Annotated in this window: 70 protein-coding genes, 1 other RNA gene and 1 other annotated feature (2 of these 72 cut by a window edge); of the genes, 60 read left to right on the top strand and 11 right to left on the bottom strand. The window is 35.6% G+C overall.

The window, feature by feature from the left end:
* The 11 genes from AMET_RS11630 to AMET_RS11675 form a co-directional block, all read left to right on the top strand.
* Positions 1-1,274, top strand: the 3' portion of a protein-coding gene (locus AMET_RS11630) for a RelA/SpoT family protein (RefSeq protein WP_012063482.1). The gene continues 910 nt to the left of window position 1, outside the view; the window shows 1,274 of its 2,184 coding nt (coding positions 911-2,184); its start codon lies off the left edge, out of view; it ends in the stop codon at positions 1,272-1,274.
* 25 nt (positions 1,275-1,299) lie between these two features.
* On the top strand, positions 1,300-1,749 hold the full coding sequence (gene dtd / locus AMET_RS11635) for a D-aminoacyl-tRNA deacylase (protein ID WP_012063483.1): 450 nt from the start codon (positions 1,300-1,302) through the stop codon (positions 1,747-1,749).
* Positions 1,750-1,759: 10 nt separating this feature from the next.
* Positions 1,760-2,380 carry an MBL fold metallo-hydrolase gene (locus AMET_RS11640; protein ID WP_012063484.1) on the top strand — a complete coding sequence of 207 codons (621 nt, stop codon included), beginning with the start codon at positions 1,760-1,762 and terminating at the stop codon, positions 2,378-2,380.
* Between the two features lie 117 nt (positions 2,381-2,497).
* Complete coding sequence (locus AMET_RS11645; RefSeq protein WP_012063485.1) at positions 2,498-2,680, top strand: hypothetical protein; 183 nt, start codon at positions 2,498-2,500, stop codon at positions 2,678-2,680.
* Positions 2,681-2,695: 15 nt separating this feature from the next.
* Entirely contained in the window at positions 2,696-4,204 is a 1,509-nt protein-coding gene (gene hemZ, locus AMET_RS11650; RefSeq protein ID WP_012063486.1) for a coproporphyrinogen dehydrogenase HemZ, read from the top strand.
* Positions 4,205-4,245: 41 nt separating this feature from the next.
* Positions 4,246-4,451 (top strand) — a binding site (T-box leader).
* Positions 4,452-4,515: 64 nt separating this feature from the next.
* Entirely contained in the window at positions 4,516-5,775 is a 1,260-nt protein-coding gene (gene hisS, locus AMET_RS11655) for a histidine--tRNA ligase (RefSeq protein ID WP_012063487.1), read from the top strand.
* 7 nt (positions 5,776-5,782) lie between these two features.
* Positions 5,783-7,561: an aspartate--tRNA ligase gene (gene aspS, locus AMET_RS11660; protein WP_041720720.1), complete on the top strand. Its 1,779-nt coding sequence runs from the start codon at positions 5,783-5,785 to the stop codon at positions 7,559-7,561.
* Positions 7,562-7,713: 152 nt separating this feature from the next.
* A complete protein-coding gene (locus tag AMET_RS11665) occupies positions 7,714-8,022 on the top strand; it encodes a DUF2325 domain-containing protein (protein WP_012063489.1) in 309 nt (102 codons plus the stop codon).
* Between the two features lie 37 nt (positions 8,023-8,059).
* Positions 8,060-8,241, top strand: a non-coding RNA gene (gene ssrS, locus AMET_RS25050) — 6S RNA.
* Between the two features lie 105 nt (positions 8,242-8,346).
* Positions 8,347-9,099: a tRNA threonylcarbamoyladenosine dehydratase gene (locus AMET_RS11670; RefSeq protein WP_041720722.1), complete on the top strand. Its 753-nt coding sequence runs from the start codon at positions 8,347-8,349 to the stop codon at positions 9,097-9,099.
* A gap of 68 nt (positions 9,100-9,167) precedes the next feature.
* Positions 9,168-9,593, top strand: a complete 426-nt coding sequence (locus tag AMET_RS11675) for a SoxR reducing system RseC family protein (RefSeq protein ID WP_012063491.1) — start codon at positions 9,168-9,170, stop codon at positions 9,591-9,593.
* Between the two features lie 41 nt (positions 9,594-9,634).
* Here AMET_RS11675 and AMET_RS11680 read toward each other — a convergent pair whose 3' ends face one another.
* Positions 9,635-10,084, bottom strand: coding sequence for a threonine/serine exporter family protein (locus AMET_RS11680; RefSeq protein WP_012063492.1), 450 nt, complete (start codon positions 10,082-10,084; stop codon positions 9,635-9,637).
* Positions 10,081-10,866, bottom strand: a complete 786-nt coding sequence (locus tag AMET_RS11685; protein WP_012063493.1) for a threonine/serine exporter family protein — start codon at positions 10,864-10,866, stop codon at positions 10,081-10,083. The genes AMET_RS11680 and AMET_RS11685 overlap by 4 nt, the downstream gene beginning before the upstream one ends.
* Positions 10,867-11,064: 198 nt before the next feature.
* On the opposite strand from AMET_RS11685, the gene AMET_RS11690 reads away from it, so the two are divergent.
* From AMET_RS11690 to AMET_RS11735, 10 genes are all read left to right on the top strand, one after another.
* A complete protein-coding gene (locus AMET_RS11690) occupies positions 11,065-12,297 on the top strand; it encodes a serine hydroxymethyltransferase (protein ID WP_012063494.1) in 1,233 nt (410 codons plus the stop codon).
* Between the two features lie 185 nt (positions 12,298-12,482).
* Positions 12,483-13,910 (top strand): sigma-54 interaction domain-containing protein, encoded by a 1,428-nt coding sequence (locus tag AMET_RS11695; RefSeq protein WP_012063495.1) that lies wholly within the window; start codon positions 12,483-12,485, stop codon positions 13,908-13,910.
* A gap of 302 nt (positions 13,911-14,212) precedes the next feature.
* A complete protein-coding gene (gene ord / locus AMET_RS11700) occupies positions 14,213-15,259 on the top strand; it encodes a 2,4-diaminopentanoate dehydrogenase (RefSeq protein WP_012063496.1) in 1,047 nt (348 codons plus the stop codon).
* A 10-nt stretch (positions 15,260-15,269) separates the two neighbouring features.
* Complete coding sequence (gene ortA, locus AMET_RS26265) at positions 15,270-15,584, top strand: 2-amino-4-oxopentanoate thiolase subunit OrtA (protein WP_012063497.1); 315 nt, start codon at positions 15,270-15,272, stop codon at positions 15,582-15,584.
* Positions 15,574-17,001 carry a 2-amino-4-oxopentanoate thiolase subunit OrtB gene (gene ortB, locus AMET_RS11710; protein WP_012063498.1) on the top strand — a complete coding sequence of 476 codons (1,428 nt, stop codon included), beginning with the start codon at positions 15,574-15,576 and terminating at the stop codon, positions 16,999-17,001. The genes ortA and ortB overlap by 11 nt, the downstream gene beginning before the upstream one ends.
* A gap of 19 nt (positions 17,002-17,020) precedes the next feature.
* Positions 17,021-17,386 (top strand): ornithine aminomutase subunit alpha, encoded by a 366-nt coding sequence (locus AMET_RS11715; RefSeq protein ID WP_012063499.1) that lies wholly within the window; start codon positions 17,021-17,023, stop codon positions 17,384-17,386.
* Complete coding sequence (gene oraE / locus AMET_RS11720; protein WP_012063500.1) at positions 17,386-19,596, top strand: D-ornithine 4,5-aminomutase subunit OraE; 2,211 nt, start codon at positions 17,386-17,388, stop codon at positions 19,594-19,596. Before AMET_RS11715 ends, oraE begins: the two co-directional genes overlap by 1 nt.
* Complete coding sequence (locus tag AMET_RS11725) at positions 19,586-20,950, top strand: GlmL-related ornithine degradation protein (protein WP_012063501.1); 1,365 nt, start codon at positions 19,586-19,588, stop codon at positions 20,948-20,950. The genes oraE and AMET_RS11725 overlap by 11 nt, the downstream gene beginning before the upstream one ends.
* A gap of 4 nt (positions 20,951-20,954) precedes the next feature.
* The gene (orr, locus tag AMET_RS11730; RefSeq protein WP_041720726.1) at positions 20,955-22,034 is read left to right on the top strand and encodes an ornithine racemase Orr; all 1,080 of its coding nucleotides are present in this window, start codon (positions 20,955-20,957) and stop codon (positions 22,032-22,034) included.
* A 66-nt stretch (positions 22,035-22,100) separates the two neighbouring features.
* Positions 22,101-23,111: a hypothetical protein gene (locus AMET_RS11735; protein ID WP_012063503.1), complete on the top strand. Its 1,011-nt coding sequence runs from the start codon at positions 22,101-22,103 to the stop codon at positions 23,109-23,111.
* Between the two features lie 100 nt (positions 23,112-23,211).
* Here the strand turns inward: AMET_RS11735 and AMET_RS11740 are convergent, their stop codons facing one another.
* The 3 genes from AMET_RS11740 to AMET_RS11750 all read right to left on the bottom strand — a co-directional run bounded on the left by AMET_RS11740 (position 23,212) and on the right by AMET_RS11750 (position 26,481).
* Positions 23,212-23,634 (bottom strand): hypothetical protein, encoded by a 423-nt coding sequence (locus tag AMET_RS11740; protein WP_012063504.1) that lies wholly within the window; start codon positions 23,632-23,634, stop codon positions 23,212-23,214.
* On the bottom strand, positions 23,609-24,664 hold the full coding sequence (locus tag AMET_RS11745) for a hypothetical protein (RefSeq protein ID WP_012063505.1): 1,056 nt from the start codon (positions 24,662-24,664) through the stop codon (positions 23,609-23,611). Before AMET_RS11745 ends, AMET_RS11740 begins: the two co-directional genes overlap by 26 nt.
* Positions 24,665-24,891: 227 nt before the next feature.
* Complete coding sequence (locus AMET_RS11750; RefSeq protein WP_012063506.1) at positions 24,892-26,481, bottom strand: recombinase family protein; 1,590 nt, start codon at positions 26,479-26,481, stop codon at positions 24,892-24,894.
* A 652-nt stretch (positions 26,482-27,133) separates the two neighbouring features.
* On the opposite strand from AMET_RS11750, the gene AMET_RS11755 reads away from it, so the two are divergent.
* From AMET_RS11755 to AMET_RS11780, 7 genes are all read left to right on the top strand, one after another.
* Positions 27,134-27,505 (top strand): hypothetical protein, encoded by a 372-nt coding sequence (locus tag AMET_RS11755; protein ID WP_012063507.1) that lies wholly within the window; start codon positions 27,134-27,136, stop codon positions 27,503-27,505.
* A gap of 340 nt (positions 27,506-27,845) precedes the next feature.
* Positions 27,846-28,481 (top strand): hypothetical protein, encoded by a 636-nt coding sequence (locus tag AMET_RS11760; RefSeq protein WP_012063508.1) that lies wholly within the window; start codon positions 27,846-27,848, stop codon positions 28,479-28,481.
* 378 nt (positions 28,482-28,859) lie between these two features.
* On the top strand, positions 28,860-28,994 hold the full coding sequence (locus tag AMET_RS26915) for a hypothetical protein (RefSeq protein ID WP_278184249.1): 135 nt from the start codon (positions 28,860-28,862) through the stop codon (positions 28,992-28,994).
* Between the two features lie 301 nt (positions 28,995-29,295).
* Positions 29,296-30,096, top strand: a complete 801-nt coding sequence (locus AMET_RS11765; protein ID WP_012063509.1) for a hypothetical protein — start codon at positions 29,296-29,298, stop codon at positions 30,094-30,096.
* Between the two features lie 633 nt (positions 30,097-30,729).
* On the top strand, positions 30,730-32,040 hold the full coding sequence (locus AMET_RS11770; protein ID WP_157047238.1) for a hypothetical protein: 1,311 nt from the start codon (positions 30,730-30,732) through the stop codon (positions 32,038-32,040).
* A gap of 533 nt (positions 32,041-32,573) precedes the next feature.
* Positions 32,574-33,662 carry an AAA family ATPase gene (locus tag AMET_RS11775; protein WP_012063511.1) on the top strand — a complete coding sequence of 363 codons (1,089 nt, stop codon included), beginning with the start codon at positions 32,574-32,576 and terminating at the stop codon, positions 33,660-33,662.
* Between the two features lie 11 nt (positions 33,663-33,673).
* Positions 33,674-36,022 (top strand): S8 family peptidase, encoded by a 2,349-nt coding sequence (locus tag AMET_RS11780; RefSeq protein WP_012063512.1) that lies wholly within the window; start codon positions 33,674-33,676, stop codon positions 36,020-36,022.
* A gap of 62 nt (positions 36,023-36,084) precedes the next feature.
* Here the strand turns inward: AMET_RS11780 and AMET_RS11785 are convergent, their stop codons facing one another.
* The 4 genes from AMET_RS11785 to AMET_RS24355 form a co-directional block, all read right to left on the bottom strand.
* Positions 36,085-36,537 carry a hypothetical protein gene (locus AMET_RS11785; RefSeq protein WP_012063513.1) on the bottom strand — a complete coding sequence of 151 codons (453 nt, stop codon included), beginning with the start codon at positions 36,535-36,537 and terminating at the stop codon, positions 36,085-36,087.
* Positions 36,530-37,003: a hypothetical protein gene (locus AMET_RS11790; protein WP_157047239.1), complete on the bottom strand. Its 474-nt coding sequence runs from the start codon at positions 37,001-37,003 to the stop codon at positions 36,530-36,532. The genes AMET_RS11785 and AMET_RS11790 overlap by 8 nt, the downstream gene beginning before the upstream one ends.
* A gap of 236 nt (positions 37,004-37,239) precedes the next feature.
* Positions 37,240-37,794, bottom strand: a complete 555-nt coding sequence (locus tag AMET_RS11795; RefSeq protein ID WP_012063515.1) for an ImmA/IrrE family metallo-endopeptidase — start codon at positions 37,792-37,794, stop codon at positions 37,240-37,242.
* Between the two features lie 11 nt (positions 37,795-37,805).
* Positions 37,806-38,489, bottom strand: a complete 684-nt coding sequence (locus tag AMET_RS24355; protein ID WP_012063516.1) for a hypothetical protein — start codon at positions 38,487-38,489, stop codon at positions 37,806-37,808.
* A gap of 162 nt (positions 38,490-38,651) precedes the next feature.
* On the opposite strand from AMET_RS24355, the gene AMET_RS11805 reads away from it, so the two are divergent.
* From AMET_RS11805 to AMET_RS11865, 14 genes are all read left to right on the top strand, one after another.
* Entirely contained in the window at positions 38,652-38,873 is a 222-nt protein-coding gene (locus AMET_RS11805) for a helix-turn-helix domain-containing protein (RefSeq protein WP_041720729.1), read from the top strand.
* A gap of 68 nt (positions 38,874-38,941) precedes the next feature.
* A complete protein-coding gene (locus AMET_RS11810) occupies positions 38,942-39,175 on the top strand; it encodes a helix-turn-helix transcriptional regulator (protein ID WP_041720731.1) in 234 nt (77 codons plus the stop codon).
* Positions 39,176-39,237: 62 nt separating this feature from the next.
* Positions 39,238-39,615, top strand: coding sequence for a hypothetical protein (locus AMET_RS24360; RefSeq protein WP_049765250.1), 378 nt, complete (start codon positions 39,238-39,240; stop codon positions 39,613-39,615).
* A gap of 43 nt (positions 39,616-39,658) precedes the next feature.
* Positions 39,659-39,838 carry a hypothetical protein gene (locus AMET_RS11820; RefSeq protein ID WP_012063520.1) on the top strand — a complete coding sequence of 60 codons (180 nt, stop codon included), beginning with the start codon at positions 39,659-39,661 and terminating at the stop codon, positions 39,836-39,838.
* 263 nt (positions 39,839-40,101) lie between these two features.
* Positions 40,102-40,371, top strand: coding sequence for a helix-turn-helix domain-containing protein (locus tag AMET_RS11825; protein WP_012063521.1), 270 nt, complete (start codon positions 40,102-40,104; stop codon positions 40,369-40,371).
* A 14-nt stretch (positions 40,372-40,385) separates the two neighbouring features.
* On the top strand, positions 40,386-40,766 hold the full coding sequence (locus tag AMET_RS11830) for a YopX family protein (protein ID WP_012063522.1): 381 nt from the start codon (positions 40,386-40,388) through the stop codon (positions 40,764-40,766).
* Between the two features lie 200 nt (positions 40,767-40,966).
* On the top strand, positions 40,967-41,293 hold the full coding sequence (locus tag AMET_RS11835) for a hypothetical protein (protein ID WP_012063524.1): 327 nt from the start codon (positions 40,967-40,969) through the stop codon (positions 41,291-41,293).
* Between the two features lie 62 nt (positions 41,294-41,355).
* The gene (locus AMET_RS11840) at positions 41,356-42,096 is read left to right on the top strand and encodes a DUF2303 family protein (RefSeq protein ID WP_012063525.1); all 741 of its coding nucleotides are present in this window, start codon (positions 41,356-41,358) and stop codon (positions 42,094-42,096) included.
* Positions 42,097-42,233: 137 nt separating this feature from the next.
* Positions 42,234-42,713, top strand: a complete 480-nt coding sequence (locus AMET_RS11845) for a hypothetical protein (RefSeq protein WP_012063526.1) — start codon at positions 42,234-42,236, stop codon at positions 42,711-42,713.
* A gap of 73 nt (positions 42,714-42,786) precedes the next feature.
* Complete coding sequence (locus tag AMET_RS24365; protein WP_012063527.1) at positions 42,787-43,158, top strand: hypothetical protein; 372 nt, start codon at positions 42,787-42,789, stop codon at positions 43,156-43,158.
* Positions 43,159-43,168: 10 nt separating this feature from the next.
* On the top strand, positions 43,169-43,318 hold the full coding sequence (locus AMET_RS25795; protein ID WP_157047241.1) for a hypothetical protein: 150 nt from the start codon (positions 43,169-43,171) through the stop codon (positions 43,316-43,318).
* Positions 43,319-43,435: 117 nt separating this feature from the next.
* Complete coding sequence (locus tag AMET_RS11855; RefSeq protein ID WP_242661283.1) at positions 43,436-43,732, top strand: MazG-like family protein; 297 nt, start codon at positions 43,436-43,438, stop codon at positions 43,730-43,732.
* A gap of 19 nt (positions 43,733-43,751) precedes the next feature.
* The gene (locus AMET_RS11860; protein ID WP_012063530.1) at positions 43,752-43,973 is read left to right on the top strand and encodes a hypothetical protein; all 222 of its coding nucleotides are present in this window, start codon (positions 43,752-43,754) and stop codon (positions 43,971-43,973) included.
* A gap of 11 nt (positions 43,974-43,984) precedes the next feature.
* Complete coding sequence (locus AMET_RS11865; protein ID WP_012063531.1) at positions 43,985-44,176, top strand: hypothetical protein; 192 nt, start codon at positions 43,985-43,987, stop codon at positions 44,174-44,176.
* A 75-nt stretch (positions 44,177-44,251) separates the two neighbouring features.
* Here AMET_RS11865 and AMET_RS11870 read toward each other — a convergent pair whose 3' ends face one another.
* Both AMET_RS11870 and AMET_RS11875 read right to left on the bottom strand, forming a co-directional pair.
* Positions 44,252-44,692 carry a hypothetical protein gene (locus tag AMET_RS11870; RefSeq protein ID WP_041720734.1) on the bottom strand — a complete coding sequence of 147 codons (441 nt, stop codon included), beginning with the start codon at positions 44,690-44,692 and terminating at the stop codon, positions 44,252-44,254.
* A gap of 150 nt (positions 44,693-44,842) precedes the next feature.
* The gene (locus tag AMET_RS11875) at positions 44,843-45,028 is read right to left on the bottom strand and encodes an alpha/beta-type small acid-soluble spore protein (protein ID WP_012063533.1); all 186 of its coding nucleotides are present in this window, start codon (positions 45,026-45,028) and stop codon (positions 44,843-44,845) included.
* 535 nt (positions 45,029-45,563) lie between these two features.
* On the opposite strand from AMET_RS11875, the gene AMET_RS11880 reads away from it, so the two are divergent.
* The 18 genes from AMET_RS11880 to AMET_RS11960 form a co-directional block, all read left to right on the top strand.
* The gene (locus AMET_RS11880) at positions 45,564-46,037 is read left to right on the top strand and encodes a sigma factor (protein ID WP_012063534.1); all 474 of its coding nucleotides are present in this window, start codon (positions 45,564-45,566) and stop codon (positions 46,035-46,037) included.
* Between the two features lie 98 nt (positions 46,038-46,135).
* Entirely contained in the window at positions 46,136-46,345 is a 210-nt protein-coding gene (locus AMET_RS11885; RefSeq protein WP_041720736.1) for a hypothetical protein, read from the top strand.
* Between the two features lie 243 nt (positions 46,346-46,588).
* Complete coding sequence (locus AMET_RS11890) at positions 46,589-46,999, top strand: peptidoglycan-binding protein (RefSeq protein ID WP_041720738.1); 411 nt, start codon at positions 46,589-46,591, stop codon at positions 46,997-46,999.
* 87 nt (positions 47,000-47,086) lie between these two features.
* Positions 47,087-47,695 (top strand): tyrosine-type recombinase/integrase, encoded by a 609-nt coding sequence (locus tag AMET_RS11895; protein ID WP_012063536.1) that lies wholly within the window; start codon positions 47,087-47,089, stop codon positions 47,693-47,695.
* A gap of 358 nt (positions 47,696-48,053) precedes the next feature.
* Positions 48,054-48,704 carry a phage terminase small subunit gene (terS, locus tag AMET_RS11900; protein ID WP_012063537.1) on the top strand — a complete coding sequence of 217 codons (651 nt, stop codon included), beginning with the start codon at positions 48,054-48,056 and terminating at the stop codon, positions 48,702-48,704.
* A gap of 1 nt (position 48,705) precedes the next feature.
* Positions 48,706-49,386 carry an HNH endonuclease family protein gene (locus AMET_RS11905; protein ID WP_012063538.1) on the top strand — a complete coding sequence of 227 codons (681 nt, stop codon included), beginning with the start codon at positions 48,706-48,708 and terminating at the stop codon, positions 49,384-49,386.
* 103 nt (positions 49,387-49,489) lie between these two features.
* Positions 49,490-49,816, top strand: a complete 327-nt coding sequence (locus tag AMET_RS11910; protein ID WP_012063539.1) for a hypothetical protein — start codon at positions 49,490-49,492, stop codon at positions 49,814-49,816.
* An 8-nt stretch (positions 49,817-49,824) separates the two neighbouring features.
* Positions 49,825-51,558, top strand: coding sequence for a terminase large subunit (locus tag AMET_RS11915; RefSeq protein ID WP_012063540.1), 1,734 nt, complete (start codon positions 49,825-49,827; stop codon positions 51,556-51,558).
* Positions 51,559-51,569: 11 nt separating this feature from the next.
* The gene (locus AMET_RS25800) at positions 51,570-51,734 is read left to right on the top strand and encodes a hypothetical protein (RefSeq protein ID WP_157047243.1); all 165 of its coding nucleotides are present in this window, start codon (positions 51,570-51,572) and stop codon (positions 51,732-51,734) included.
* A gap of 6 nt (positions 51,735-51,740) precedes the next feature.
* The gene (locus tag AMET_RS11920; RefSeq protein WP_012063541.1) at positions 51,741-52,982 is read left to right on the top strand and encodes a phage portal protein; all 1,242 of its coding nucleotides are present in this window, start codon (positions 51,741-51,743) and stop codon (positions 52,980-52,982) included.
* Positions 52,975-53,625, top strand: coding sequence for an HK97 family phage prohead protease (locus AMET_RS11925; protein ID WP_012063542.1), 651 nt, complete (start codon positions 52,975-52,977; stop codon positions 53,623-53,625). Before AMET_RS11920 ends, AMET_RS11925 begins: the two co-directional genes overlap by 8 nt.
* Before the next feature lie 10 nt (positions 53,626-53,635).
* Complete coding sequence (locus tag AMET_RS11930) at positions 53,636-54,925, top strand: phage major capsid protein (RefSeq protein ID WP_012063543.1); 1,290 nt, start codon at positions 53,636-53,638, stop codon at positions 54,923-54,925.
* 53 nt (positions 54,926-54,978) lie between these two features.
* Positions 54,979-55,170: a hypothetical protein gene (locus tag AMET_RS11935; RefSeq protein ID WP_408626407.1), complete on the top strand. Its 192-nt coding sequence runs from the start codon at positions 54,979-54,981 to the stop codon at positions 55,168-55,170.
* Positions 55,170-55,451, top strand: coding sequence for a head-tail connector protein (locus AMET_RS11940; protein WP_012063545.1), 282 nt, complete (start codon positions 55,170-55,172; stop codon positions 55,449-55,451). The genes AMET_RS11935 and AMET_RS11940 overlap by 1 nt, the downstream gene beginning before the upstream one ends.
* On the top strand, positions 55,448-55,777 hold the full coding sequence (locus tag AMET_RS11945) for a phage head closure protein (protein WP_012063546.1): 330 nt from the start codon (positions 55,448-55,450) through the stop codon (positions 55,775-55,777). The genes AMET_RS11940 and AMET_RS11945 overlap by 4 nt, the downstream gene beginning before the upstream one ends.
* Complete coding sequence (locus AMET_RS11950; RefSeq protein WP_012063547.1) at positions 55,777-56,208, top strand: HK97 gp10 family phage protein; 432 nt, start codon at positions 55,777-55,779, stop codon at positions 56,206-56,208. The genes AMET_RS11945 and AMET_RS11950 overlap by 1 nt, the downstream gene beginning before the upstream one ends.
* A gap of 4 nt (positions 56,209-56,212) precedes the next feature.
* Positions 56,213-56,632: a phage tail terminator family protein gene (locus AMET_RS11955; RefSeq protein ID WP_012063548.1), complete on the top strand. Its 420-nt coding sequence runs from the start codon at positions 56,213-56,215 to the stop codon at positions 56,630-56,632.
* 6 nt (positions 56,633-56,638) lie between these two features.
* Positions 56,639-57,377: the 5' portion of a phage tail sheath C-terminal domain-containing protein gene (locus tag AMET_RS11960; RefSeq protein ID WP_012063549.1), read on the top strand. 317 nt of this gene lie beyond the right edge of the window; the window shows 739 of its 1,056 coding nt (coding positions 1-739); the start codon lies at positions 56,639-56,641; the stop codon falls past the right edge of the window.

Here is a 57,377-nt window from a genome sequence, read left to right on the forward strand (position 1 = left end):
TGCATACAACGGTGATAGGTCCTAATGGAGAACCATTTGAGATTCAAATTCGTACCAAAGAAATGCATCAAATTGCAGAATTTGGTATTGCGGCCCACTGGAGCTATAAAGAAGGAAAGTCAATAAACAATGAGGATGACATGGATACTAAACTCACTTGGTTAAGGCAAATGCTGGAGTGGGAAAAAGACACAAAGGATCCAAAGGAATTTATGGCATCCCTCAAGGTAGACTTATATACAAATGAAGTATTTGTGTTTACGCCAAAGGGAGAGGTGATTAACCTGCCTTCTGGCTCTACACCTATTGACTTCGCCTATAAAATTCACTCTGATGTTGGAAATAAATGCGTAGGTGCAAAAGTAGATAGTCGAATGGTTCCAATAGATTATAAGCTGAAGAATGGAAACATTGTAGAGATATTAACCTCTTCTCAAAGTGTAGGACCAAGTCGAGATTGGTTAAAAATAGTAAAAAGCTCTCAAGCAAGCACGAAAATTAAACAGTGGTTCAAAAAGGAACGAAAAGAAGAGAATATTGAAAAGGGAAAAGATCTTTTAGAGAAGGAAGTAAGACGTCAAGGATTCACCATGAATGAGGTATTGCAGAGTAAAGTCCTATCCGCCGTCGCCAAGAGACTAGGATTAGCCAGTGAGGAAGATTTGTATGCAGTACTTGGCTATGGTGGGGTAACACTCTCCCAAATCACCACAAAAATTAGGGAAAATGTTAAAAAAGAAACGCCTCCTCCTGTGATCAATGAAGAATCATTCATAAAGGATTCAAGAGTACAGGATGAAAAAAAACGAAACAAACAAAATCAACAAAATCAAGGTGTTAAAGTAAAGGGAATTGATAACATTATGGTCCGGTTTTCTAAGTGCTGTACTCCTGTGCCTGGCGACGAAATAACTGGCTATATCACCAGAGGACGAGGGGTTTCCATACATCGAAAAGACTGTCATAATTTATTGGAGACTGCTGAAACACCTGATCGCTTTATTGAGGTAGAATGGGATGTTAGAAAACCAATTGCATTCCAAGTAGAAATACAACTAAATGCTTCGGATCGCAAAGGTTTACTTTCAGAAGTCACTCAGATTCTATCTGAATCAAAAATCACTGTCAATGGACTGAATGCCCGAACAAACAAAGAACGGATCGCTGTGGTCAACCTCATTATGGAAATTACAGATATTGAGCATTTAGATAAACTAATGCAGAAGATACGTAATCTCAATGGTGTATATGAAGTGTTTAGGGTGATCACTTAATCAGGAGTAAACGAGGTGTATAAATATGAGAGCAGTTGTACAAAGAATTAAAGAAGGCAAAGTGACTGTTGAAGGTGAAATTACTGGAGAGTGTAACTTTGGACTCCTGGTTTATTTAGGTGTCGGGAGAGAAGATACAGTTGAGGATGCAAAGTATTTAGCAGAAAAAATTGTAAATTTGCGCATTTTTGAAGATCAAGAAGAGAAATTAAATCTTTCTGTCAAAGATGTAGGTGGAAGTCTATTGGTGATTTCTCAGTTTACGTTATTTGGAGACTGCCGTAAAGGGCGTAGACCAAGCTTTTCTGAAGCTGCCAAACCAGATGAGGCAGACTACTTGTACCAAGAGTTTGTACGGTGCTGCAATGATGTGGGCATGACGGTGGGAACAGGGGTTTTCCAAGCTCATATGATGGTTCATGCCATTAATGATGGACCTGTTACAATGTTAATTGACAGTAAAAAAACTTTTTAGGAGGGCTAATATGTTTCTTGAAAAAATCGCTGCAGGTGTATTTGGAGTAAATTGCTATGTTATTAGTGACGATGAGACTGGAAAAGCGGCTGTGGTCGATCCAGGTGGAGATGCTGATAAGATTCTTGAATTAATTAAAGACAATCAATTTGAATTGACACATATTTTATTAACACATGGCCATGGGGACCATATAGGCGCAGTAAATGAGTTACATGAGAAAACAAAGGCCCCTGTATATGTACATGAAGATGATTTATATATTTTAAAGGATGCAAATATAAATTATTCCGCAAGGATGGGAGGACCTGTTGTTACCATTGACACAGATGTTTTCTTAAAGGATGGAGAGGTCTTAACAATTGGTAATTTAAAGCTACATGTGCTACACACCCCAGGTCATTCCCCTGGTGGGGTATGCATACGTGGTGAGGGTGTGGTTTTTACAGGAGATACCCTATTTGCCAACTCCATAGGTAGATCTGATCTAGAGGGTGGTAATTATGATCAATTAATTGCTTCTATTCAAAGCAAGTTAATGACCCTAGATGATGAACTGACTGTTTTACCTGGACATGGACCTGCCTCAACAATTGGAATTGAGAGAATGACCAATCCATATATTAAATAAGGCATCACAAGAAAGACCCTCACATTGACTGGTTATTTTGTTTAAGATGGCTAGGCATCGGTATACTCCCCATAAAGGTGGCAATAATAATGTTAAAACACCTTTGGGAGGTATGTTATGAAAAATAAAATTGGCCACTTAATCCAGGAAAAAACAGTAAGTTCTCTTGTGGATCTAGACTTTCATAATTTTATAGAAATGACAGAGGATGGATTATCAGATGAAGAAATGGCAAATGAGCTAGGGGTAAGTCGTAAATATATCAAGCAATTGAAGGATGAGATTTATAGAGACTATTGATAGGAGTAAACACTAATGATTGATATCGTATGCATTGGTCATGATTTCCATTATGAAATCAAAGAGCTATTAAAACTTTTTTTCCCCCATGGGGAAATGAGTATAAGCACCTATGATGAAATGCCGGAGGATCTTTTTAACGAGACTCAAGCTGAGCATGAAATCATTATATCACGGCTGACGATTCAAGGCAGTCACATTCTTGTAGAGGCATATTCAAATCAATCAAGTGAAGTGCAGCATGTTAGCATAGAAGTCACCATACAGGAAAACAGTTCTTCCCGTGAAACAAGTAAGAAGTGCAAGTTGTTATTAAAGAAAAGTTTGTTCCAGTTTTTACGTAATATGAAACATGTCAATATTCCCTGGGGGATTTTATTGGGGATTAGACCTACTAAAATTGTCCATGAACTACTGAATGCGGGTCTATCAGATCAATATATTATCGAACACCTACTAGAAGAATACTTTGTTCAGGAAGAAAAGGCCCAACTACTTTTAGATGTTGCTAAAAAAGAGTATCAATATATATATCCCATAGATGAGGGCTTGGTAAGTCTATATATCAGTGTGCCCTTCTGCCCAACCAGATGTCTGTATTGCTCATTTCCTTCTAATAGTGTGACTCAATGGGGCCATTTAATGGATGAATATGTAGAACAGTTGTGTGTGGAAATTACTGAAATTGGGAAACTACTTAAACAGAAAAATAAAAAAATAGAGACGCTTTACATAGGTGGAGGAACGCCTACTACCCTACATATATCACATTTTGATAAAATTTTTCAGAGTGTCTATGCTTCCTTTGATAAGGATAGGATTAAAGAGATTACAGTTGAAGCTGGACGACCTGACACCATTGACTTAGAAAAACTGGCGTTTCTAAAAAGTCAAGGAACAACAAGAGTAAGTATTAATCCCCAAACCATGAATGACTGCACATTACAAACAATTGGGCGAAAACATTCAGTTCAAGACTTTCTTGAGGCTTGCAAAATGGCTCGAGATGCTGGGTTTGAAAATATCAACATGGATTTAATTATTGGCTTACCTGGTGAAGATAGTGAAATGGTAGCCTATACCATGAAGGAAATCCAAAAGCTTGCCCCAACAAATTTAACAGTTCATACCTTGGCCATCAAAAAAGGTTCTAATTTGATCAAGGATCAGGAGCATTATGAGTTGTCACAGCATGATGAAATACAAAAAATGTTACAAATTACACGGAATTATGCTGAAAAGCTAGGGTTACACCCCTACTACATGTATAGACAGAAGCATATGCTTGGCAACTTCGAAAACATTGGATACAGTGCTATCGGATATGAGTGTATCTACAATATACAGATAATGGAAGAAAAACAAACGATTATCGCTGTGGGAGCTGGTGGTGTCTCAAAATTTACATACCCTAAAGAAAATCGCCTTGAGCGGGTTCCCAATGTTAAAGATTTAGAGCACTATATTCAACGAGTAGATGAAATGGTCCAACGAAAACAAAAGTTTATTTCAATTATGAGTTGACAATATTTGCAAAAGAAATTATAATATTAGAAATTATATTGAAAACGATGTTGATTAGGAGTAGTAAGTACAGTGTTTTGTCTCAGCGAGTCGAGGATAGTGTAAGCTCGATACAATAGCTATGCTGAAGACACCTATAAATTGGTCTTCTGAAATAATGTAGGGGGATCCGTGACCAGCGTTAATGGTAAAGTGGGACTTTGTCCAACTAGGGTGGCACCGCGGGAATAAACCTCTCGTCCCTTCTCAGATACAGGGATCAGGGGTTTTTTTGTATTTTATGATAAATAGGATAGAATGGAGGCGTGTTTATGTTAACTAAGGTACCGAGAGGAACAAAAGATGTATTACCCAGTGAGAGCTATAAATGGCATTATGTTGAAAAAATTGCCAAGGATGTTGCGGAATGCTTTGGGTTTCAAGAAATAAGAACCCCTGTCTTTGAGCATACAGAACTGTTTGAAAGAGGAATCGGAGAGACAACAGATGTCGTTGAAAAAGAGATGTATACCTTTGAAGATCGAGGTAAAAGAAGTGTAACCCTGAAGCCTGAAGGAACCGCTCCTGTGGTCAGGTCTTTTATTGAAAACAAGCTGTATGCTGATGCACAGCCAACTAAATTGTACTATATCACACCTGTATTTAGGTATGAACGACCCCAAGCAGGTCGATATCGTCAACATCACCAGTTTGGCATCGAAGTCTTTGGCGCTTCAAATGCGTCAATTGATGCAGAAGTGATACATGTGGCAATGACCATTTACCAGAAGCTAGGACTTGAAAAACTAGAAGTAAGAATTAATAGTATTGGATGCCCTCAGTGCAAAGAGCACTATAATGAGGTGTTAAAAACCTACTTAAGTAATCGTATTGACAATTTATGTGGGACTTGTCAAAGTAGATATGAACGTAATCCCATGAGAATTATCGATTGTAAGGTAGAATCCTGTCAGGAACAGCTGACAGATGTGCCATTGATGATTGACTATATCTGTGATGAGTGCCGAGATCACTTTGAGGGAGTTCAAAATCATTTAGAGGCCATTGGTGTGCCATTTACCATTGATCCCAAGATCGTAAGAGGGTTAGACTATTACAGTAAAACAGCCTTTGAGATTATTACTGACGAAGCCGGGAAAAAGGGGACACTCTGTGGTGGCGGAAGATATGATCAACTGGTTGAGCAATGTGGTGGACCTGCAACCCCTGGAGTTGGATTTGGTATGGGATTGGAAAGAGCCATCCTGGCCTTGGAGACCCAAGGAATCGTAATCCCTAAACCTGAAGGATTAGATATCTTCTTAGTAACCATGGGAGAAAAAGCTGAATTGCAAGGATTTAAAATACTAAGTGAATTGCGTCAAATGGGTTTGCGGGCTGATCAAGATCATCTCTCACGAAGCACCAAGGCTCAATTTAAGTATGCAAATAAATTAATGGCACAGTATACGGCCATCATTGGTGATGAAGAGCTAGAAAGAGGCACTGTGTCTCTGAAAAACATGGAAACAGGGGAACAAAGTGAAATAAGCATTGATAAAATTGTAGATATACTAAGAGATAAGTTATAGAGAGGAAATGATGAGTATAATGAATATGAAACGAAGTCATATGGCTGGAAGTTTAAGAACAGAACATATCGGTGAAACAGTTACATTAACAGGATGGGTTCAAAAAAGAAGAGATTTAGGTGGCTTGATTTTTGTCGATATCAGAGATCGCTCTGGTATGTCCCAAGTTGTATTTGATAAAGATATCTCCCAGGAGGCTTTTAATCAAGCGGAAACACTAGGATCAGAATATGTGATTTCTGCTAGGGGGAAAGTTTTCAAACGACATTCAGTTAACCCTAATATGCCCACAGGAGAAGTAGAAATATTTGTAGACACACTAGAAGTATTAAATACCGCAGAGACAACACCCATTTACATTAAAGATGATGATGATGTAGGAGAAAATTTAAGATTAAAGTACCGCTATTTAGATTTAAGAAAGTCGTCAATGCAGAAAAACTTAATGCTTAGACATACGGTGTCAAAAATAGTCAGAAACTTTTTAAGTGATGAAGGGTTTATTGAAGTGGAAACGCCTATGCTGACAAAACCAACGCCAGAAGGGGCAAGAGATTATCTTGTGCCTAGCAGAGTCAATCCAGGGAAGTTCTTTGCCCTACCTCAATCCCCACAGCTTTTTAAGCAACTCCTGATGGTATCTGGAATGGAGCGGTATTTTCAAATTGTGAAATGCTTTAGAGATGAGGATTTACGAGCAGATCGACAACCAGAGTTTACACAAATTGACTGTGAAATGTCCTTTGTTGATCAGCAAGACATTATTGAGATGAATGAAAATCTTTTAAAGAAAGTGTTTAAAGATGCTTTAGACATCGATATTCAATTACCATTTCCACAAATGCCATACGATGAAGCAATGGAACGATACGGTTCTGATAAGCCTGATATCCGCTTTGATTTTGAGTTAGTAGACCTAGGTGAGATTGTTAAGGAATCGGGATTTAAAGTATTTTCCTCAGCAATTCAAAATGGTGGATTTGTGAAGGCCATTAATGTTAAGGGCTATGCAGAGCAATTTAGTAGAAAGGACATTACTAGTCTGGAGGAGTTTGTTAAAACCTACGGAGCCAAGGGACTGGCGTGGATGAAGGTAACAGCAGAAGGGGTGACCTCACCAATTGCAAAGTTTTTCAATGAAGATGAAACCAAGGCATTATTAGAGGCCACCGATGCAAACTCAGGAGATCTACTGCTATTTGTTGCTGACCAACCTAAAGTTGTTTATGACTCATTAGGACATCTTAGGATCGAAGTGGCAAAACGATTAGGACTACTTAATAAAGAAGAGTTTAAAATGCTATGGGTGACAGATTTCCCACTCTTTGAGTATGACGAAGAAGAAAACCGTTATATGGCAATGCATCATCCATTTACATCACCAGTAGATGAGGATATTCCATTACTTGATACTCATCCTGAGAAAGTAAGGGCCAAGGCCTATGATATTGTTCTAAATGGATATGAAATAGGTGGCGGGAGCTTGCGAATTTTCTCATCGGAGCTACAGCAAAAAATGTTTAAAACACTAGGATTTAGCGAAGAAGAGGCCTGGGAAAAATTTGGGTTTTTACTTGAAGCATTTAAATATGGTACACCACCCCATGGTGGAATTGCTTTTGGTTTAGATCGATTGGTGATGATTTTGGCCCAAGAAGAAAATATTCGCCAAGTGATTGCATTTCCCAAAACACAAAATGCAATTTGTCCTATGACAAATGCACCTTCTATTGCAGATGAAAAGCAATTGAAAGAACTTGCAATTAGAGTGCAATTACCAGAATAATCTCTTATGGAGCCATGTTGGCGTATGATTAATCATACGCCAATTTTTTTATGTAAAAGTATTATGTAATGATTGAATAAGTTTGTTGACAAGTGAAAGAGGGTATAATATAATAAGGTAAATGAAAATAGTTCTCAAGTGAGGTGAAAAAAATGAAAGCACTATTAGTAGGAGCAGATCGGTTGGGAAATATTCCTAACACATTGGAAAGTTTTGGAATCAATGAATACATACATTGGACTGGGCGTAAGAAGGGAATGCGGAAAATGGACATCCCTGGAGAAATTGATATGGTGATTGTATTTTATGATTTTATTGAACATAATATTACAGAAATCGTAAAAGATAAAGCCAAGCAAGGAAACATTCCCTGTATCTTTTCACGAAGAGCCTGTAGTGATCTAGTGAACAGACTGAACAACTGCAAAGAATGCCATTTTTGTCCTAAGATGGCCAATTGACTTGCAATAGTCAGAAAAATGTGGTACTATATATTTAGAAAACCTACTGTGTTTGTAATAAAGGTTTCGTTTTGAGGCAACATTACTACATTGGGAGTTTGGGTTTGTTGCTGGAGCACATGCCTCATAATTTGATCGAGGACTTGCGAGAGTAGCAATAGGACACCCACCTGCACATGCGGGTTTCAAAACGGCCGGGTACGGCACAGTGGGGATTTATATTAACAAAGTATGTAATAAAGGTAAATCCAAAGTATAGGAGCTTGACTTCCTATGCTTTTTTGGTTAAGATTTATTTTAGTGTATAATATAAGGAGGAGAGATATGGCCTTACATCCATTTTCCAGATCAGAATTATTAATTGGAACTGAAGGCTTAAATAAGCTTAAAGGTTGTACAATTGGTGTGTTTGGTATTGGCGGGGTAGGTACCTTTGCCGTTGAAGCATTAGCAAGAACAGGCGTTAGTAAATTCATCTTAGTAGATGATGACGATATTTGTCTAACCAATATTAATAGACAATTGCATGCCACAAGAGTCACAGTAGGTAAATCAAAGGTTGAAACAATGAAACAAAGGGTACTAGAGATTAATCCTAAGGCTGAAGTAATCACCTACAAGGAACTATATAATCGTGATAGTGCCGAGCGGTTACTAGATTATTCATATGATTATGTGGTTGATGCCATCGATATGGTTTCTGCTAAGCTTGATTTAATTGAGCGATGCAAAAACAAGAACATTCCAATAATCAGTAGCATGGGTGCTGGAAACAAGTTAGATCCAACAAAGCTTGAAGTAGCAGATATTTATGAGACATCCATTTGTCCATTGGCTAGAATCATGAGAAAAGAATTGAGAAAAAGAGGAATACAGGATTTAAAGGTAGTTTATTCTCAAGAAGAACCCATGATACCACTAGAGATTGATAGTAATTGTCATACAGGCTGTATTTGTCCTAATCAAGACAGAACATGTACGACTCGTCATCAAATTCCAGGCAGTGTAGCTTTTGTTCCCTCAGCAGTGGGACTGATTATTGCATCTGTTATTGTGAGAGATTTGATCAGCTGCTAGAATGATTAACCCTATGTATAAATGGGTAGAAATAATATGTCTAAGGTATAGTTGAAGGAGGGAAAAAGATGAAACAATGTGGAACAGTGGTAAGCCTAGAAGGCAAGATGGCCAAGGTGCTAATGCAAAGACAGGCAAGCTGTGGAGATTGTACAGCTTGTAAAATGGGCCAAGAAGAGATGAAGCTTGAAGTCAAAGCCCTGAATAATGCCAATGCACAAGTGGGGCAGCGTGTAGAAATTGATATGGAACATCAAAATGTTTTAGCTGCTGCTTTTATTGTATATATGATTCCTTTGTTCGCCTTAATGATGGGTATATTTGCGGGAAATGCCATGCTAAGTGCTTTGGGAGTAGAAAATTATAGAGACCTACTCACAGCCTTTGCTGGATTTATATTCATGGCAACTTCTTTCATGGTAATCAAAATTAGGGAGAACAAGTTTAAAACAAATAAGGATTTTACCCCAATCATTTCAGAAATTGTTGAATAAAGCTGATTTACTGGAGAAAAAACAAACAAGAAGAAGTCTAATTAAACTAGACTTCTTCTTGTTTGTTTTTGCTTGCGATAGGAATTAAGTGATAGCACAATGGTTAAAGCGCCGGCAATTGCAATTGCAACTAGCAATGCATCACTGCCATAAGTGAGGGCCTTAGCTGAATCACCTTCAATAATGGATAACATCATATAATACAAACCATAGCCAGGAACAAGGGGAATAATACCAGGAATAATAAATACGGTAATGGGCTTTCTACCAATAATAGCAAATATTTCACCAGTAGTAGCAATGACTAAAGCAGCAATGAATGTCGATGCCACGGTGGAACCACTAATCTGGTTAACGAGGATATAAGTAAGCCATCCTAATCCACCACCTAATCCAGATTTTAACAAAGCGTTTTTAGGTGCATTAAATAATAAGGCGAAGCCGATAGTAGATATAAATGCGTAAACAAAATGATTCAATCCGTGGATCATACCAGAGTCCCCCCCATCATAATCATCCAAAGCTTAAGGGTAAACCCTACCCCAAAAGCAATAGAGGTTGCAATGATCAACGCCTCTGCAGCTCTGGCTAATCCAGAAAGTAGGTCGCCAGCAATTGAATCTCTTACTGCATTGGTAATGGCAACACCAGGTACCATAATCATTAATGCTCCGATAACAACATTATCAACGTTAATGGAAGGATGTGTATAAGAAAACACAATTGCCAATAGGGAAGCAACCACACCACCAGAGATATGTGTTAAAAAAGGAGTGAATCCACAATCAATAAAAAAGTATAATGTATAAGTGATACAAATGCTGGTAAAGAAAGCAGCTAAAGATTCTAAAAAGTTACCACCAAAGAGTAAGACAACAAATAAACTAGCGATGCCTCCTGCAATGGAACGAAGGTATGGTGGGTAAGGCTTGATTTTATCAATGAGTCTTAATTGCTTCATGCCTTCTTCTATAGGGATTTCACTACCTACAAACCGTCTGGAAAAGTCATTTACTTCGGATATTTTATTTAGGTTGATGCTTCTAGACTTAATTCTTTTGATATATGAGATAATTTCACCTTGGTCTTCTCCCTTACTATCAACGGATACAAAAATTCCAGTTGGCGTAACGAAGCACTCTACATAGTGAAAACCTCTAGATTTGCAAATTCGGTTAATCGTATCTTCTACGCGATATGTTTCAGCCCCACTTTTCAGCATGATTTCACCTGCAAATAAAGCCAAAACAACGATTTTTTTTCGACTGACCATTTAACACATTCACCTCCAAAATCCCCTATAGTGTTAAAATAAAAACCAGTAGGGTAAAATACAATTGTAGAATTAGTTTAACACAAAATTGAATAAAATATTGTAAATATATGATAAAAATGATTAACTTGTCAAAAATATCTAAAGAACATATAATGGGAAAGTAGAATATTTAGTAATATAGGAGGGAACACGCATATGAACTTTGACACATTGAAAAAATTTGATGAAGAAATTTATGAAGTCATTCAGAAAGAAACAAAAAGACAAAGAGGAAGCATTGAGTTAATCGCTTCTGAAAATTTTGTAACCACTGCAGTGATGGAAGCTATGGGGAGTCAATTGACTAACAAATATGCAGAGGGTTACCCAGATAAACGATATTATGGTGGATGCGAAGAGGTAGATGTGGCTGAAAATCTAGCTAGGAATCGGTTGAAGAAATTATTTAATGCCGAGCATGCCAATGTACAACCGCACTCTGGCGCAAATGCAAATATTGGTGTATACTTTGCAACATTAGAGCCCGGCGATACTGTGCTAGGTATGAACTTATCCCATGGAGGACACTTAACCCATGGAAGTCCAGTAAATATCTCTGGTGCTTATTATAACTTTGTTGCTTATGGTGTAGACAGTGTAACCCACCGAATTGATTATGAAGAAGTAATGAGAGTGGCCCAAGAAGCAAAGCCAAAGATGATTGTTGCCGGTGCAAGTGCCTACCCTAGAGCAATTGATTTCAAAAAATTTAGAGAAATTGCTGATGCAGTTGGGGCCTATTTAATGGTTGATATGGCTCACATTGCAGGATTAGTGGCAGTGGGATTACATCAAAATCCTTGTGAGTATGCTGATTTTGTTACAACCACTACACATAAAACATTAAGAGGACCAAGGGGAGGCGCAATCCTTTGTAAAGAGAAGTATGCAAAAATCATTGATAAAGCGATTTTTCCTGGATTACAAGGGGGACCTCTCATGCATGTGATTGCTGCTAAAGCAGTGGCTTTCAAGGAAGCATTAGAACCAGGCTTTAAAGCATATCAGGAACAAGTGATAAAAAATGCAAAGGCCCTTGGAGAAGAATTAAAGAAACAAGGATTTGATTTAGTATCTGATGGAACAGATACTCACTTATTATTAATCGATTTACGAAATAAAAATATTACTGGTAAAGATGCCGAGAGATTGTTTGATGAAGTAGGCATCACAGTGAATAAGAATACAATTCCCTTTGACCCACAGAGTCCATTTGTAACAAGTGGGATTAGGATTGGTACACCAGCGGTCACAACTAGAGGGATGAAGGAAGAAGAAATGAAAAAGATCGCAGGGGTTATGAATATCATAATAGACCATCCTGAAAAGGTATCAGAGGCTCAAAAAGTAGTAGATGAATTATGTAATCAATTTAAACTGTATGAATAAGATATAAATTGAAGTGGAGGAATCTAGGTTCCTCTGCTTTTTTTATGCATTGAAAATGATCGTTTAAAATATTCTGAAGGAAGCAAATAGTGACGAAATCAATTTTGTTTTTATAAAACATTTAATATAAAATTAAAAGCTGATATACTAAATAATGAAAGCGTTATGTATAGGAGAGATGAGCCATGATATCTTCAAAAAAGCTGTATTTTATTTTAGATCAAATTCTTCAGTCAATTGATGAAGGTGTACATGTAGTGGATAATAAGGGGAAGACAATACTGTATAATCAGGCCATGGCTGAACTAGAGGGAATGAAGCTAGAGGAAGTAATAGGTGAAAGTCTTTTAGATGTATTTCCTAGCCTAAATGATGAAACCAGTACATTATTAAAGGTGCTGGAGACACAGAAACCAATTGTTGACCAAGTGCAGACTTATTTTAATAATCATAGTAAAAAAATCACAACAATTAATACAACATTCCCCCTCTATCAAGAAGGGGAAAAAATTGGTGCTGTTGAAATTGCAAAAGACATCACAAAAATCAAAAACCTATCGGATCAAGTTTTAACCTTACAACAGCAGTTGATTAAACCAAGTCCCCCATATAAAAGTGAAATTAAAAGATATACCTTTGAAAACTTAATTGGCAAAAGCCACATTTTTATAGAAGCAGTCCAGTTAGCCAGAAGAGCTGCCAACACCTCGTCAAGCGTCCTCATATATGGTGAGACAGGAACTGGAAAAGAGCTATTTGCTCAAAGTATCCATTATCACAGTAATAGAAAGAAGAAACCATTTTTAGCAGAAAACTGTGCAGCTTTTCCAGAATCACTCCTGGAAGGCATTCTATTTGGAACAATAAAGGGAGGGTTTACAGGAGCAATTGATCGTCCGGGTATTTTTGAGCAAGCAAATGGTGGAACGATCCTATTAGACGAGATAAACTCAATGGGATTACAGCTACAGGGTAAGTTACTACGGGTGTTACAAGAAGGATATGTAAGACGAATTGGTGGAACAAAAAATATTCCTATTGATGTCAGAATTATTGCAACAACCAATGAAGACCCCTTAAAGGCCATTAAAGAATACAGGCTTAGGAAGGACCTATATTTCCGTTTGAACGTTGTTAACATCCAACTCCCAACCCTAGCAGAACGACCTGAGGATATTGTACTATTGACGCAAAACTTTATTAATAAATATAATGAGCGTCTTGATAAGGATGTTTGGATGGTATCGGAATTTATGAAGGAGCGGTTTGAACTTTATTCTTGGCCTGGAAATGTCAGGGAACTTGAAAATGTAGTAGAAGGGGCTATGAACATGGTTCAGGATGAACATATTCTAAAACAAGAACATTTCCCTATGTATTTGACTTCAGAAATGAAGCGAAATAAAGGCAATATAGGTGCAAAGCAATTTGCAGGCTTGCCCCTGGACAGTAGACAGTCGTTAGACGAAATATTGAATGATATCGAGATGCAGATGATTATTTATGCAATGAGTGAGTCCAAGGGCAATATAAGCCAAACCGCTAGGAAATTAGGAATAAAGAGACAAACCTTACAACATAAACTAAAAAAACATAAGAGGAAAGAAGTATAATTAAAACTGCAAATAAATTTGCATTAAAACTGCAAAACTATTTGCAGTTTTATTTTGTGGACTTTTACAATAAGCCTCTACCATTGATGTAATTAATTGTATCACGTGAATAAAAAGGATAGGGTGTTTGGAATACTAGGAATCGTAGGCATTTACAAAACATGGTAACCGATTAATAGTAAAGATAAAAATGTAACTATATTCTGAAAACAAAGAAGAAAACAGTATAAATCTGGCAAGGATCTTGCAACTGACTAGTTGTAGAAATTTATTTAAAATGATGAAAATATGGAGGGATTTTGATGGAAAATATTAAAGTAATTATTTGGGGATTTGGAGCAATGGGTAGTGGTATGGCAGAAATGCTACTTAAGAAAAAGGGAGTCGAAATTGTTGGTATTTGTGATAGAAATGCCAAAAGAGTAGGTAAAAACATGTATGATTTACTAGAATTAGACGCAACACAGTATGCCCCTGTTATCATTACAAATAAAATTGAAGACATTGTTAAAGAAGGGGCAGCAGATGTTGCGATACTGGCCACAGATTCTTTTACCCGTGGGGCCTTCGATAAAATTAAACTTATGTTAGAAAATAAAATTAATGTCATTTCAACTGCAGAAGAGATGGCTTATCCCCAAGCACAAGAACCAGAATTAGCTGCAGAAATGGATAAAATTGCAAAGAAAAATGGTGTAACTGTACTGGGAACAGGAATTAACCCAGGATTTGTATTGGATTTATTAATTCTTGCATTAACAGGAACATGCGAAGAGGTAGAGCATATCAAAGCAGCAAGAATTAACGACTTAGCTCCCTTTGGTAAGGCCGTGATGGAAGAGCAGGGTGTGGGACTCACATTAGAAGACTTCGAGGCAGGGGTTAAATCAGGTAAGGTAGCAGGACACGTAGGTTTTCCTGAGTCTATTCAAATGGTAGCTGATGGCATTGGCTGGGAAGTAGAAAAAATCGATCAGACAAGAGAACCAATTATGACTAACGTATATAGAGAAACAAAGTATGCTCAGGTAGAGGCTGGTAATGTTGCTGGATGCCGTCAATGTGGTTATGCCACAGTAGATGGAGAAGTAAAGATTGAAATGGAACATCCTCAGCAAATTCTTCCTGAAAAAGAAGGCGTTGACACAGGAGATTACATTTGGATTAAAGGAACACCAAACATTAATATGCAAATTAAACCGGAAATTCCAGGTGGTATTGGAACAATCGCAATGTGTATCAATATGATTCCACATGTAATTAACGCAAGAGAAGGACTGAAAACCATGCTCGATTTACCAGTACCAAGAGCTATTATGGGAGATATGAGAGACTTAATACAAAGGTAGGGATCCAGATATGAAAATAGAAAAAGGAACATGGGTACGAATTCATGACATCGTCATGGAGCCAAGTGAAAGAGCACCCCAGGTACCAGATGATACCAAGGAAGTTCCCTTGGAAATGTGGATTAAGGGATTTTTACGAGAAGAAGATGTGAAAGTAGGGGATGTTGTTTCAGTGGAAACGATTACAGGACGGATCGTCACGGGCACGTTAGTGGAAATCAACCCCTATTATGATCATGATTTTGGCAGATGCGTTCCTGAATTACTAAAAATAGGCCTTCAATTAAAAGAAATTTTATGGGGAGGGCAATCCGATGTCAAATAAAGACCAAAGTTATCAAGGGGTTATGAATAGAAAATCAGAAATCATGATTAAATCAGTTGGTATTGACTATCGTGATTTTGAACTAGAGGGAATTTCCTTTGACTATGAAAGAATGATGAGAGAGACTGGTTATTCTCTACAGGAAATGCAAAGCATTCAAGGGGAATCTGGCGTAGGCAACACACCTTTATTGGAGTTGAAGAATCTAACTGGTTTAGCTAGAAAGCTAGCACCAGAAGGGAAGGGTGCCCGAATCTTCATTAAAGATGAAGCAGCAAACCCTTCAGGAAGCTTTAAAGCAAGAAGAGCCGCCAATGCAGTTTACCACGCAAAAAAGTTAGGATATAAGGGTGTGATTGCAGCAACTAGTGGAAACTATGGTGCAGCTGTAGCCAGCCAAGCCGCAATGCAGGGGCTAAAGTGTATCATTGTACAAGAGTGCTATGATAGTACCGGTAAGGGACAACCAGAGATCATTGAAAAAGCAAGGAAATGTGAGGCCTACGGAGCAGAAGTATTACAACTAACTGTGGGACCTGAGCTTTTTTATATATTTTTGCAGTTATTAGAAGAAACCGGATACTTTAATGCTTCCTTGTATACGCCCTTTGGAATTGCAGGGGTAGAAACATTAGGATATGAATTGGCCATGGAGTTTAGGGAAAAAGAAGGACGGGATCCAGATGTTGTTGTCTGTACAAACGCAGGGGGAGGAAACCTCACGGGAACAGCTAGAGGGTTAATGAAAGCAGGAGCAGATGGCGTAAGGATTGTTGCTGCCAGTGTGAATCTAAAGGGATTGCATATGGCAAGCGATAATCATTTTAATAAAAAATCCTTCACAACAGGGCATACCGGATTTGGGATCCCCTTTGCCACATGGCCAGACCGTTCAGATGTACCTCGATCCGCAGCAAGACCACTTCGTTATATGGATCGATACGTTTTAGTCAACCAAGGAGAAGTATTCTATATGACAGAGGCATTAGCCCAATTAGAGGGATTAGAAAGAGGGCCTGCCGGTAACACATCTTTAGTTGCAGCCTTTAGTTTAGCCCAAGAGATGGATGCGGATCAAATCATTGTGGTACAAGAAACAGAATATACAGGTGCAGGAAAGCATATTCAGCCTCAATTACATTTTGCCAAGGAAAATGGCATTGAAATTTTGTTTGGAAATCCAGAAGATGAAAAACAAGGAATAAATATTATCTTTCCGGAGCATCCCTCTTTGATTAAAGCAAGAGATATCGATGTTAATCAATTAAGAGCTTCTTATATTAAAAATTGTATTAAAATTAATGAAGTTGATAAAATTTCTAACACTGATCTTCAGTTCATCATAGAAGAATGCAAGGGAACTGAATCCTTTGTAAGAGAAAAACTAAGCGAATTGAATATAGAGATCATAGAATAATAACGCGGAGGTGCAATAAATGAAAAGAGCGGACGATTTTCAACAGAGAAGAGCACATTTACAGGATTTAACAGAAGAGCAAGTAGAACAAAGGTTTTGGGATTTAGCTGAGAAAGCAGTTGATCCTTTGATTGAAATGGGAAGAAAATACACATCTCCTTCCATTGAGCGATCTGTTTTATTACGCATGGGATTCTCTAGTATAGAAGCGAAAAGTATTGTTGAAGGTGTAATGGATCGTGGGTTGATGGGTAAAGGAGCTGGACATGTGGTTTACAGATTGGCAAAAGAAAAGCAAATGGACATTCGACAAGCAGGCCTTGAATTACTAGAAGGAAGACTATGGGACGAAGTCATGACCATATTCAACGGAGGTGAAAAATAATGGAACTGAAACCCAATGAAAAGCTAGATATCAAAAACATATTAGAGGACTTGGAGTCATATACACCGAAAAGAAGAGGGTGGACTTGGAGAACAAAAGAAGAAAACTTATCTATGGGGCCTTTTCAATATCGTGATGCATCAACCCCACTGAAAAATAGTGTTCCATTACCTTCAGCTAAGTATTTCGGTGATATTGACCCTCAACCTGACTGTGTGATTACAACAGAGGTTGCTTCTGGGAGATTTGAGGATGACATCCGCCGTATGAGGATGGCCGCTTGGCATGGTGCTGACCATATCATGGTGATTCGAACTGCAGGACAGAGTCATTTTGATGGATTAGTTGAAGGAACACCACAGGGAAGCGGTGGTATCCCTATTACTAGAAAGCAAGTCAGAGCCCAAAGAAAAGCCCTGGATATGATTGAAGATGAAGTAGGTAGACCAATCAATTATCATTCTTATATTAGTGGTGTGGCTGGACCGGAAATTTCTGTTATGTTTGCAGAAGAGGGTGTGAATGGCGCACATCAAGATCCCCAATACAATGTGCTCTATCGAAACATTAATATGCTACGCTCCTTTGTAGATGCAGCAGAGGCAAAAAGTGCCATGGTTTGGGCAGATATTGCTCAAATAGATGGAGCACATAATGCCAATGCCACAGCTCGAGAAGCCTGGAAGGTTATGCCAGAATTAATGGTACAGCATGCATTAAACTCCATGTATTCTGTAAAGGTGGGTATGAAAAAGGAAAATATATGCCTGTCAACGGTTCCACCCACAGCGCCACCAGCACCATCAATGACCCTGGATCTTCCCTATGCAGTTGCACTACGAGAAATATTTAAAGAGTACAAGATGAGAGCCCAAATGAATACAAAATATATGGAATCCTCAACTCGTGAAGCCACGGTGACACATGTATTGAATTTATTAATCTCTAAATTGACACGGGCAGAGATTCAATCTACCATTACGCCGGATGAAGGAAGAAATGTACCTTGGCATATATATAATATCGAAGGTCTTGACACCGCCAAGCAAGCATTGGTAGGGATGGATGGATTAATGGATATGATTCAATTAAAGGATGACGGTATCCTTCGAGAGAAATCAAGAGAACTAAAGGAAAGAGCTGTCTTATTTATGGAGGAAGTATTGGAAGTAGGCGGATACTTCAATGCCGTAGAGCAGGGATTCTTTGTTGATTCTGGTTGTTACCCTGAAAGAAATGGAGATGGAATCTCGAGAAAAATGGATGGTGGAGTCGGTGCAGGAACAATTTATGAACGAGATGAAGATTATTTTGCCCCGGTTACTGCTCATTTTGGACATAACAATGTAGCACAATACGATCCTTCAGCAGTAGATAACCCATCTAAGCTAATTGGTGGTTGTACCTTTGAGAAACCAGAAAAAATCGTTTATATTGATGAATTAGATGAGGTTGATAATGTAAACGTAAGATTAGAGGAAACAAAGGAATTAAGAGAGAGTACTCATGTGAAACCAGAGGTACAGTGGATGGGAGATGGCATAATTATGCTTAATCTGTTCTTACCTGCTTCCAAGAGAGTTGCAGAGTTTACTGCTTTAGAAATTGCTAAAAAAATGGGATTAGAGGATGTTGAAGTCATACACAAAGAAGTGATGCAGACATCTGAAGGAACCAGGATCGAATTGAAGGGTAAGGTTGGATTTTCAATCGATACCTCTACACTGGTCATTCCGCCAGAGCCAATCGTTATGTCAGAAGATGAGATTCGAGAAGACATTGAAAAGACTCCAATGAAAGTGGTAGCTGGAACCGTAGGAGAAGATGAGCATTCCGTAGGATTAAGAGAAATAATTGATATCAAACACGGTGGTATTGAAAAATATGGTATCGATTGTCATTATCTAGGAACCTCTGTTTCCTTAGAGAAGCTTGTTGACGCAGCGATTGAATTAAATGCAGATGCAATTCTAGCTTCTACCATTATCAGTCACGATGATATTCACTATAAAAGTATGAAACGAATCCACGAACTATGTATCGAAAAAGGAATTCGTGATCGTGTGATGGTTTTATGTGGAGGAACCCAAGTAACACCTGAGAAGGCGGTTGCACAGGGAGTTGACGCTGGTTTTGGACGGGGAAGTAAGGGGATCAATGTGGCGACTTTCCTGATTGAAAAAAGAAGAGAAATGAAAAATGAAGATTAATGTTATTGTCGCTGAGATCGGTAGTACAACAACGGTTGTCAATGCATTTCAGGAGATCCATACCCCTTGGCCTAAGTTTATAGGCCAGGGGCAGGCTCCTACCTCTGTATTACAGGGAGATGTGAACATAGGCCTACAAGGGGCACTTGATGATTTGAGTCGAAATCTTGGAGTAGATGAGATTCAGTATGACGAGATGTTAGCAACCAGTAGTGCAGCAGGGGGACTTAAAATGACTGTCCATGGGTTGGTCTATGATATGACCGTAAGGGCAGCTAGAGAAGCAGCTTTAGGTGCTGGGGCCATCATACACCAGGTAACTGGAGGTAAACTAAGAAGGACTGATATCAACAGAATCACTGAAAAAAGTCCAAATATTATTTTGATTGCCGGTGGTGTAGATTATGGTGAACGGGATACCGCCATAGAAAATGCAGAAAAGATTGCCCAGATGAATCTTGATATTCCGGTGATTTATGCTGGTAATATTGAAAATCAAGAAGAGATGAGAGAAATATTTAAGGATACAAAAAATAAACTCTATATTGTTGATAATGTTTATCCAAGGATTGATCAGCTCAATGTTGAGCCTACAAGAGCAGTCATCCAGGATGTTTTTGAAGAGCATATTATCCATGCACCGGGGATGAAAAAAGTGAGGGAAATGGTTAATGGCCCTATTATTCCAACCCCTGGGGCTGTAATGGAGGCCTCAAAGCTTTTACAGCAGCATATAGGAGACCTCATTACATTTGATGTAGGGGGGGCCACCACAGATCTGCATTCTGTCACAGAGGGTAGTGAAGAGATCAACCGTATATTGCTAAGTCCTGAACCCATGGCTAAACGTACCGTTGAGGGAGACCTAGGGGTATATATCAATATGAAAAATATCGTAAGTAATATTGGGGTAGAAAACCTGAAGGAAGAGCTCGGTCTAGACATCGATAAACTAGTTGAAACACATCAACCCATCCCTAAAACATCTGAAGAAATCAAATTTGTTGAAAGACTGACCCTAGAAGCTGTTCTTGTGGCATTGGAAAGACATGTGGGGAAGCTGAGACACCTCTATGGCCCTGGTGGTAAAACCACAGTGGCTGAGGGAAAGGACCTTTCAAATGTGAAGTTTATCATAGGAACGGGAGGAGCCTTAACAAGACTTCCAAACAGAGTACATCTCTTGAATCAAGCAACGACGAAAAGTCATCAAAATTCACTTATGCCTACAAAGGAAGCAAAAATTTTAATCGATGAAGCCTATATTATGGCTTCATTAGGGGTATTATCAAAAAGATACCCAGAAGCTGCTTTAAGCTTAATGAAGCAAAGCTTAGGATTATATGGAGAGTGATAAAATGAACCCAAAAGTAACGATAGACTTAGCTAAACTAAGGCACAATGCAAGGGTCATGACTGAAAAATGTAATGAATATGGTATAGCCATAGCAGGTGTCACCAAGGTATTTGGCGGCAGGCCAGAAATCGCCCAGGCAATGATTGATGGTGGGATTCAATACCTAGCCGACTCAAGGGTAGAGAATTTAAAAAAAATGAAGGATTTGTCCTTGCCTAAAATACTACTGAGACTACCGATGATTAGTCGTGTAGATGATGTTGTAAAGTATTGCGATATTAGTTTAAATTCAGAAGTCGAAACAATCATTGCCCTAAGCCAAGCTGCTGAAAAACAGCATAAAACCCACAAAATTATTTTGATGGTTGACTTAGGTGATTTAAGGGAAGGAATTTTTGATAGCCAAGCACTGAAGTTGGCTTTAGATGAAATCAAAAATCTCAAAGGAATTAAGGTAGTGGGGATTGGAACAAACCTCACCTGCTATGGTGGCGTCATTCCAGATGAAGAAAATCTAGGCAGGTTAATCGCCTATGCTAGTGAAATCGAAGCCGTATTAGGAACAAAGCTTGAAATTATCAGTGGCGGCAATTCAAGTAGTATCTATATGGTACAAGAAGGCCGAATGCTTGAAGAGGTGAATCTTCTTCGCTTAGGAGAAGCCATTGTCCTAGGAACAGAAAGTGCCTATGGCAATGTCATTCCAGGTACCCATCAGGATATATTTCAGCTAGAAGCAGAAATCATTGAAATTAAAGAGAAGCCTTCTATTCCTATTGGTAAAATAGGCATGGATGCCTTTGGTAACAAACCGAGTTTTGAAGATAAAGGAGTGAGAAAACGAGCTATCTTAGCTGTTGGAAAGCAGGATATAGGAACTCACGCCATCAGACCAGTTAATGTGAATGTCATCATATTGGGAGGAAGTAGTGATCATCTAATCGTGGATATCACCGACTGTGATATGCAGCATCAAATAGGAAGCACATTAACATTTGATTTAACCTATGGTGCGCTGCTATCTCTCATGACCAGCGAATATATATATAAACAAATGAATGACACAAAGCCACGCCCTTAGGGTGTGGCTTTGTTGTAATATGATGGCACTCTCGGTAATATGATGTTAATAAAAAGGAGGGTGTCTATGCATGATCAATTTAAGAAGCCGATCAATGATGAAGAAGAGGAAATAATAAAATTCAAGAAAATGATTATGGGTGAATTGAAAGCTTTAATAGAAAAGGTTGAAAATTTTAATGGCATCATATCAGATGTCGATGAAGGAAGTAATCGTTTGATTCTGATTTCATTAAAAAAATTTAATGGTGAGTTACCTAAAGAAGTAGGAGAAGCAATTAAGAAGCATGGAGAGCAAGGCTGGGGAAGTCAGAATCAATTTTATGTAATGACAAACAGAAAAAGAGTTGTTGGATATTTGGGGATTAATTTGTATGAAGAACCCATGCCCTTTGGTAAGTATGTATACATATTTGCATTGCAGCTAGAAAAGAAATATCAGAGTCAGATTAATTTAAAATATATCGAAAATTTCATAAGCGCAGTCGCTAGGAAAGCACAATGTAATTATGTTGATATGACTGATGATTGCTGTCCTTTAGCCTTAGATAAAGTAAAGCATTTAGGGTTTGTAGAATTTACAAGTACCAGTCTGTTTAAATTAAATAAACAGAACAGTCCCATAGATTTTGAAATGGTTTCCTCCCAAAATATCAACATAAGTGAAATAGAAGGAACTCATTTCATACCAAGCGATAGGCGCCTGCCACTACAGGTACAGTTAAATCAGTGGAAAGAGGAAAATTGTACTATAGAAAAATTTGTGATTAATAAAAACCAAGGACAGACACCCTTAACACTATTAATAATTAAAAGACTTGGAGCAACTAAAAAGAATGGGACTAAGAATTTTTACACATTTTTAGCAGAGCCAATTGTTTTCTATGATGATCAGTTAACAAATGAAGTCATAAACATAATCATAAATATTCTGGGTGAAAAAGAGCAGGAAGAAGCATTTATGATTGCGTTACCCACTGCATGTGAAGTGACAATAAGTAAATACCATTGGGATTATAAACTTGAATCCGTTAAGTGGTATCGGAAAATGGTGAGCAATCATTATAAACAGCTGTAAAAATTGATGAAATATAATTTAAAAGATGAATGTGCAGTCTAAAAACCTTTAAAGTATAACTTTAAAGGTTTTTGCAGGTTTAAAATAGAAAATGTAAGGATCAAGCAATAGCCAAGATCAACATGACTAAATAGAGCATTTGCACATGTTCTTTTTGTGTGGAAATTTCATTCTTGAGGTCGTTATTCTCCGCCCCTAATTCAGTGATTTGAGTGTGTAGGCTTTCTATTTCATGAAACTGTTCTGTATACTCTTCGTATTCCTTTAGGCGATTCTGTAGGTCCATAATCATATTGTTTGAACTAAAGACTTCATTTTCTTTTTGGGCAAGTTCCTTTTCCATCGAAATGATCTTATCAGTAAATTTCTCGATTTCATCATTTAAACTTTTGTTTTCATTCGTAAGATGATGATTTTCTTCTTTTAAAGGCGCTAGATCTTCTAAGACACTTAAATCTTGTAGCTCAATGTTCTCGGAGCTTTTCGGGATGAAATTATTATTGATCCCGCTGTACTTCATCATTTACTTCACCTCCAAAACCTATAAATTGTATTTTAGGATAAAGGGTACCGAATAAAAAATCACACATTACTTTTTTTGTCTCTTCAATATCATTTGTAATAAAACGATATCGCCTAAAATCCAAATGTCTACTTTCATCTATTCCAATCGGTGAGGACCACTCTAGACCATCGGTAGATGAATGAGAAGAAAACAATTGATTGATTTCAACCCATAGACACCACAGTTTGCCGTCATATCCCATCAATGTAGGATAAGAGGCATTTAAACCAGTTGAGATTTGTTTGGTACTTGATAAGGGCCTATCCTCAGTTAAGTGATAATTCAGGTGGTGAACCGTAAGTCGTTCTTGGTCATATTGGCTCCATGTGATATGGAGGTGGTCTGGTGATGTCAGGATTCCATCGGTGTAAAGTTTTTGTATGGGATCAGATGTTAATTGAATCGAATCTTTATCCCAAGTTTTATCTGCTAAATCATAGGAGGTTAAGGAAACTTCTTCGTAATTATTCTGTAATGATGTGGTCAGTGCATATATTTTAGATTGATTGTTCAGGATTTTATAGGGATTGATTACTTGGTTATAGGTGCAATGAAGTACTTCATTTCGATTCCATTCATCTTGATTATTAACAAGGTGTAGCAAGAATACATTTCCCTTATTTTTCCCATGGACTAAATAATAAAATATGTGGATGGCATCGTTAATTGATTTAATCACTGGATAAAAAATCTGATAAGTACCTTTAGGATAATTCATCAACAGACGATGGTTCCATCTACCACCCTTTAACGTATGATAATAAAGATCTCCTGTAGAAGTATAGCTGATAATATGAATTTGATTAGAAGAATCCAATGTAACAGAAAATTGAAGGGTTTTTTTCTGGAAAACCTGATTCTTTTGAAGCCATTTACCATTGGCATCTGTATAAATGTATTCAATATGATGGTTTTCATTCAAATAAAAATTATAAACCGTCCCACTTTTGTTCTTAACAATAAATTCGTACTCTCTTAAGAATGGCATTTTATCACTTCCTACATCAATTTTATTAGAAATATATGCAAAATTATGATAAAAAAGACTCTTTACTAGCACCTAATTTAACAAATGATCATATTGTACAGTAAGTGAAGGTGTAAATAGCAAAGAATTTTTTAAAAACAATTAATGTAAAGGAGCTGAGAAAATTGACAGATAACAACAATACGATAGTAGCACCACTACAAATAGACGATGCTATATGTACGAAACTACTGAGTCTTTAAAACATCAATGATTAGTTCCTTACCATCCCACACCACCTTGTTTACAACGCTTTTCACAAGGTCTCTTTTCTTTTCATAAGGCACATGATCTATTGTGTCTCTAAAAATAATCAGTGCAGCTTTCAAGATTTCAATATTAAGTATCTCTGAAGGAGTTGTATCAATTTCAAGTTTGCGCTGTAACTCCGTATTGTCCTTCTCTAGCTTTTCCATCTCAGCAATGATGTATTTAGTCACCGTACTACTTTCATTCTCAGAGAGCTGCTTTACGAGGTTCTCAATAGCCTTCTGATTCTTCTCAATCTGCTTGTATATATCCTTCGATTGATTCTTCTTATTTCCAAGCTTCTTTTGCTGCTTATCTAACATCTCAAGTAATCCATTATCAATCATATATTTCAAAGTATCAATGACATCTTGATCAGTTTTTTCTCCTGGTAGATTAGGGCATTGACACTTTGACCCCTTGGATACTTCTTTAGTGTTGCACATATAATAGAATCTTCGCTTCCCAGTAGACTTTACCACGCGATCATATTTAATTTGCATATATGAGTCGCAGAAATTGCAACGAAGTATACCTGATAACATAGCTGCATAAGAAGTACCACGTCTAGGAGCCTTATCTCGATTCTTTCCAATTTGACTTTGCACCTGGATCCACTCCTTTCCTGGTATGATACCTTCATGTCTACCTATCGCAATAATCCACTCAGATGTATCTTTTAATCGAGGATATTTACCTTTCTTAATTTGTTGCTTATTATAAGCCATGATCCCGTGTGTACCATTCCATTCATTAGCAGGGTTAGCAATTTGAGCACCCAAGGAACTAAAATACTCATATGAGTACTTGTCAGCCTTAGCATATACAGGGTTAGTCAAAATGGATTTGACTGCATTTTTTCCAAAGAATTTTCCGTTCTTAGTTTTGAAATCTTGCTGATAAGAATAAGCTTCCACCTTTGACATGGAGCCAAGCTCCATGTACTTTTCAAATACTTCTTTCACAATCTCCAGCTCTTCATCAATAGGGGAGAGGGAGTAGAGCTTCCTTTCTTTATAGTTTTCATCAATAAAAACAACAGGTTCAGATCCAAAGCCAGTGGGCAGGTTACCACCTAACCATCTACCGGTCCTAGCAAGCTGATACATATTGTCTTTAATCCGTTCGGCAATTGTTTCACGCTCCAGCTGAGCGAAGACAGAAGCGATATATAACATAGCACGGCCCATGGGCGTAGAAGTGTCAAATTGCTCTTTAACAGATACAAAAGCAATGTTATTCTCTTCTAACATTTCTATGGTTCCTGCAAAGTCAGAGATATTTCTACTGATACGATCTAGACGATAGCATATCAGGACATCAAATTTTTTAGACTCAGCATCTTTAATTAACTTTTGAAACTGCGGACGATCAGTATCCCCACCTGAAAAGCCTTCATCCTCATAGACCATTATGCTAGATTCACCAAAATGCTTTTCTATATATTCCTTACAAGTAGTGATCTGGTTTTCTACAGAGTCACCTTTACCTGTGAATTTACTTTTTCTTGAATAGATTGCAATTTTCATTTGAGAGCCCCCAGTTAATTAGTTTTATATGGTTTATATTATAGCAAAAAAGAAAAAGTTTTTGAGAGATTAAATAATTATGCATGCCTACTATCCTAAATATACATAGTCCTAACGGGCTTTTATTAATGGATGAAACAAGTAATTTGTCGTATAGTGTCGGACGAATATATTGAAAAGAAGGCCTTTATGTTTGTGTGACTTGGTAAATATTGCTACAATAGAAACAAGCCTATTAATTAACTCATAAATCGACCAATATTGACAGAAAATTACTAATGGTATATTTGTACGATGGGAAGATGAACAACTAGATGGATTGTAATAAAACTTTAATAAGACTTATTAGGTATAGTACAAGACATTTAACATATAACTGAGTGTTTTGCAGATAAGTAAATAATACCGAACTTTAGTTCGTGAATACCACTGAAAATGACGTAAAAAGCGAACTTGATGTCGGTAATGAAACCTTATGTGCAATATATTACTAGTTAGTTGAAATCACAATATCGGGGTAGAGCGTTGGGTAATTAATTTGGCTGGTGCTGCTAAAAATTAGATGGACATTTGCTGTAAGAGTATCTTTGTTAAACTGCATAAGTTTAATATTATAAAGATAGCATGTATAAATTATTTAGGGGGTCATTAAGTGGATAGAACTATAAAGTGCACTGATTGTGGTGAATTGTTAAGTAACGAAAGTGATGCTTGTCAAAAGTGTCGTTCAAGTAAAAGGACTGTATGTATGGGTTTTTCAGATAAGGTAAGCTTTCATGAACAACTGCGTGGGAAAGCTAAAAAAGAAGGAACAAAAAAGCCAGTTAAGGAATTTATATATGGTGATGAGAAGAAAATATCAAATAATACATGGGTAGATAAAACTAGGATAATTGATAGAGAAAACAATCAATATGTTGAAATAATTAAAGATAAAGATACTGGTGAAATAATACATGAATGTAAAGAACCTTTGACAGATCATTTCAACCACGGTTCAGCGAAGTTTAAAAAACAAAAGTAATCTATATGCATATTAAATGTAGAATTATAAAACCTCTGTGATAATGACCCTATGTGGAATGATTATGTAAATACTATGGCAAATCATCGTTTTTTTAATGTACGATAGTAAAGGGGATAGGTTTGTGACATCAACTAACAGTGCATTGCCGGCTTCGCTGCGCTCCGACCCAAAGCTTTTCGCTGGGAGACAAGCTCCGCCAAGAGGTATTCCTTTTGGGTCCAGCTCAAAGGCTTCGGCAATGCGAAACGTTCTTGGCTATACAAATAGCATAGTGAGTGAGTAAGGAAAATGAATGAGTTAATGTTTCTAAAACAACCAATTTTATAAGGAGGCAGGTATGAAAAAAGTAAAGATATATAAAGGATATGATAGTTTTCAACAAAACCTAGATGGAACATATGTCTGTGGAGGAGCATACGATAGTTTCCAAGAGAATCCAGATGGAACATATGTCTGTGGAGGAGCATACGATAGTTTCCAAGAGAATCCAGATGGAACATATGTCTGTGGAGGGGCATACGATAGTTTCCAAGAGAATCCAGATGGAACATATGTCTGTGGAGGGGCATACGATAGTTTCCAAGAGAATCCAGATGGAACATATGTCTGTGGAGGGGCATACGACAGCTTCCAACAGAATCCAGATGGAACATATGTCTGTGGAGGGGCATACGACAGCTTTCAGCAGAATCCAGATGGTACATATGTTTTAGGAGGAGCATATGATAGTTTCCTACAGAATCCAGATGGTACATACGTCTGTGGAGGGGCATATGATAGTTTCCAACGGAATCCTGACGGCACATATGTTTGTGGAGGAGCATATGATAGTTTCCTACAGAATCCAGATGGTACATACGTCTGTGGAGGGGTATACGACAGCTTCCAAGAGAATCCAGATGGAACATATGTCTGTGGAGGAGCATATGATAGTTTTCAACGGAATCCTGACGGTACATATGTTTGCAGCTGATATACATAAAGATATCAAAAACTTTCGTAAGATACTGCACATAACAACGCATTTGGCGTAAAGGGCAAAGCTTCGGGGGTCTGGTTCGTTAGCGTCGCAAATGCAGAACGTTAGTGCGCCAAGTCAGGTAAGGTCTAACCAACCACCTGTATCAAGTGTTGCGTTGATACTGGCGACAATAAAGATGAAGCGACACCGAGAATCATATAGGCCATAGGGGAGACCGTAATCCCTGAAGCATATTCAGCCCCATAAATCGCGTACCTAGAAATAGGAAAATGCAGATGACGACGTGTTTTACGTCACGGAAGTCAATACAAAGGAATCGTTAATAGTGAGATTTTTGAGGGTCTGTCGGGGTCCTATAACATGGCATGTATGAAGAGAAATGTCAGGAACTTGGGAGGATCAGTAGGTTCTGTAGGTTCCAGTGATAAGCTGGTAGACCCATCCAACCGAAAAATAGGACGGTCGATGACATTACAGGGTTCGGATCAACCCATAGAACTCTGAGGTTGGGAAAGCCAACTACATGGGGAAGGAGTTGACAGGAATATGTACTTCGTAAAGGAAACATTAGCCGGGCATGTTGGGCTGGATAAACTAATGCAAACCTCACTGCGAGGAATAAGGCAGAAGGCAAAGTTAGAGTTTAAATATTAATTTGCTGGATTACGGAACTGGATATTTCTGAAGAGCCTGGTGCGTCAGGTAACTGGCGCTTCTACCGTGACGTCGACATTATATACTAGGTATTGATCTCTCAAAAGTATTTGAGTATATTAAACAATAATTTTTTTAGGGGTGATTATATATGGGAAAAGAAGTTATAGGAAGTAGGGCTAAATTTGTTATTAATGATAAGAATGATTGTATCATGTATCTGGGACATCTCTTAGAGTATGCAGTTAAGAAGAAGGAAGTATATTGGGAATTGATTCTAGAGTCAATTACTTATTATACTCATGAATTAGAACGTGCAGGAATTAAATTTAGTGGAGAAATTAGAATTGATGAAATTATTATGATTGAAGATAAAAAAATATTACATAGTAATATTGCTTTCAGTAAATTTAAATTATTTACATCTGCAATGAAATTAATAGAGAATGAAATTATTAATATAATTGGTGATTATAGTAAAGATAAACGCTCAATTTCTTATAACAATTATCTTAGTATCATTAAAAACGATAAAATTGGACAAGTAAAATTTCATCATAACCTAGAAAGAGATGAATTGATTAAGAAATATAAAGAACATAGAAACTATAATGCTCACTTTACAAGTGATAAATTATGTGAATGGATTGACTATAGAATTAAACAGTCTCAAGAATATGAAAATGTAAAATTTGAATTTGGAGATGATTTTAATATTTATGTATCAGATGAAATTCAGTTGGAATATTTGAGAACAGAATTAGTTAGACATATGAAAACGCATTTCGAATATGAAAAAGCAATTGATCATATTAAGCAAGATTTTCAATATTTAAATGGTAGAGATATTAAAATTAATGTAAAGAAAGTACCACTTGACAAGTCAGCTATACCGATTTCAGAGAATGGTTACTCTAGTCATCTGAGAAGCAATAATAGAGAAACAAAGTAGAGTGGAATCATATCTGAATAAAATATTAAACTTATAAGTGAAAAGATAAGATTAGCTATTTTCGTATAGAACATCTACTAACAGCATGTTCTAAACATTCATCAGTATTTAGAGAAAGGCTTCGTAACAGCTGATGAACGACGGGGACGGCAGAACGTTAGTGCACCAAGCAAAGGTGAATCGTACACAGAGAATCATATAGGCCATAGGGGAGACCATAATTCCTGAAGCATATTCAGCCTTGTAAGTCGTGGGTCTAGAAATAGACAAAATGCAGATGACGACGTGTTTAACGTCACGGAAGTCAATACAAAAGAATCGCTAAAGGTGAGATTCTTGAGGGTCTGTCGGGGTCCTATAACATGGCATGTATGAAGAAAAATGTCAGGTACTTGGGAGGATCTATAGGTTCCAACGATAAACTGGTAGACCCATCCAACCGAACATGTAGGACTGGGTAAACTAATGCAAACCTCACTGCGAGGAATAAGGCAGAAGGCAAAGAAGAATTGTCGGATTACGGAACTGAATATTTCTGAAAATCCCGGTGTGGTAGTTCCTCACGCCGGGATCTGGGCGGGGTGCGTCAGGTAACTGGCGCTTCTACCGTGACAGTGCCATTATGCATAGAATATGAATTTAAAAGGAGAAAAGGTCATGAACTCACTTGATATTTTTCAAGATGAAGAAATAGTTACTAGTTCTGTCATAAGTGAAGAGGTAATAAATCAATTAATCGAAAAATGTAAAGAATCAAGTATTGAATACTCTTATGTAAACAGTAATTTTATAATCATGTTGAGCTCTGGTAGGAGTAAGTATAAAATATTAATAGATAATATGAAGTATGCTTTAAATGTATTAGAAATTGATTTTAGTAAATATGTTGTACTACAAGATTATTTAGCAATATGCTCATATGAGAAGGGGACCATTGAAGCAATATTTGAACCAATTCATTTACCATATCATCTTCTTCTAAGAAAACTTTTTGATAATTATGAATCAACTGATGAGAAGATTAGGATAGTTCAGGAAACTGATATTGGTAATTTAGCTCTAGAAATTGGAAAGGTATCTAAAGAATTAGGTGTTATTTTTCATTCGCAGATTAGAAGGAATTTTATTTCTATTAAACTTAGTGGTTTAAATATTAAGCAACATAATAAGGCATTGGATATACTTAAAAAAGTTACTGATTCATTATTTTTTCAAATTGAATTAAGGTATAAGTTGCCTATTATTCTTTCTAAACAAAACAGTGGCATGGCTGGTGGGAGGTATTTTAAAGAAGTAAACGTTGAAGAGCTTAAATTCCCGAAAATTCAATATAACAGTGAAGCACTTTCATTATACTGGTATGCAAGAAGTGCTCGTAGGATGCCATTATTACAATATCTAGCATATTATCAATCTATAGAATATTATTTTCCATTGTACTCAGACATAGAAGCTAAAAAAACACTAAAAAATATGTTGATGAATCCCACTTTTAATGAACACAATGAAGCAGATTTGTCTAAAGTAATTGTTTCTATTAGAACAAAGTTGGGAGGGAAAGGATTTGCAAATGAAAGAACTCAGCTGCTATCGACTTTAAAGGAATGTATTAATCCTGATGAAATTCGTGACTTTTTAAAAAGTAGTTCTAAGAAAGAAGATTTTTTTTCATTGAAGAATGAACAAGGAAATATTGCTAAGAAACTTTCTAATGCAAAACTAACTGTTAACCAAGATGATACTGAAATAATAAACAATTTAAAGGAAAGGATTTATGATATTAGATGTAAGATTGTCCACACTAAAGCACTAAGTCAGGAGGATACAGTTGAATTGATTCTTCCGTTTTCTAAAGAAGCTGAAAATCTTGATTTTGATGTTGAATTATTAAAATTAATCTCACAACAAGTAATTATTACTAGTGGGAACCAATTATTACTTTAAGCGGTATCAATTTAGCTTATACGAGATGCAACATCACATTATGTTTAAAGTAGGTGCAAAAGTGTACGTTATGGGGGACAGGTCAGAGCATCACATCCCTTCACCGGGAGCGTAGCATGTATAATACTGACCTTGTGGTAATTAGAATGGAAGTATCGAGTCGAAAATAAACTTTAATATTCGACAAATAGTTCTGAAATAATAAGTAAGTGACTTGAATTAGGTGAGGAACGGGTGAACATTGAAAGAGAGTTATTATAGCTATGTCTATAAACGCATATTTATAGAAAATAAATGTAGATGAATTCAAGTATATAAAATAATTAAATATCAAAAAAACTTGGGGTAACTAGACATAAGTTAATGACTATTCTTATTAAATCGGATGCTAAGGTGATAAAATAGTATGAAATATTCTAATATAAAACTGATGAATAATACCTATTAGATAACGAAAAAGGACTATATGATAACAAAATACTTACTATTGATAACGAATTATGATATAATTCTACCAGTAGGAGGTGTTTTAAGTGAATACAGAAATTATTAAAATTATAGAAGGTAGTCTTAATAATGACAAACAGAAAGTAATATCATATGCAAAGGTTCTAGCTAATAATTTAGAACAAGAAGGAGAAGTGTTAGTAGCTAGAAAAATTAGAAAGATGATAGGGGATAAAGATATTCATCCGGTGTATTTAGATGATTTATTATCTAAGCCAGTAGATAAAGAGAGTAGAATGGATATTTTAGACGTAGAGGTTCCATCGGGAAACTTCCAAAGCTTAATTTTTTCATACAACTTAACTAAAGAGATTGATCAGTTCATTGCAATGGCAAAGAATAAAGAAAAGCTATACAGCTTTGGAATAGAATCACCACATTCTTTATTACTCTATGGTGTACCTGGTGGTGGAAAAACAAGTATTGCAAAGTATATATCTGAAAAAATGGAATTACCTTTAGTGACAGCTAGGTTAGATTCTCTAATTTCATCATTATTGGGGAGTACTGCTAAGAATATAAGGAGAATATTTGAATTTTCATCTAAACAACCGTGTATATTATTTTTAGATGAATTTGACGCAATAGCTAAAGCAAGAGATGATAAACACGAATTGGGAGAATTGAAAAGAGTTGTTAATACATTACTACAAAATATTGATGAATTTAACAATAACAATATTCTAATTGCAGCAACAAATCACCCTGATTTATTAGATTCAGCGATTTGGAGGAGATTCTCCACTGTAATAGAAGTGCCTGTACCAGCAGAAAATGAAATTAATGAACTTATAAAGAGATTTTTAGGTAATATGATGTATGATTTTCAAGATAATACTAAACTATTCAATAATATACAGGCATTACTAGAAGGATGTTCACCAGCTGATATAAAAAATATCTGCATTAACTGTATGAAAAAAACAATTATAAATGATAAACAACAGATAGAATATCAAGATTTGATATATGAGATATATTTATTTAAATATCATAATATAAGCGAACTCGAGTCCGTTGTAAAATTCATGAATGATAACGGAGTAGCTCAAATGAAAATTCACAAGGCGATAAATTTATCATTAAGACAGATTAGAAATATACTAAAAAAATAGGGGGGAGCTTGATGGGAAAAAGAAACCTACCAGTTAAATTGTTTGCTAAAAGAACGATAGACGATAGGTTGGTTGAAGCAGGGGGAAGTAAGAGTGAGCAAAAGTGGATTTTACATGGTCAAGAACTAAATAATAAAGTAATGGAATTACAGAAAGGTTTAGATAGCGTTGAAAAAGTATTAGAAAAAAGACAGAAAGAGAATAGTAATATTCCAGTGATAATTTCAGCAGAATTGCAGAATAAAGCTCTTGCAAAGACACATAGAAAAGTGATAAAAAGTTTATTTGATGTAAATAATAACACACAAAGTATTATTGGACTTAGAAATGATAATGAATTATTGGTTAGAGTTGATAAAAAAGAAGATATGAAGAAAATTCAAAGTAAAATAAAAGATTGTAACAGGAATGCTCATGCTATTTCAGCACTACAGGAAATAATGAGTTTTCAACCATATATAGAGTTACCTGAAAATCATGTGGATCCATTGAAAATTAAACTGATTAATTTTATGGATTCGGATATCAACAATGCTGTTGAACATGATTTTGAGCATTTGTGTAGTCGTAAACTAAATATTGAGTTTAAAAAAACTCAATATACAAAGAGTACAATTGTATATAAGATTATATTAGATCATATAGAAAAATTGAAGGATATAAAAGAATTTTCAGGTCTTTATTCAATCGAACCAATGCCAGAACATGATTTGTCACTAGAAGAAAATATTGATGATGATGACATCCCTATAAAAAAACCTGAGCCAAATATAGACTATCCTATAGTTGGTATATTAGATAGTGGAATTGGTCGAATTCCACATTTGAAACCGTGGCTGTTAGATGAAAAATTTTGTCCTTATCCAGAAGATGAAATTGATAATAAACATGGTACAGCAACTGCTGGAATCCTTTTATATAGTGATGAATTAGAAAAATCAGCTCAAACAGGGTTGTACGGGTGCAGAATTCTAGATGCTACAGTTTTTCCTAAAATAAATGAAGAACAGAAACTTGACCAAGATGAACTTCTTATTAATATCAAGGATGCAATAAAAAGACACCATAAAGAAGTGAAAATATGGAATCTATCTATAGGTACTAGAACAGAATGTAAAAATGACAGATTTTCAGATTTTGGTAAAGCATTAGATGAATTGGAAGATAAGTATAATATTATTATTTTCAAGTCAGTTGGTAATTGCAAGTCATTTTTAAATGGGAAACCCAAAAGTAGGATATCTGTTTCAGCAGATAGTGTTAGATCAATAGTTGTAGGGTCTATTGCTCATAAAAAACAAAGGTACGATTTAGCAGAAATAAATCACCCGTCCCCCTTCACAAGAACTGGGAGAGGGCCAGCACATATTATTAAACCGGATGTTGTTCATTTTGGCGGGAATGCTGGTGTGAAAGATAATAATATGACTACAACTGGGGTGAAAACTTTTTCGCCGACTGGAAAAGTATCATCTTTAATAGGGACAAGCTTTTCAACACCTAAGGTTACAGCAATAGCTGCAGGTTTATACCAAGAATTAGATGAAGACTTTGATCCGCTTTTGTTAAAAGGATTGATAATACATTCAGCTAATTATCCTATTGACTTGAAAATGTCAATGGATGACAAGGTAAATCAGTTAGGTTTCGGAAAACCTAAAACTACTACAGACATTTTGTATAATGCTCAAAATGAAATGACGTTAATAATGAGAGATAATATATCCAAAGGTCAATACATGGATATATTAGATTTTCCAATACCTGACTGTATGATAGAGAAGGGGTATTATACTGGACAAATAATTGTAACACTAGTATATAATCCTATTTTAGAGTCGTGGCAAGAAGGTGAATATTGTCAATCAAATGTGAACGTTATGTTAGGATCATATAACAATAGAGTTCATAGAGATACAAATAAGAAAACAATCAGAAATCCAATTGGAAGAGACGATACTACCCAAAATATTTTGACACGAAGTTTATATTCCCAAAAAGCAATTAACAACGAAAAGGGGGGATTTGGCGGCAGTGAAAGATTATTAATTCAGTATGGAGGCAAGTATCACCCTGTAAAAAAATATGCGATAGATTTAGCAGACTTTAAAATTACAGATAAAAGAAAATACTTAAGTGCACCCAGAAAATGGTTTCTAAAAGTTGAAAATTTATATAGAGACTATATTGAAGGTAAAGGTGTAGAGCTAAATCAGGAGTTTTGCCTATTAGTGACAATCAAGCACCCTAATCCAGAAAAAAATATTTACACTGAGGTTACAAAGTTACTAGATAGACATAACTTTTACCACTCAAATATTAAGTTGAAACATGAAGTAAAAGTACATACAGAACGATAATAGGGTTTTAAAAAGGAAATGTATATACAATACATTTCCTTTTTAGATTATATAACATTTAATTAATTGCTAAATAATGAGTCTAAAAAAACATCAACTGAGTTTAGTTTATCCTCAACTATAAAAGCCATTTGAGTTAACTCTTTTTGCAGTTCTGATAATGTATTTAATCTAACTATCCTAGAGTTTGAATTAATTTGAACACATAATACACGATAATCATTCTTAGAATAGCTGTTTGATTCAAGTGTGAAGTTATATAAATACATGTAGCCATTGTTTATAGAAGCAAAATAAGAAACCACTTGATTAAATTCAATTTTATCCACTATAGATCCAGATATAACTTTATCCTTTGTCAATTCTTTGAAGAGTTGCTTAAAATATGTTTCGTAATCAGAAGGTAAAATGTCGGTTACTGATTGTCCGTCAGAAAAGCGATGCCATTTCATGTCGCTGCTTTTAGTCCTTATAATTAATTCTGTTATAGTATTATATATTTTTTTATTATCCATTAAATTGTTCATCTCCTTTATATCTAGCTACAAAATAAGTTAATTCATTAGAAAGCGCTTCTACTATGTATTTGTCATATTCTTTTTGCAGCAAAAGATAATATAATTTTTTCTTGATAGTACTACTATTATATGTAGAAGATAGTAATTTTTTACATTTTTTTATTGTCTTTTTGTCTTTACTGTTTAGTATCTGACTACAATTTGAAAATATTTCTAAATTAGTATTGATTTGATTTCTAAGTTCTATTTTGATATCATCAGCAACTTCTAATTTGAAAAGACATTCTTCAAGGCTATTTAATAAATCATTTTTATTTTTATTGAAATTTTGCATGTTTTGAAATTTAATAACCTTGCTATCTATTTTTCGAGAAATTATGATTAACCATACTGAAAGCGATAATCCTAATATGCTACTAAAGGATGCTAACGCAATAGTTACTTCATTTTCTGCAATTGACAATATGGAGTCCACAAACATAAGTATAAAATCCCCCCTTTGTAGATTAAAGTACGTGCTACTTGTGTAGTTACTGTCTTATAATATTTCCTGCGAATTGTATTCTAAGGAAAACAGAATGTATTCATTTATATATAAAATAGTAAATTGGATAAACTCTCGATGGTGTTTTCTTGTCCTACTGCTGAAGCTACATATCGATCTTAATCATCAAATTATAATTATATTGTTTTATTCATTTAAAGCGACCCAACAGTCATAAATCCATAAGCCTGTCCATTATGATATGAAACCATATCTATATCTTGGCCCCAAATGAGGCTAAGTCTATATTTCATAAACTCTGGTGTTACAAAGAATACATCAGCCAACTCATCAATCATTGCATATGTATCGCTAGGAACAGATATATTTTTTATTATATGTATAGGGCAGAGTAGATACGCAGCCATTCTTTTAGCTTGGTTTTCTTGTTTATCTATAATTGTTGTATTGTCTATTTGATTTCCTAAGTGCAAGAGGGCATGGCAGAATTCTTCTGCAAGTTCTTGCCGTTCCTCTCTTGGAGGCAGTTGGCTATCAAGTAAAATAATTGCTTTGTTCTTCTTAATAATGGTTTTACTACCTTGGTTTAGATGAAACACCTTAATATTTCTGTATTGATCAAGTATGCAATATATGTTGGTTTCAAATGAATATTTTATTGTGTGTTTATCTAGAATAAAATTAGCTTTTTCTTCTAAATAGTTGATATTTGTTTGAGGTAAAATATGTGCTAATACTATTGTGAACATCCCCTTTGCAGCTATTCTTCATCCTCCCAATTATCAAACTGTTCTTTTACAAAGTCCCAGGTTTTGAGAAGCTGTTTTATTTTTTTCTTGGGAGCTCCCTTTAAATCGTGAAATAATACACTTATTTCAGGATCTTGTTTTATTTGTTTTAATATTTCTAACTCCTCAAGAGTGAACTCACTATGGGAAGTACTAAAGTCAGTATGCTTTTTAGGCTTGCTTGATTCATTATCTAGAACAGATAAGTCAATATAAAGCTCATCTGTTTTTTTGTCATGGGTTATTTTGTTTATGAAGTTTTGTAGAAATTGAGCTCGTTCTTTTTCATTTAATAAGTCGTAGAAACTTTTGATAGAAGGAAGGTTTTTATATTGTGATTTGTCTATTATCTCTTCTATACTTTCAAGAATTAAAGGTATAAACGAATCAAGCTTGTCTAAGTTTTCTTCGGTAATAGTATAAACATCTAGATGACCAGCAGCGATCATTAGTTCTTCATACTTTACATTGTTGTGCGCTTTAGTAGCTAACTTCTTTAAAATTTCGGGAGATGGTGGGTTTTTCCGTGTTTTATTGATTAATCTAGATAGATACCCAGCATCTACACCAGATGATAGGGCGTATTGATTTAATGATCTTTCTCCCTTGGCTTTTGTAAGTAAATTGGAAAGTTGTTCTTTGTCAAAAAGGTTCATTGGATTCCCTCCTTCATATATCATTTTATTTTAATTATTGCCTGTAGGCAATAACATTTTACTAAAAGAAAATTTTGTACAAAAAAAGTATTGCATGCAAACAACGAATATGCTATATTGTACATAAACAATATTGTTTACAAACAAACAAGAGGTGATTTGATGAAGGTGAATATGCAAGCTTTACAAACATTGATTAACGAAAAACAATGGACAATCTATAAGTTATCTCAAGTTATGGGATTAGATTATTCATATGTTTACAGGGTTTTCAATGAACAATCTAGACCAGGCTACAAGTTTATAGAAAAATTATTGAATATGTGCAATAAATTAGGTTTAGATCCAAACGATTATATTTTTTTTACACACCATTGTCTGTAAACAATTGCGTGTGAATTATTAATATCATATTTAGTATGCTAAAATGCAAATTGTTAGGAGGTGACAAAGTGAAAATATATGTTAAAAACAAGAATTCATTGTCATTATTACTACTTAAACTAGGATATTCTCAGAGATCTTTCGGTAGAAAAATAAAGATATCTGGAGGATATATGAATCAAATTATAAAAGGAGTGAGAAATCCAAGTGCTAAAGTAGCTAAAAACATTTGTGAAGGCTTAGAAACGTCATTTGATGAAATTTTCTTCGTAGGCAATGATTACAAAAGTAATGCAACGTAGTTTCACTTAAAATGAGACAAGCTTATAGAAGTTCTCTAAATAAGCTAAAAGGGAGTGGATTAATGTTTCAGAAAGAAGTTTTTAAAGAACTTATTCAAAAAAGCATTGGAGATGCAAACATAACTAAATTCTCAAAATTTAGCGGTGTTAATAGAACTTATTTATCAAAATTTTTAAACACAAAACTTCATAGTCCTCCCTCTCCTAATGTTATTAAAAGGATAGCTGAATCATCTCAAGCTAGAGTGTCTTATGAAGAACTTATGGAGGCTGGGGGGTATTTAGAAGTAAATATCAACACATTATTGACATCACAGGAATTATGGATTCTAAAAAGTTGTTTATCATGGTATATGCAATCGCGTAAGTGCACAGATCAAGAAGCATCCAAAGAAATGAATCATTTAATAGATAAAATGAACAAATTATGTGATGAATAGTACAATCCATTAATTACATAAATTTTACTATGGGGGTGGTGGTATGAAAACAAGAATTACAGTTGGTGGAGTCCCATGGGAAGAGCTAACGGAAGATCATCAACAAAGGGTTAAAGATTTTGTCACAGGACATGTTAGACGTATTGTATCAGAAGAAGTAAACAGCATGATTGAAAAAGGCAAATCAATGGAAGAGATTAAGAGGTTCTTAAAAATCAACTAATCGTAGGATGATAGCATTTTAACTATATAAATCTTTTTTAAAAAGATGAAAATTAGAAGGGAGGAACAACTTTGGTCAAGCTATTCCTAAGGATGATAAGTAATAGAAAATACAAAAGCAAGACTGTTTCAGATAAGATGATAAGAATGTGTTTAGGAAAGAGATATTAACTTGATAGCTTCTATATTTATTTTATCACTAAAAGCACGTACTTAATTTGTAAAATCGGCAAGTTGACAAATTGACAAAAGGAGGGGTTTTGAATGAATAGAGAGATAGGGCAAGTCCTTAGAGAGATCAGAATCGAGAAGGGGTTAGTCATGCGAGAAATATCTAGTGGGATTCATTTAGATGTGGGCAAGATTAGTAAAATCGAAACCGGAAGAGGGGAGCTGAATGATATGGAAGTACTAGCAAAATGGTCTGAACTTCTAAATTCAAAGGAACCAATGAAGATAGCATGTAAGACATGTCCATTATTTTCAAAGCTATATGGGAACTATCAATTCCAGGCAAGTACAATACTAAACTAAGGGGAGGGGAAGTTATGAGAGATTTACTTTACAGAGCATTTAATCCAGAGGAAGGCAAGATGTTTTACTTTGATTTAAGGCAGTACATGCAGCTGAGTGAATGCGGACAAGAAGATTTATGTCCATCACTACCAGTTGAAACCTTAGAAAGCTTGATGGAATTTACAGGACAAGCAGATTTTACAGAGGCAAAGATATTCGAAGAGGACATCATGCAGGGTCCAATAGATAAGGCATTGATTATTGTTAAGTGGGACAAGAGCCAGGGGCAATGGGTTAGTGTTAACTTAAATAATGGAGACAGCCTTCCACTATGGAGATTGACTAAATCATTTAAAGTGATTGGTAATTCTTACGAATCAAGTTTAGCAAAGGAATACAAAATCGCAAGATAGGGGGAAAGCAAATGAGAACATTTATTTTTACTGGGACTGTGAGAGAGCTAAGAGATTATCTTAAAAAATGGCAACAAAATAACCGACCAGCGGGAACTGAATCGGCTATTACATTGGGTTTTAAATAGACTGTTACTAGTATTATAGCATATTATTCCAACAAAAACACTTACAAAATATAAAAAAGGAGAGGATCGAAGATGGCAGGAGATTTTTCAGCTGAGCTTAATCTAGCAACTCTTATTAACGGTGAGCTTAACGATGAATTCAAATCACTTTATCAAGATGTACTCAAGTCACTTAAGAAAGGAGAGAAGGGGAAGGTAACAATCAATGTACACATCAATCGTATTCAAGACATGGACACCATGGTAGGCATAGAGTATGACATCAAGAGTCAAAAACCAACTAGAAGGAAATCTAGTATGGCCGTTATTAAAGATGTTGATGGCCAATTATCACTGATGACAGATAGGCCCAAGGAACCACTAGATAATATCACGATGTTAAAGCAAGCTAAAGAATAAAAGCAATATATGAAAATGGACAAGCATTACCCAATAAATCAAATGAGGGGGAATTATTAACAATGGAAAAGGCAACGAATACAACTAATGTGAAGGTAGAAGTAAAGGAAGGAACTGAAACACTAAAACTGATTCATGAACCAATGCAAACAAGAAAGATCCATGAATGGAATAAAAGGGATTATGACTTGGAATCATTGCAAGCAGTTATTGATTTAGTAGAGCGAAAAGGAACATTAGAAAATAGCATGATCTTCTATAGTACGTCTTCAATCAGAGTCATTTTAGATGATTCTATCCAGGATAGACCATTAGATCATGCAACATATAAATTCCAAATCTCTGATGAGCTACATAATTGGAAGCAAGTATTTGGACAAAGATTAAAGCAAAAGGAATTAGTAGATTTCTTAAAACGCCTGGACGATGATGAGGTTCAAAATCGAGAAGAACTAATCATGAATGTCCGTAAGCTGCAGGTCATGACAGAAATCAAAGGTGAATATAGATATGACGATGATGGCAATGTTTCAGTGATGTACAAAGAAAGCAATGGTAGAGAGGGCTTGATGGCACTTCCTAGATACATATTCATTACCCTACCAATCTTAAACGAGGGAGATCATAAACCAACATTAGAACTGGAATTAGAGTTAATCAAGCCAAAGGCAGAAGATGAAAAACCAGCTATCGTCATCACTTGCCCAAAGCTCAAAAAGCACATGGATGATGCAGTGAAGTGTGAGATTGATAAGTTGAAATCAGCATTACCTGAACACCTAATCATAGCTGGAAGAGACTAATAGTAGAAGAGGCGTATCTAATGCGCCTCTCCTATCAATGCCATAAGAACAAGAAACGATTGATGACTGAATCGGCTATCAGATAGGGTTTTAAATTACTGTTATTAATATCATGGAATATTTCGAGGGGGATAGATATGGCTGTTTATAGACAAATTCAGATTAGCTTCTGGCAAGATGACTTCATTCTTGATTTAACTCCAGAAGAAAAATACTTTTATATATATTTAATGACCAATTCTAAAACAAGCCAATGTGGCATTTATGAACTTCCTAAAAAAGTGATTGAGTTTGAAACGGGATACAACAGAGAAACAGTAGAAAAGCTCATTAATCGTTTTATAGACTATGGGAAAGTTCTATACTGTGATGACGCTAATGAGATTATGATCTTAAATTGGATCAAGCATAACTCAAACCCTTCACACAAGGTAGTTACACGTATCAAAAAAGAATTGCAAGAAATAAAAAGTGGGGAATTTGTTGAGAAATTTTATACCCTATGTATAGGGTATCCATACCCTATGTATAGGGTATGGATACCCCATCGATACTCAGCCACAAAAAGAAAAAGAAAAAGAAGAAGAAAAAGAATTAAAGAAAGATATACCCAATAATTCATTGTCAAAGGGAAACCCCAAAATCCCCTTTGACGATATCGTATCCACCTACAACAAAACATGCACTTCTATGCCTAAAGTGACTAAAGCAACGAAGAAAAGGCAAGGGCTCATGCGAAGCAGATGGAAGAGTAATCCTGATATAACTGTATTCGAGAGATTATTTGCCATGGCTGAAGCCAGTGATTTCTTAAGTGGCAGAAATGGAAAATGGACAAATTGCAACTTTGACTGGCTTTTGAACGAGGATAATATGATCAAGACCCTTGAGGGCAGCTATGAAAATAAGGAAAGTCCAAAGTCTAAAGTCAACAATAGAGAGGCACTAAAAACTAAATTTCATTTAGCCGAGAGTAGGGGAAAGGGCTACTCAAATAATGATCTGGAAAATATGCTTTTAAATAAAAATAAACAGGGTGTGGTGAAGAACAATGTTACATAATGGGAGGCTGTTGGGGAAAGAGCAGTTAGATCCACTTATTGATAACTTTTTAGCTTTTTATATTTCCATCGTCAAAGGTTACACACCAGATAAAAGCCTAGCAAAGATGGGAATCTACAAAGCTCATAATAGTCCATCCAAGAAGGTGAAAATGAATTAATGATGGATAGGAGAATATGGTGTAAGACTAGAAAAATAGCTGAGTTAGTGATAGATCATGGAGCTGGCTTAACTGAGGTGATCAATGAAGAATTGAGTGCTATGAGATCAGAGGGGGATGATGAATGTGACTGTCAAAATGCCTGTATTAGCCAAAGATCATTCGTGGGTTAGACATAGATTGAAACTTCATGAAGAGCATGATGAACTTCAACAAGCAATATTTGGAGTAAAGGATAATATAGGGCATGTAGCTGCAGAAGCTCTTGATACAATTCAAGTTTGCATAGGCATATTGGACAAGGTGGAAGAAGAAGTTCCAGGAATGGTGAAAAAAGAAATATTCAATCACAATCGAAAGCTATTGGAGAGAGGCTGGAAGGTGAAGAAGGTTATACAAATTACAGAAGATTAATAAAAGGTGGGGTGATCAGATGGATATTGGAAACCTGGTTAATGTATCTGACATCAAAAGCGATTTATATTGTAAAACCGGTGAGATTCTTTACGTAGATCAAAACAAGCGAAAAGCTTTAGTGATGTTTAAGCTTTTGGTCAAAGTAGCAGGATGCTATGAGTTTAGATGTGTAGCAGACTTATTTGAATTTCATCAACTCTATGAAATCAAAAACATCAAGAGAAGACAGGTAGGATAGGGGGACATACAATGCAGAAGAAGTCAGAGGTTGAGAGTGGAAAAAAGGATATGCTAGGGCATCAAATGAAAGACTTTATTGATGGGGTGCTTGAAAGAGCAGAAGAAGATAGAAAGCTAGATCATATTAATATTTCAATCAGCAATCACAATGGGGCCCTTCAAATGGACTATACATTTAGGGATAGGAAGAAGGCTTATTAGTACGATTGTTTTAGATAATGCGACTTAATATATCGGTTTTAAATATTGAAAAGGAGGTAATTGATTTATTATTTATCATTTATCATACCATCTCTGGTAAAGATAAATAATTGGAACAAAACCTAACAGTAAGAGATAAAGTCCGAAATTACCCATGTTAACCATTTGATAGAGTCCAAATTTTTCAAAAATAAAAGGACTGATTATAAATGCTTGAATTGCATCTATAATTATATTAGTACCAAAAAACAACCATTTATTTTGGTAAGTATAATAAAACACAAGTATTGTAATTACAGGAAGTAATCCATAGTTAAAAGCTGAAATATTAGTAAGGAAAAATAAATTGTTTGTTATTTCCCACCAGTTCCAGATTTCAGCAACTTGCCAAAAAATTGAAGTTAATACTATAGTGAAGAAAGCAACTGAAAGAAAGTGTTTTACTCGTTTTAAATCTAAGAAAAATAGTACAAACCAAGGAGCTATAAGTGTTATCCATAATAGTAATTGCGTCATATTAGGTAGCCTCCAAAGAATCTTTTTAAGTATCATCCTACAATCAAAACCAATTTATACATAAATAAGGTTATTATCATTACACATTTCAATAACTATGCAAAGTAGCCATGGATGAAAAAAGGAGTTATATTAACTCCTTCAAGCATATTATTTGTTTTTATAACTATCTATTAGTTGTCTTTCGCCCATTTCAACTAGTTTTCTTACAACATATCCAGTATGATTTGAAGCAAGAGCTCTTGGGTCATCAACACCAAACTCTTGAGCAGTTTCCATTTTGAATTTTTCAAAAGCTTGACGAGCTTCAGGCACAACAAGTTTATTTCTAGCCAATACTCTTCACTCCTTTTAATGATTTAATATTACCTTCGTAGTATATAGGATGCGAAAAATGGAAAACAAATATACTAAGCAGAAATTGTAATTAGAGTAATTTCATAAAAAAAAGGTACGGTCAGAAATCATATTGCATATACTGAAACAAAGATAATAAGTTGGGAGGATATAAGGGTGAGGTGTCAAAATTGCGAATGTAATATTTACTCTCAAAGGCTGTCTGAAAGTAAGTGCAAAACTTGTGGAGAAGTGATTATATCACCACACAAACCAGGTGCTCTGTATTGTGGACCATGTGCTACGGAAAATGAGTTGTGTCAGCAATGTGGCAAGAAAAAATGCAATGAGCAAACATCGAAGTGCTTTGAGTTGGTGACATAGCATAAACTGTATCAATCATTGAATAAGTAGACAGAATTATTTTATCAAATTAATAAGCATGAGTCCTACTGGACATCCAGCGGACACTACTGAGCTATAGAAATATAGTTTAGTGGTGTCTTTTTAATTAATGTAAAAGGAGGCACAAGGGATGAATTATTACAAATCAACAGAAAAGTTTTTATATAATTATAATGCATTGAAAGCATGTATTGAAAATATGCAGTGTGAGTTGGAAGAGATGGGAGAAGGAAATCACATTGGTATTCGAGGGCTATCGGTGAAAGAAAAAACAAGTACTACTTTTGAATTTAATTCAATGACGGAAAATGAAGCAATTAATAGCATAGAACGAAAGGATTTATTAATAAGTCGCATTCATTCTATCAAGCGAAAGATTACTAGAATTGACCGAGCCATAGAATCCATTGATCAAAATGAAAGAGAGATAATTGAAAAAAGATACCTTATGGGAAAACAGTGGTGGGAAATTGCTTATGAAGTAAAATTTAGTGAAAGACATTGCAAACGTATAAGAAATGAGGCCATTGAAAAAATAGCTGTGGCATTGTTTGGAGAAGATGTCCTTTTTACGTCCCTTTTTAGTGAGAAAAATGTTATATAATAATAGTGTGGTCTTTTATAAAACAGCGACAAGTAATTTTTGATAACCCTGCTAGGTACTCTAATGGGGTTTTCTCATGGCCAAATGAGGTGAGCATAATGGAGAAGTACAGAGTAAAAGCAAAATTTCATAAAAGAGAAATAGTTTGTATTTCTCAAATTCTGTGTTCAGATTGTCCAGAGAGTAATAATTGTCAAGACATAGATATTTTTATAGAACAGAAATATCAAGGGGTACGAGATTGTATGAGTCACGATAGTCATGAGAAAAGAAATGGTAAGCTCAAACAAAGAAGATGGGGAAAGTAGAGAAAAATAATTTGCTTTAAAACGTAATCTAAATGTAACAGACATAATAATATAATGATGATAAAATAATAACAAACAGACATATCTTATTTCCCCTTATAAATAAGATATATGATAAACCCTGCTAGGTAAACTAGTGGGGTTTTCTTGTGCAAGAAAAGAATTTGTCTATATTTGATATCGAAAATTAGAGGATAACTCTTTTCTATGTGGAATCTTGACTATAGAAAGGGTGGTGGAATAATGAAAAAACGGATTATTTCAATTTTACTAATTTTGATTTTATTAGGAGTCAATGTTACAGCATATGCACATTCAGGGAGAACCGATTCAAGTGGAGGACATAGAGATAATAAAAATGCAAGCGGACTTGGGAGTTATCACTATCACTGTGGAGGCCATCCTGCGCATTTACACAAAAATGGTGTGTGTCCTTATAAGACAACAAAGTCAACAGCGACTGGGACATCTACCACAAAGTCAACATCAATGACGATCCAAAGCAAATTAAATAGTCTTGGATATGATTGTGGTGTTGTTGATGGCATTATGGGTTTAAAAACAAAGGCAGCTATAAAAGCATTCCAGAAGGATAATGATCTAACTGTTGATGGAATAGTCGGACCACAAACGAGGAAAGCATTAGAAATATAAAGACATTATTAAGGATGGAAACAACATGGGATAAGGAGCCACTAGGCTCTTTTCTTTTGCGTAAAAATATGAAGGTAGGTGGTGATAGTGGCTAAAAAGAAGCCTGCCAATCCTATAAAAGGGAAAGAAGCAGTATTAGATATTCAGGACTATTTGAAGTGTACAGGCCAAAGAGACTATGTGCTGTTCGTTCTTGGTATAGCCACAGGATACAGAGCAGGGGATATTGTAAAGCTAAAGGTAAGAGACATCAAGGCATCATTAGAAAATGGATATTTTGAGATTTTAGAAGGTAAGAAAGTAAACAGTAAAAACATAAGAAAAGAGAATATTAAGCCACGAATTGTGAAAGTGATAAAGAATCTTGAGATATTGTTAAGAAAGTATATCAAGGGCAAAAAAGATTATGAGTATCTATTTCAATCAAGAAAAGGTAAAAACAGGAGTATTCATGTTAGTACTGTAAGTAGAATCTTGAAAGCAGCTGGGGAAGAGTTTGGGCTTAAAAACATTACGGCACATTCAATGAGAAAGACCTTTGCATACTCGATTTACGTTGAAAGTGAGTATGACATTACACTGGTGAAAGAAATGCTAGGTCATGGCAGCATAGAAGAAACAAAATGTTACTTAGGTTTAGATCGAGAAACATATGATAAATACAGTGACTCTCTTAATGATTTGATTAGATTATAGAGGAGTCTTTTTTATTTTTTTGTTATCGAATGTTCTATTTTTTGGTGGGTGAACATTGGAGTGTAAAAATAGAGGTATATAAGAAGTAGAAAAAATTATATTTGAATGTGCGATTCCCTATGAAAATAAGACATTCAAAAATAGGGTTAAAAACCAATTAAACCATTGTCATATCAAAGGTCACAAAAGAAATGTATATAAATTGGTTCACGACTAAAATGGAATTTATCTTATTTTAGGGGGTTGTAGACCCGAAAACAACTCAATTCATCCCTTTCTAATAATTAATAAATACTGATTTATAGGGGGGCATTAAGATAAAAAAATAAATCTTATTTTTATTTAGGGGGATTTTGCTATGGGAAGACAGAGAAGTCCCAATAGAGATAAAGCTTATGAAGTCTATAAAGAGAAAAACGGGAAGATAACATCCAAGGAAATAGCAGAGATGCTAAAAGAGAAACTGACGAATATAAATAGCTGGAGAGTTCAAGATAAGTGGAAAAAAAAGTTAAGTGGTGTTGGCGCTCCTGAGGGGAATAAAAATGCAGTAGGAAATAAAGGTGGAGCTCCTGAAAAGAATTATAATAGCTTAAAGCATGGACAATACACAAAGCGAATACCTTTTCACGTTAAAACGATTATGGAAGAATTAGATATCGAAGACCCATTGGAAAAGCTTTGGAGAACTATTTGTCTGCATGAAGCTAGAATCATCTACATGCAAGAAATTATGCATGTTAGAGACAAGGATGATATGACAAAGGTTATTAAAAAGACTAGTGAAGGTAAAGGCGGTTCTTCTAAGGAATATGAAATACAATTTGCTTGGGATAAGGAAGCCAACTTAATTAATACTCAATCAAAAGCTGTACTTGCATTAGCTAAGCTAATTAAACAATATGATGAAATGATTCATGCTAATTGGGAGACGGTTACAGAAGATCAGAAGTTAAGAGTTGAAAGATTAAAGATTCAAATAGATAATGAAAAGTTAAAGGCGTGGTAATATGGCGAAGCATGCAATACTGAAAACCTTTTATGCCAGTGGTAAATGGAGAAAGCTCAGGCTAATGTTGATAAATGACAGAGGTCCATACTGCGAACAATGTGGAGACTTAATTACAGAGTCAATCAATATTATCGCTCATCATAAAATTGAGTTAACACCTGAGAATGTTAAAGATTATAATATAAGCCTTAATCCTGATTTAATAGAACTAGTATGCTTTGATTGTCACAACAAAGAGCATAAGAGATATGGGTACAATCAAAAACATGTATATATAGTCTATGGACCACCTTTATCCGGGAAACATACTTTTGTAAAGCACAATATGAAAAGAGGAGATATCGTGGTTGATATGGACATGCTTTATGCTGCTGTATCCGGTTTACCTGGCTATGACAAACCAGATAAGTTATTCAGCAATGTAATTGGGATACACAATCTGTTAATAGATCACATCAAGACACGGTATGGTAAATGGAATAATGCCTGGGTGATTGGTGGGTATGCTGATAAACATAAGCGAGATAAGCTATCAAATGATCTTGGAGCTGAACTTGTATACTGTGACATGACTCAAGAAGAGTGCTTTGAACGTTTACTGATTGATGAAGATCGTAAGTACAGACAAGAAGAATGGAAGAGCTATATAGTAAAGTGGTTTAATACCTATACAGTATAAGCCCCCCCATTTTTGCGAAAAGAGCTTAATCTAAATGACCGTGGTAAAACCCTTATTTGCACACAAACCTAAAATTTTGAAATTGGAAGGAGGGCTTAAAAATATGTCCAAAAAGGAAATTTTTGAAAAAGAGCTAGAGAAATTGAAGGAGATATTCCAAGATGTCGAGATTTCAAAGAAAAAGCTAGTTGAAGGACTCATTGATGATGCCGCCTTTCTGAAAGCTGAAAATTATGTTTTAAAACAATCTATCGATAAAACTGGAATGGTCAAGGTACATCCAACTCTACCGGAGATACAAAAGCCCATTGAAGGGGCTCGTCAATATCTCAAGAACATCAATTCATATGCAGCAGTGATTAAAACCTTAAATGGCGTATTGAATAAGGGCTTGGTAGAAGATGATGATGAATTAGACGAGTTTGAATAGGTGATTATATGCTGTTAAATGAAAATATTAATGGAACTCACTCATGGCTCATAGAGTATATCAATAGATGCAAATCCGGTGAAATTATAATTGGTTATGAGTTGATGCAGGAATTAGATGTTTTATTGAGGCATTTTAATAATCCAGAAATAACGGTAGATTTTACAGATGCTCATAAGCGGATCAAGTTTATAGAAACAAAATGCAAACACTTTGAGGCTCCTTTTGCTGGGAAGCCTTTTATATTAATGTTATTCCAGAAGGCCTTTATTGAGGCTATATATATATTTAAAATATATGATGAAGAAGTAGGTCGATTAATAAGACTATATCAAGATGTTCTATATTTGGTTAGTAGAAAAAATGGGAAAACTCCACTGATTTCAGCTATGTGTTTAGCTGAATTTTTTTGTGGACCCATGGGATTAAGAATACTATGCTCAAGTAATGACTATGAACAAGCGGACCTGATGTTTCAGGCTATTAATTCCATGAGAGAAGAGAGTCCAGGACTTGAGAAAGTCACTAGAAAAAATATAAAAGGTGTATTCTTTGGGAATCCCAAGAAGCCTAAAAAGAATGGAAAGTTTTCATACAAGAACAAAGGAACGATTAGAAAGATATCAGCAAAAACAGGAGCCAAGGAAGGTAGAAATATAGGAGTAGGGGCTGTTGATGAGGTTCATGAGATGAAGGATGATACATCTGTTATGCCTATTAGACAAGCTTTATCAACACAGGATGAACCTTTGTTTTTCGAACTGACAACTGAAGGAGTCGTAAATGATGGATATCTAGATAACCGCCTAAAGGAAGCACGTCAAGTATTAGACGGAGAACTAGAACGTCCACGCTGGCTCATATGGTTACATACACAGGATAATGAGCAAGAAATATGGCAAAATGAAAAATCTTGGCACAAAAGCAATCCTGGGCTAGGTGTGATTAAAAAGTGGTCATTCATGCGGAAGATGATCGAAGAAGCTAAAAACAGTAAATCTAAGAGAGTATTTGTTTTATCCAAGGATTTCAATATCAAACAAAATAATGCAGCTGCTTGGTTGACCCCAGAGGATATTGAGAATTTGGAAACCTTTGATATAGAAGAGTTTAGAAATTGCTTTGCCATAGGTGGTGTAGATTTAAGTAAAACAGGTGATTTTTGTAGTGCTAGGGCCCTACTGATGAAACCGGGTAGTGATAAAAAGTATTTCTTGCAGCACTATTTTATTCCTGAAGCAAAACTGAACACTCTCAATAGGGAAGAGGAAAGAAAATATAGGGAGTGGGTTAGACAAGGATTGATAACATTATCTGATGGTAATGAAAATGATTTTAGGCACGTTACCGCATGGTTTGTAAAACTATTTAAGGAATATGGTATTCGATTTTATAAGGTGGGTTATGATAAGTGGTCAGCTGTCTATTGGAGAAAAGAAATGGAAGAGTACGGATTTGATACACAAAAGGTAGACCAAAATTGGGGAAGCATGTCAGAGCCTATGAAACTTCTGGAGGTAGATCTTAAAAGTAATAAGGTAGTATACAACAATCATCCAATCGATAGGCTATGCTTAGAAAACACGGCAATGAATGTGAATACCAAAGAAGAAATAATGCCTATTAAGATCCAGGGAAAGGATGATAAAAAGATTGATGGAGCCGTTACGAAGATGATTTGTTATAGGGTTTATATTGATAACAAAATAGAGTTTTTAGAATTAGTTAAAAGGACTGCTTAGGGGGTGGAAGCTTGAAAAAGTTAAAAAAAATAGTCAGTTTTTTAGAAGACATTTTATTCATTGTGGGTATTACTCTTTTTTCAATAGGTGTATTCAAAATATATATTCCAGCTGGGTTTATTGTATTGGGCATTTGCTTTATAGCAGGTGCTTATTTTATTGCAAAGAGAAGGTGATGTTAATTGATACTTAAAAGCTTGTTTCGTACAAGAAATCCCAGCAATATGAACTATGCCACAATGCTAAATGGCAATACTCCTATATTTAGTCAATTCGGAGATAATATTTATTCATCAGACGTGGTACAAATGTGCATTGATTGCATAGCGACAGAATGCAGCAAGTTACAGCCAAAGCATGTAAGATTAGATAAAAATGATATGCAAGTCAATGTAAAGGGGAGTCTTAATAGACTATTTAAATTTGCTCCAAATGAGTTGATGACAACTCGTGATTTTATAGAAAAAATCATATGGCTGCTATATATGAATTATAATGCTTTCATTTATCCTGTATTTGAGTACAAAGGTCCTAAGGGTAGTAGGGCAAAAGAGTATAAGGCACTCTATCCTTTGAATCCCATCCAAGTTGATTATCTACAAGATCAAACCGGTAAGTTGTTTGTGAAATTCTATTTTAATGGTGGACAAGATTTCACTTTGCCTTATTCTGATGTGATTCATCTAAGAAAAAAGTTTTCTGTGAATGACATCATGGGTGGCGGCTTAAATGGCCAACCGGACAATGTTGCATTATTAAAAGTACTGGAGATTAATGACACTGTACTTCAAGGTTTAGAAAAGGCAATCAAAACGAGTCTTTCTATTCGTGGAATATTAAAGATTAGCACCATGATGGATGATGAAAAACAAAAAAAAGAACGCGAGAGATTTGAAAAAGCTGTTTCATCGGGGACGACAGGTATACTGCCCATGGATCTTAAGGGAGAATACACAGATTTAAAAGTAGATCCTAAGTTAATCGATAAGGATACCCTAGAGTTTCTTCAAAATAAGGTTCTAAACTACTATGGGGTATCAGTGCCTATCCTAAGTGGCGATTTTACTGATGAGCAATACCAGGCCTTTTATGAAAAGACTCTAGAACCTATTGTGATTAGTTTAGGGCAAGCTTTTTCAAAAACAATATTTAGCACTGGGGAAATTGATCGTGGGAATGAGATCGTCTTTTATCCTGAAAAACTTCTATTCACTAACACTAAAAACAGAATAGCTGTTGCAGATATTTTGGGTAATCGTGGAGCACTGACTAATAATGATCTACTTGAGTTATTTGGATATCCACCATATGAAGGAGGAACAGAACGATTTATGAGCCTTAACTATATCCACACTTCACTGGCGAATGAATATCAGATGAAAAGAGCAGGAATGAAGGAAAGAGAGGTCGATAAAGATGCGTAACAAGAAATTGCCACAAAACAATGAAGTAATCACAAGAAGTTTTGGAATTGCTGATTTCAGAGCTGACGATGAAGAAAAATCTGTTGAGGGACATGCTGCCGTATATGATCAAAAGACAAATATAGGTGGCTATTTTTATGAAGTTATTGAAAGGGGAGCTTTTGATGGTTGTGATTTTGATGATGTTTTGTTTTTCGTAAATCATGATACAAGAAAAATCCCCCTTGCTAGAAGCCGAAGAAATAACGGTAATTCGACCATGCAGATAAAAACCGATGATAAGGGTCTGCATATTAAGTCCAAGCTAGATACTGAAGAGAATGCTGAAGCAAGAAGTTTATACAGTTCAATTAAGCGTGGAGATATTGATGGGATGTCGTTTATGTTTCACATCAAGGAAGCAAGATGGACTGACTTAGATACCGATATGCCTACACGCCATATCTTGAAATTTCGAAAAGTATTCGAAGTGAGTGCGGTTAATATGCCAGCTTACTCCGGTACTGATATAAATGTTCGTGATCAGGCTGCATTGGATAATGCGGCAGTGGCATTGGAGAATGCTAGATCGAAGGAGTTGGATAACTCTTCAAACGAGCTAGAATTAGTAAAATTCAAAACACAAATTCTGATGAAAGGTTAAGGTGGTTTTAATGAACAGAGATAAAATATTAGCAATGATCACTAAGAAAGAAGCAAGGAAGGCTGAATTAGGAACAAAGGCAAATGAGACAGAGGATGTAAAAGAATTAAGAGGAATCAATACTGAACTGAGTACCTTGAATACTGAAATTGCTGAGTTGAGAAGTTTGCTAGATTCTATTCCTGAAGAAGGGCAAGGGGAACAAGAAACATCTGAAGAAGACGAACAAAGAAGCCAACCTTTAGGCGCTGCTCAGGTAGTTGCGACTTACGGTTTGCGACAACAGCAGAGTACTGAAGGGGAAGGAAAGGAGACGGAACTAAAGCAGAAATATGAACAAAGAGGAGCTGACCTGAAGGAAAAGCGATCCGTAACTTATGATCTGGATGAAGTACCTGAATTAAGAGCAACAACTATTGGTAGTGGTGCGCTAGTGACCCAAACGAAGTACAGTAATACAGTTAACCAAGGGTTCAATGAGGTATCAAGAGTGATCGATACTGTTAATGCGGTCCCGCTAAACGGTGGAGAAAGCTACGAAAAGGCCTTTGAAGTAACGGTTGGGGAAGGGGATTACACATCTGAAACTGGAGATTACAATGAGACTGATCCAGTGTTTGATTATGTTTCTATCAATAAAGCTAAGGTAACAGCTTATACAGAGTTATCAGATGAAGCTATGAAGTTACCGAATATTGAGTATCAAGCTATGGTAAGAAGTAGCATTACAAAAGCCATTAGAAAGAAAATCTCTAAGCAAATTCTTGTTGGTAATGGTGGAGCGAATGCATTAGTGGGTATTTTCAATGCTCCTGAAAAAGTAATTCCACCGGCAAGTGATATTGAGATTTCTGAAATCGATGCAGATACTTTGGATAATATCATCATTAATTATGGTGGAGATGAAGAAGTAGAAGGAATGGGGTATCTTGTATTAAACAAAAGAGATCTAGCAGCATTTGCAAAGGTAAGAAGTACTGATGGAAAGAAGCTGTATAAGATTAAAACCAATGGAAACACAGGAACAATTTCTTCTGAGGATTCTTTCGAGGTACCATTCATTATTAATAGTATTTGTCCGGCATTATCTGATGCAGGGACAGTGGCCGAATCTTATTGCATGGCTTACGGTATGATGAAAGCATATGAAATGCCAGTATTCTCTGCATTAACTGTTGAAGAGTCTCGTGACTATAAATTTAAAACAGGTCAAATTGCTTACCGTGGAGCCGTTTGGGTAGGTGGTAATACGGCAATGTACAAAGGGTTTGTGAGAGTTAAGAAAGTAACTGCTACATAAAAATAAAATAAAATGAGGGAGGGCATAAGCCTTCCCTTGCTTTGTATGAGGTGGTGATTGAGTTGGCTAGAAAGAAAGCGGAAAAGATATTAGAAAAAGACGGTGTTATTTACTTTAAAGCAACTAAGCCGTTAACAAAGCAAGAACATGAACAACTATCAGATAAGGTGAGGTATGAATCAGAGAAAACAGAACTTAAAATCGTATTAGTGCCTTTTAGTTGTGATCTTGGCGGTGAAGAGTAATGAGCATATTCTTAAATGAAGTAAAACATCACTTGAGGATTGACTTTGATGAAGATGACTCTTATTTAGAGATTCTTATTTCTGCTGCAGAACAATTTATGCATAATGCCACGGGTAAGAGTTTTCATGAAACAAATAAATTAGCAAAAACCATATGCATGATGATAGTGGCAGATCTATATGAAAACAGAAATATGACCGCTGACAAAGTAGGTCAAACTACTAAGAATCTTGTTAATATGATGCTGATTCAATTGAGCTATGGAAGTGATCAGGAATGAATGCAGGGAACCTAAGGTACAAGGTTGATGTATATGCCAAAGTAAAGTTTGAAAATGAACTAAAAGAAACTGACTATAGAGATGAGAAACTAAAAAGCATATGGACGGAGATCATTCCTCAAACCGGAAGCTTAAAGAATCAGCAGGTGGAAACGATGCTCTCCACAGTAACTCATAAAATAAAGTGCAGATATGTTTCGGCTAAAGACATCACCAAAGATATGCATTTTATCTATAAGGGTCATAGATTCGATATAAGGTATATTCTCAATCCATACTTTAAGAATGAAACGCTAGAGTTTTTCTGTGAGGAAGTGATTGAATAATGGCTTCAGAAGATGGATTTGACTTGAGAGAGTTAGATAACTTTCAGAAAAAATTACTTCAAAAGGCTCAGAAAGAATTTCCAAGAGAGACATATCGATTCCTTAGAAAAGCTGGGAGTAAAGGGCGGACCCATGTAGCTAGAAAGTCCAGATCTATTGTAAAAAAGAAAAGCGGTAATTATCACAAAGGTTGGAAACGCGGTAAGGCGTATAAAAAAAGAAGTAATGATGCTTATGAAGTACAAATCAGAAATAGTGCACCACATGCACACTTGATCGAATATGGACATAGGCAAGTTACAAAAGATGGACGTGAAGTTGGTTTTGTAGAAGGAAAGCATGTCCTAGAAAAAGGAATCAAAGAATTTCAAAGTGAGTACTTTGACATGGTAGAGGATTGGTTAGATGAAATGTTAGACAAAGGGTTGTGATGGAATGATAACCTTGAAAGATATAAAAATAGCAATAACAACACGATTGAAAAATACTTTGGACATTGAAATAACAAGTAAAGATATAAAAGAAGGTTTTAAACGACCTTCTTTTTTTATTCAACTAGATAACATAAGAAAGTCTGCAGCTGGAGTCGATCAGGTTAAAAGAGAATTAACAGTAAGAATTTATTATTTCCCTAGTGACAGGTATCAGTACAGTATTGAAATTCTAGACATACAAGAGCAGCTTGAAGAAATATTTGATACAAAATTAAAAGTAATTGATAGGTACTTAAATATAGATGAAATTGAATCTATAACAACTGATGGGGTATTACAATTATATTTTGACATTGCCTATGAAGAAGGGCGAGAAATTGATGAAGTAGAGGTCATGGAAGAACTTTACTTGAAGGAGTGATGATAAGTGGGATTACCACAAATAAATATAGAATTTAGTGGGAAAGCGGTATCTGCTGTTGAAAGAAGTGCAAGGGGGATTGTAGCGCTAATACTTAAAGATGCCACAGGGACCTTTGATGTAAAAGAGTATAGAAGTATAGAGGAAATCAAGGTAGAAGATTGGACACCAGCTAATATAGATTACATTAAAAAGGCCTTCATGGGAACACCGGCAAAAGTCATTTGTGAGAGGCTGGACACGGCAGAGAGTGATTATTCAGAGGTGTTGACTAGGCTAGGTTTTAAGAAGTGGAATTACCTTGCTATACCTGACTTAGAGAATGCAACTGACATTGAAACTTGGTTAAAGGGTAAAAGAGAAAATGGCAAGAAGACATTCAAAGCAGTATTACCTAATGCATCTACGGGGGACCATGAAGGAATCATCAACTTTACGACAACTGATATAAAAGTAGGAGATAAGACATATACAACTGCTGAATATTGTTGTAGGATAGCTGGTGTTTTAGCAGGGTTACCATTCACAAGAAGTGCAACTTACTATGTGCTACCAGAAGTAGAAGGCATTACAGAAAGCACTACCCCGGATTCAGATATTGAAAGTGGAAAGCTTATTTTAGTCAATGACGGTGAAAAGATTAAAATCGGTCGTGCAGTAAACTCTCTCGTATCAACAACAGTTTCAAAAACAGAGGACTTTAAGAAAATCAAAATAGTTGAGGTAATGGACATGGTTAAGGATG

Origin of the sequence: Alkaliphilus metalliredigens QYMF (genome assembly GCF_000016985.1) — a bacterium.
Classification (GTDB): Bacteria; Bacillota; Clostridia; order Peptostreptococcales; family Natronincolaceae; genus Alkaliphilus_A; species Alkaliphilus_A metalliredigens.

Coding starts and splice junctions, on each gene's coding strand:
- hisS (WP_012063487.1), top strand. CDS start 4,516: ATGTTAACTAAGGTACCGAGAGGAACAAAAGATGTATTACCCAGTGAG.
- AMET_RS11680 (WP_012063492.1), bottom strand. CDS start 10,084: ATGATCCACGGATTGAATCATTTTGTTTACGCATTTATATCTACTATC.
- AMET_RS11945 (WP_012063546.1), top strand. CDS start 55,448: ATGAATGCAGGGAACCTAAGGTACAAGGTTGATGTATATGCCAAAGTA.
- AMET_RS11765 (WP_012063509.1), top strand. CDS start 29,296: ATGGGAAAAGAAGTTATAGGAAGTAGGGCTAAATTTGTTATTAATGAT.
- aspS (WP_041720720.1), top strand. CDS start 5,783: ATGATGAGTATAATGAATATGAAACGAAGTCATATGGCTGGAAGTTTA.
- AMET_RS11860 (WP_012063530.1), top strand. CDS start 43,752: ATGGATATTGGAAACCTGGTTAATGTATCTGACATCAAAAGCGATTTA.
- AMET_RS11825 (WP_012063521.1), top strand. CDS start 40,102: ATGAATAGAGAGATAGGGCAAGTCCTTAGAGAGATCAGAATCGAGAAG.
- AMET_RS11670 (WP_041720722.1), top strand. CDS start 8,347: ATGGCCTTACATCCATTTTCCAGATCAGAATTATTAATTGGAACTGAA.
- AMET_RS11845 (WP_012063526.1), top strand. CDS start 42,234: ATGGCTGTTTATAGACAAATTCAGATTAGCTTCTGGCAAGATGACTTC.
- AMET_RS11665 (WP_012063489.1), top strand. CDS start 7,714: ATGAAAGCACTATTAGTAGGAGCAGATCGGTTGGGAAATATTCCTAAC.
- AMET_RS24360 (WP_049765250.1), top strand. CDS start 39,238: ATGTTTCAGAAAGAAGTTTTTAAAGAACTTATTCAAAAAAGCATTGGA.
- AMET_RS11885 (WP_041720736.1), top strand. CDS start 46,136: ATGGAGAAGTACAGAGTAAAAGCAAAATTTCATAAAAGAGAAATAGTT.
- AMET_RS11690 (WP_012063494.1), top strand. CDS start 11,065: ATGAACTTTGACACATTGAAAAAATTTGATGAAGAAATTTATGAAGTC.
- AMET_RS11830 (WP_012063522.1), top strand. CDS start 40,386: ATGAGAGATTTACTTTACAGAGCATTTAATCCAGAGGAAGGCAAGATG.
- AMET_RS11835 (WP_012063524.1), top strand. CDS start 40,967: ATGGCAGGAGATTTTTCAGCTGAGCTTAATCTAGCAACTCTTATTAAC.
- AMET_RS11955 (WP_012063548.1), top strand. CDS start 56,213: ATGATAACCTTGAAAGATATAAAAATAGCAATAACAACACGATTGAAA.
- ortA (WP_012063497.1), top strand. CDS start 15,270: ATGAAAATAGAAAAAGGAACATGGGTACGAATTCATGACATCGTCATG.
- ord (WP_012063496.1), top strand. CDS start 14,213: ATGGAAAATATTAAAGTAATTATTTGGGGATTTGGAGCAATGGGTAGT.
- AMET_RS11925 (WP_012063542.1), top strand. CDS start 52,975: ATGCGTAACAAGAAATTGCCACAAAACAATGAAGTAATCACAAGAAGT.
- AMET_RS11785 (WP_012063513.1), bottom strand. CDS start 36,537: ATGGATAATAAAAAAATATATAATACTATAACAGAATTAATTATAAGG.
- AMET_RS11695 (WP_012063495.1), top strand. CDS start 12,483: ATGATATCTTCAAAAAAGCTGTATTTTATTTTAGATCAAATTCTTCAG.
- AMET_RS11735 (WP_012063503.1), top strand. CDS start 22,101: ATGCATGATCAATTTAAGAAGCCGATCAATGATGAAGAAGAGGAAATA.
- AMET_RS11855 (WP_242661283.1), top strand. CDS start 43,436: ATGATGAATGTGACTGTCAAAATGCCTGTATTAGCCAAAGATCATTCG.
- AMET_RS11715 (WP_012063499.1), top strand. CDS start 17,021: ATGAAAAGAGCGGACGATTTTCAACAGAGAAGAGCACATTTACAGGAT.
- AMET_RS11740 (WP_012063504.1), bottom strand. CDS start 23,634: ATGATGAAGTACAGCGGGATCAATAATAATTTCATCCCGAAAAGCTCC.
- AMET_RS11915 (WP_012063540.1), top strand. CDS start 49,825: ATGCTGTTAAATGAAAATATTAATGGAACTCACTCATGGCTCATAGAG.
- AMET_RS11890 (WP_041720738.1), top strand. CDS start 46,589: ATGAAAAAACGGATTATTTCAATTTTACTAATTTTGATTTTATTAGGA.
- AMET_RS11805 (WP_041720729.1), top strand. CDS start 38,652: ATGAAGGTGAATATGCAAGCTTTACAAACATTGATTAACGAAAAACAA.
- AMET_RS24365 (WP_012063527.1), top strand. CDS start 42,787: ATGCCTAAAGTGACTAAAGCAACGAAGAAAAGGCAAGGGCTCATGCGA.
- AMET_RS11750 (WP_012063506.1), bottom strand. CDS start 26,481: ATGAAAATTGCAATCTATTCAAGAAAAAGTAAATTCACAGGTAAAGGT.
- orr (WP_041720726.1), top strand. CDS start 20,955: ATGAACCCAAAAGTAACGATAGACTTAGCTAAACTAAGGCACAATGCA.
- AMET_RS11795 (WP_012063515.1), bottom strand. CDS start 37,794: ATGTTCACAATAGTATTAGCACATATTTTACCTCAAACAAATATCAAC.
- AMET_RS11840 (WP_012063525.1), top strand. CDS start 41,356: ATGGAAAAGGCAACGAATACAACTAATGTGAAGGTAGAAGTAAAGGAA.
- AMET_RS11950 (WP_012063547.1), top strand. CDS start 55,777: ATGGCTTCAGAAGATGGATTTGACTTGAGAGAGTTAGATAACTTTCAG.
- AMET_RS11905 (WP_012063538.1), top strand. CDS start 48,706: ATGGCGAAGCATGCAATACTGAAAACCTTTTATGCCAGTGGTAAATGG.
- AMET_RS26915 (WP_278184249.1), top strand. CDS start 28,860: ATGAAGAGAAATGTCAGGAACTTGGGAGGATCAGTAGGTTCTGTAGGT.
- AMET_RS11870 (WP_041720734.1), bottom strand. CDS start 44,692: ATGACGCAATTACTATTATGGATAACACTTATAGCTCCTTGGTTTGTA.
- AMET_RS24355 (WP_012063516.1), bottom strand. CDS start 38,489: ATGAACCTTTTTGACAAAGAACAACTTTCCAATTTACTTACAAAAGCC.
- ortB (WP_012063498.1), top strand. CDS start 15,574: ATGTCAAATAAAGACCAAAGTTATCAAGGGGTTATGAATAGAAAATCA.
- AMET_RS11725 (WP_012063501.1), top strand. CDS start 19,586: ATGAAGATTAATGTTATTGTCGCTGAGATCGGTAGTACAACAACGGTT.
- AMET_RS11910 (WP_012063539.1), top strand. CDS start 49,490: ATGTCCAAAAAGGAAATTTTTGAAAAAGAGCTAGAGAAATTGAAGGAG.
- AMET_RS11880 (WP_012063534.1), top strand. CDS start 45,564: ATGAATTATTACAAATCAACAGAAAAGTTTTTATATAATTATAATGCA.
- dtd (WP_012063483.1), top strand. CDS start 1,300: ATGAGAGCAGTTGTACAAAGAATTAAAGAAGGCAAAGTGACTGTTGAA.
- AMET_RS11640 (WP_012063484.1), top strand. CDS start 1,760: ATGTTTCTTGAAAAAATCGCTGCAGGTGTATTTGGAGTAAATTGCTAT.
- AMET_RS11780 (WP_012063512.1), top strand. CDS start 33,674: ATGGGAAAAAGAAACCTACCAGTTAAATTGTTTGCTAAAAGAACGATA.
- AMET_RS11770 (WP_157047238.1), top strand. CDS start 30,730: ATGAATTTAAAAGGAGAAAAGGTCATGAACTCACTTGATATTTTTCAA.
- AMET_RS11685 (WP_012063493.1), bottom strand. CDS start 10,866: ATGGTCAGTCGAAAAAAAATCGTTGTTTTGGCTTTATTTGCAGGTGAA.
- terS (WP_012063537.1), top strand. CDS start 48,054: ATGGGAAGACAGAGAAGTCCCAATAGAGATAAAGCTTATGAAGTCTAT.
- AMET_RS11940 (WP_012063545.1), top strand. CDS start 55,170: ATGAGCATATTCTTAAATGAAGTAAAACATCACTTGAGGATTGACTTT.
- AMET_RS11645 (WP_012063485.1), top strand. CDS start 2,498: ATGAAAAATAAAATTGGCCACTTAATCCAGGAAAAAACAGTAAGTTCT.
- AMET_RS11675 (WP_012063491.1), top strand. CDS start 9,168: ATGAAACAATGTGGAACAGTGGTAAGCCTAGAAGGCAAGATGGCCAAG.
- hemZ (WP_012063486.1), top strand. CDS start 2,696: ATGATTGATATCGTATGCATTGGTCATGATTTCCATTATGAAATCAAA.
- AMET_RS11820 (WP_012063520.1), top strand. CDS start 39,659: ATGAAAACAAGAATTACAGTTGGTGGAGTCCCATGGGAAGAGCTAACG.
- oraE (WP_012063500.1), top strand. CDS start 17,386: ATGGAACTGAAACCCAATGAAAAGCTAGATATCAAAAACATATTAGAG.
- AMET_RS11930 (WP_012063543.1), top strand. CDS start 53,636: ATGAACAGAGATAAAATATTAGCAATGATCACTAAGAAAGAAGCAAGG.
- AMET_RS11745 (WP_012063505.1), bottom strand. CDS start 24,664: ATGCCATTCTTAAGAGAGTACGAATTTATTGTTAAGAACAAAAGTGGG.
- AMET_RS11760 (WP_012063508.1), top strand. CDS start 27,846: ATGAAAAAAGTAAAGATATATAAAGGATATGATAGTTTTCAACAAAAC.
- AMET_RS11865 (WP_012063531.1), top strand. CDS start 43,985: ATGCAGAAGAAGTCAGAGGTTGAGAGTGGAAAAAAGGATATGCTAGGG.